Source organism: Cohnella yongneupensis, from assembly GCF_042655785.1.
GTDB classification, from domain to species: domain Bacteria; phylum Bacillota; class Bacilli; order Paenibacillales; family Paenibacillaceae; genus Cohnella; species Cohnella yongneupensis.
In genome coordinates this window covers 115343-159622 of the sequence record NZ_JBHSNC010000021.1, presented here as the reverse complement: position 1 = coordinate 159622, position 44280 = coordinate 115343, and the positions used below count along the sequence as shown (strand labels likewise).

At 52.9% G+C, this 44280-nt stretch carries 31 protein-coding genes and 1 pseudogene (1 of these 32 running past the window's edge); 10 read left to right on the top strand and 22 right to left on the bottom strand.

Annotated features, from left to right (window positions below):
- Positions 1 to 127: 127 nt before the first annotated feature.
- From ACFPQ4_RS07235 to uxaC, 5 genes are all read right to left on the bottom strand, one after another.
- On the bottom strand, positions 128 to 412 hold the full coding sequence (locus ACFPQ4_RS07235; RefSeq protein ID WP_378111105.1) for a late competence development ComFB family protein: 285 nt from the start codon (positions 410 to 412) through the stop codon (positions 128 to 130).
- A gap of 70 nt (positions 413 to 482) precedes the next feature.
- Positions 483 to 794: a hypothetical protein gene (locus tag ACFPQ4_RS07230; RefSeq protein WP_378111104.1), complete on the bottom strand. Its 312-nt coding sequence runs from the start codon at positions 792 to 794 to the stop codon at positions 483 to 485.
- Positions 795 to 869: 75 nt separating this feature from the next.
- Positions 870 to 2366 (bottom strand): UxaA family hydrolase, encoded by a 1497-nt coding sequence (locus ACFPQ4_RS07225; protein ID WP_378111103.1) that lies wholly within the window; start codon positions 2364 to 2366, stop codon positions 870 to 872.
- Positions 2363 to 3883, bottom strand: a complete 1521-nt coding sequence (locus ACFPQ4_RS07220; RefSeq protein WP_378111102.1) for a tagaturonate reductase — start codon at positions 3881 to 3883, stop codon at positions 2363 to 2365. The genes ACFPQ4_RS07225 and ACFPQ4_RS07220 overlap by 4 nt, the downstream gene beginning before the upstream one ends.
- On the bottom strand, positions 3870 to 5321 hold the full coding sequence (gene uxaC, locus ACFPQ4_RS07215; RefSeq protein WP_378111101.1) for a glucuronate isomerase: 1452 nt from the start codon (positions 5319 to 5321) through the stop codon (positions 3870 to 3872). The genes ACFPQ4_RS07220 and uxaC overlap by 14 nt, the downstream gene beginning before the upstream one ends.
- Positions 5322 to 5443: 122 nt before the next feature.
- On the opposite strand from uxaC, the gene ACFPQ4_RS07210 reads away from it, so the two are divergent.
- Entirely contained in the window at positions 5444 to 6298 is an 855-nt protein-coding gene (locus ACFPQ4_RS07210) for a helix-turn-helix domain-containing protein (RefSeq protein ID WP_378111100.1), read from the top strand.
- A gap of 12 nt (positions 6299 to 6310) precedes the next feature.
- Here ACFPQ4_RS07210 and ACFPQ4_RS07205 read toward each other — a convergent pair whose 3' ends face one another.
- On the bottom strand, positions 6311 to 7159 hold the full coding sequence (locus ACFPQ4_RS07205) for an SDR family oxidoreductase (RefSeq protein ID WP_378111099.1): 849 nt from the start codon (positions 7157 to 7159) through the stop codon (positions 6311 to 6313).
- Positions 7159 to 8244 carry a mannonate dehydratase gene (uxuA, locus tag ACFPQ4_RS07200; protein ID WP_378111098.1) on the bottom strand — a complete coding sequence of 362 codons (1086 nt, stop codon included), beginning with the start codon at positions 8242 to 8244 and terminating at the stop codon, positions 7159 to 7161. The genes ACFPQ4_RS07205 and uxuA overlap by 1 nt, the downstream gene beginning before the upstream one ends.
- Positions 8245 to 8336: 92 nt before the next feature.
- Between uxuA and ACFPQ4_RS07195 the strand changes: the two genes are divergently transcribed.
- Both ACFPQ4_RS07195 and ACFPQ4_RS07190 read left to right on the top strand, forming a co-directional pair.
- Positions 8337 to 9245, top strand: coding sequence for a helix-turn-helix transcriptional regulator (locus ACFPQ4_RS07195; protein WP_378111097.1), 909 nt, complete (start codon positions 8337 to 8339; stop codon positions 9243 to 9245).
- A gap of 156 nt (positions 9246 to 9401) precedes the next feature.
- Positions 9402 to 9848, top strand: a complete 447-nt coding sequence (locus tag ACFPQ4_RS07190; RefSeq protein ID WP_378111096.1) for a VRR-NUC domain-containing protein — start codon at positions 9402 to 9404, stop codon at positions 9846 to 9848.
- A gap of 101 nt (positions 9849 to 9949) precedes the next feature.
- Here the strand turns inward: ACFPQ4_RS07190 and ACFPQ4_RS07185 are convergent, their stop codons facing one another.
- From ACFPQ4_RS07185 to ACFPQ4_RS07160, 6 genes are all read right to left on the bottom strand, one after another.
- The gene (locus ACFPQ4_RS07185) at positions 9950 to 11182 is read right to left on the bottom strand and encodes an MFS transporter (RefSeq protein WP_378111095.1); all 1233 of its coding nucleotides are present in this window, start codon (positions 11180 to 11182) and stop codon (positions 9950 to 9952) included.
- Between the two features lie 129 nt (positions 11183 to 11311).
- Positions 11312 to 12832 carry a malate:quinone oxidoreductase gene (locus ACFPQ4_RS07180; protein WP_378111094.1) on the bottom strand — a complete coding sequence of 507 codons (1521 nt, stop codon included), beginning with the start codon at positions 12830 to 12832 and terminating at the stop codon, positions 11312 to 11314.
- Positions 12833 to 13181: 349 nt separating this feature from the next.
- Positions 13182 to 14357, bottom strand: a complete 1176-nt coding sequence (locus ACFPQ4_RS07175) for a serine hydrolase domain-containing protein (protein ID WP_378111093.1) — start codon at positions 14355 to 14357, stop codon at positions 13182 to 13184.
- Positions 14358 to 14402: 45 nt separating this feature from the next.
- Positions 14403 to 15422 (bottom strand): zinc-binding alcohol dehydrogenase family protein, encoded by a 1020-nt coding sequence (locus ACFPQ4_RS07170; RefSeq protein ID WP_378111092.1) that lies wholly within the window; start codon positions 15420 to 15422, stop codon positions 14403 to 14405.
- A 16-nt stretch (positions 15423 to 15438) separates the two neighbouring features.
- Entirely contained in the window at positions 15439 to 16383 is a 945-nt protein-coding gene (locus ACFPQ4_RS07165) for an aldo/keto reductase (RefSeq protein WP_378111091.1), read from the bottom strand.
- 22 nt (positions 16384 to 16405) lie between these two features.
- Positions 16406 to 17245 (bottom strand): amidohydrolase family protein, encoded by an 840-nt coding sequence (locus ACFPQ4_RS07160; protein ID WP_378111090.1) that lies wholly within the window; start codon positions 17243 to 17245, stop codon positions 16406 to 16408.
- Between the two features lie 136 nt (positions 17246 to 17381).
- On the opposite strand from ACFPQ4_RS07160, the gene ACFPQ4_RS07155 reads away from it, so the two are divergent.
- Positions 17382 to 18251 carry a helix-turn-helix domain-containing protein gene (locus ACFPQ4_RS07155; protein ID WP_378111089.1) on the top strand — a complete coding sequence of 290 codons (870 nt, stop codon included), beginning with the start codon at positions 17382 to 17384 and terminating at the stop codon, positions 18249 to 18251.
- Between the two features lie 14 nt (positions 18252 to 18265).
- Here the strand turns inward: ACFPQ4_RS07155 and ACFPQ4_RS07150 are convergent, their stop codons facing one another.
- From ACFPQ4_RS07150 to ACFPQ4_RS07140, 3 genes and pseudogenes are all read right to left on the bottom strand, one after another.
- Complete coding sequence (locus tag ACFPQ4_RS07150) at positions 18266 to 20032, bottom strand: methyl-accepting chemotaxis protein (protein WP_378111088.1); 1767 nt, start codon at positions 20030 to 20032, stop codon at positions 18266 to 18268.
- Between the two features lie 229 nt (positions 20033 to 20261).
- Positions 20262 to 26147 (bottom strand): immunoglobulin-like domain-containing protein, encoded by a 5886-nt coding sequence (locus tag ACFPQ4_RS07145; RefSeq protein WP_378111115.1) that lies wholly within the window; start codon positions 26145 to 26147, stop codon positions 20262 to 20264.
- Positions 26148 to 26648: 501 nt separating this feature from the next.
- A pseudogene (locus ACFPQ4_RS07140) lies at positions 26649 to 27227 on the bottom strand (immunoglobulin-like domain-containing protein); the annotation flags it as partial.
- A 1055-nt stretch (positions 27228 to 28282) separates the two neighbouring features.
- Between ACFPQ4_RS07140 and ACFPQ4_RS07135 the strand changes: the two are divergent.
- Positions 28283 to 28723: a hypothetical protein gene (locus ACFPQ4_RS07135; RefSeq protein ID WP_378111087.1), complete on the top strand. Its 441-nt coding sequence runs from the start codon at positions 28283 to 28285 to the stop codon at positions 28721 to 28723.
- 505 nt (positions 28724 to 29228) lie between these two features.
- On the opposite strand, the gene ACFPQ4_RS07130 is transcribed toward ACFPQ4_RS07135, so the two are convergent.
- The 3 genes from ACFPQ4_RS07130 to ACFPQ4_RS07120 all read right to left on the bottom strand — a co-directional run bounded on the left by ACFPQ4_RS07130 (position 29229) and on the right by ACFPQ4_RS07120 (position 33592).
- The gene (locus tag ACFPQ4_RS07130; RefSeq protein ID WP_378111086.1) at positions 29229 to 30176 is read right to left on the bottom strand and encodes an LLM class flavin-dependent oxidoreductase; all 948 of its coding nucleotides are present in this window, start codon (positions 30174 to 30176) and stop codon (positions 29229 to 29231) included.
- Complete coding sequence (locus tag ACFPQ4_RS07125) at positions 30173 to 30517, bottom strand: hypothetical protein (protein ID WP_378111085.1); 345 nt, start codon at positions 30515 to 30517, stop codon at positions 30173 to 30175. Before ACFPQ4_RS07125 ends, ACFPQ4_RS07130 begins: the two co-directional genes overlap by 4 nt.
- 489 nt (positions 30518 to 31006) lie before the next feature.
- Positions 31007 to 33592, bottom strand: a complete 2586-nt coding sequence (locus ACFPQ4_RS07120) for an adenosylcobalamin-dependent ribonucleoside-diphosphate reductase (protein WP_378111114.1) — start codon at positions 33590 to 33592, stop codon at positions 31007 to 31009.
- A 326-nt stretch (positions 33593 to 33918) separates the two neighbouring features.
- Here ACFPQ4_RS07120 and ACFPQ4_RS07115 point away from each other — a divergent pair, with 326 nt between their 5' ends.
- The 3 genes from ACFPQ4_RS07115 to ACFPQ4_RS07105 all read left to right on the top strand — a co-directional run bounded on the left by ACFPQ4_RS07115 (position 33919) and on the right by ACFPQ4_RS07105 (position 37622).
- Positions 33919 to 35742, top strand: coding sequence for a DEAD/DEAH box helicase (locus tag ACFPQ4_RS07115; protein ID WP_378111113.1), 1824 nt, complete (start codon positions 33919 to 33921; stop codon positions 35740 to 35742).
- Positions 35739 to 36611 (top strand): YqhG family protein, encoded by an 873-nt coding sequence (locus ACFPQ4_RS07110; protein ID WP_378111084.1) that lies wholly within the window; start codon positions 35739 to 35741, stop codon positions 36609 to 36611. The genes ACFPQ4_RS07115 and ACFPQ4_RS07110 overlap by 4 nt, the downstream gene beginning before the upstream one ends.
- 126 nt (positions 36612 to 36737) lie before the next feature.
- Entirely contained in the window at positions 36738 to 37622 is an 885-nt protein-coding gene (locus tag ACFPQ4_RS07105) for a hypothetical protein (RefSeq protein WP_378111083.1), read from the top strand.
- 9 nt (positions 37623 to 37631) lie between these two features.
- On the opposite strand, the gene ACFPQ4_RS07100 is transcribed toward ACFPQ4_RS07105, so the two are convergent.
- Positions 37632 to 37862 carry a YqzE family protein gene (locus ACFPQ4_RS07100; RefSeq protein WP_378111082.1) on the bottom strand — a complete coding sequence of 77 codons (231 nt, stop codon included), beginning with the start codon at positions 37860 to 37862 and terminating at the stop codon, positions 37632 to 37634.
- A gap of 166 nt (positions 37863 to 38028) precedes the next feature.
- Between ACFPQ4_RS07100 and ACFPQ4_RS07095 the strand changes: the two genes are divergently transcribed.
- Complete coding sequence (locus tag ACFPQ4_RS07095; protein ID WP_378111081.1) at positions 38029 to 38757, top strand: N-acetylmuramoyl-L-alanine amidase family protein; 729 nt, start codon at positions 38029 to 38031, stop codon at positions 38755 to 38757.
- On the opposite strand, the gene ACFPQ4_RS07090 is transcribed toward ACFPQ4_RS07095, so the two are convergent.
- Positions 38736 to 39557 (bottom strand): divergent polysaccharide deacetylase family protein, encoded by an 822-nt coding sequence (locus tag ACFPQ4_RS07090; protein ID WP_378111080.1) that lies wholly within the window; start codon positions 39555 to 39557, stop codon positions 38736 to 38738. The genes ACFPQ4_RS07095 and ACFPQ4_RS07090 overlap by 22 nt on opposite strands.
- Positions 39558 to 39971: 414 nt before the next feature.
- On the opposite strand from ACFPQ4_RS07090, the gene ACFPQ4_RS07085 reads away from it, so the two are divergent.
- Positions 39972 to 43421 (top strand): carbohydrate-binding domain-containing protein, encoded by a 3450-nt coding sequence (locus ACFPQ4_RS07085; protein WP_378111079.1) that lies wholly within the window; start codon positions 39972 to 39974, stop codon positions 43419 to 43421.
- An 81-nt stretch (positions 43422 to 43502) separates the two neighbouring features.
- Here ACFPQ4_RS07085 and ACFPQ4_RS07080 read toward each other — a convergent pair whose 3' ends face one another.
- A protein-coding gene (locus ACFPQ4_RS07080; RefSeq protein WP_378111078.1) for an ABC transporter substrate-binding protein crosses the window boundary here: on the bottom strand, positions 43503 to 44280 show its 3' portion. 557 nt of this gene lie beyond the right edge of the window; the window shows 778 of its 1335 coding nt (coding positions 558-1335); its start codon lies beyond the right edge, outside the window; it ends in the stop codon at positions 43503 to 43505.

Below are 44280 nucleotides of genomic sequence, written 5' to 3'. Positions count from 1 at the left end.
AGGCGCTTGCCAGCCCCCATTCCGGACTTTCACCGTAGAGATGACGCCCATGCTGGGCGTACATACCGAAAAGGCTTGCCCCTGTATAGGAGCAAGCCTTTGTTCTTTGTTGCAGATAGCCGATTTGTTAATGATTCGGACGTTCTTCTATGACTTTGACCGCTTTCGCGAGCTCCCGAAGCACGTCGGACTGCAATTGCGGCTCTTGATAGGTTGCTTTGATATAAGCTTCGCCAGCCTGGCTGGACGTATAGCGCGGTGGCAGATGGTTAAGCGCCAACAGCACGATGTCGATCTGGCACTTCTCGCAGGCGCATGTTAGAATGCCCGCTTTCACGAAGTGGTCTTCGAAAATGTTGCTGACGATCGGTTCCATGACGTTCAAGATCGATAGCTCGCGAGAAAAGATCATATGTCAACCTCCTAGAAGTATTCTCGTATGATAGCTTCGATCTATTATAGCATATAAACCCTACTAACCTTTACTCGTAAGTCGGCATGACGACGCCCGGGGCCGATCGGGTCACTAGCTTTCCTTCTACGAGCTGCAATACTTCGTTCCCAGCTACGCGCACCTCGATGAGCGAGCCACTGTACATCAGCCCTCCCTCTATCTGCCTTACGGACATGCCTACGACGCTGCGCAAGTTCCCTCCCCTGTCGGTCACGATCCGGACGCCGGCAGGGAATCGGCATAGAAATCGGCCATCCCGGTAAATCTCGCATTCCTCGCGCGTATTGTGCAACTCGTATGCGAACCCGTCTATCGTCCGGCTAAACCGGCAAAGGAGCATCTACCCGAGCGTCGGCGCGAACCGGACTCTCGGATAGATACTCCTGCCTATGGAAATGCACTTCTATGAATTCCGTTATAGGATGACGCCGTCTTTGAAAATCGCGATTTCCCTGAAGCCGTTATTCTCGCCGTTCGTCTTGATGTCACCGGAAGCTAATCCGATGACGTAGGCAAGCAAATCATCGGTCAATTGCGCCATGCTTGTGCCGCCGAGCAAGCGTCCCGCGTCGAAATCGATCCAGTGCTTCTTCTTCTGCGCCAGCTCGCTGTTCGTCGAAAGCTTAACCGTAGGCACGGGACCGCCGAACGGCGTTCCCCGTCCCGTCGTGAACAACACGATGTGCGCGCCCGCCGCCGCGAGAGCCGTTACCGACACGAGATCGTTGCCCGGCCCTTGGATCAAGTTAAGACCGGGCTTGCTCGCCCTTACGCCGTACGGCAGCACGTCCGTCACCTGAGCATGGCCGCCCTTCTGCGTACAGCCGAGCGACTTTTCCTCCAGCGTCGTTATGCCGCCGGCTTTGTTGCCGGGCGACGGGTTCTCATAAATCTCTTGATTATGCCGGATAAAATATTGCTTGAAATCGTTGATCAGGTTTACGACTTTGCCGAACACTTCCTCATCCTCCGCGCGATTCATGAGAATCGTCTCGGCGCCGAACATTTCGGGCACTTCCGTCAGCAGCGCGGTGCCGCCTTCCGCGGTGACGATGTCGGCCATGCGTCCGACGAGCGGATTCGCGGTAATGCCGGAGAAGCCGTCCGAGCCGCCGCACTTGAGGCCGAGCTTCAGCTTCGACAACGGGATCGGCTTGCGAACGAACCGCTCCGCGTAAGCCACGAGCTCCTCTAGCAACAGCATTCCGGCTTCGAGTTCATCCTCTTCTTCCTGCGATTTCAAGAATCGGATGCGACCGCCGCCGTCGCCTAGCAGCTCTCGCATTCCCGCGATCTGATTGTTCTCGCAGCCTAAGCCGACAATCAGTACGCCTGCTGCGTTACCGTGCTCGGCGAGCGAGGCCAGCAGCTGTTTCGTGAAGCTTAGGTCGTCCCCAAGCTGAGAGCAACCGAACGGGTGGGCGAAGTGGAAGATGCCGTCGATGCCGCGCCCCGCGAAGCGGTTCGTAGCCATTTTGGCCAGCAACTCGCACGTTTTGTTAATGCAGCCTACCGTATTCAAAATCCAAATTTCGTTGCGGATGCCTACTTCACCGTTATCGCGTTCGTATCCGAGGAACGAGCGTCCCTGCGGCTGCGCCGCAGCCTGCTCCTTCGGTTCGTACCGATAGTCGAGCAATCCGCCGAGACCCGTGCGCACGTTATGCGTATGCACCCAGCTCCCCGCGGGAATATCCGATTGCGCCACGCCGATCGAGTAACCGAACTTGCGAACGTGACTCCCGATCCCGATCGGACGAATGGCGAGCTTATGCCCTCTGGGCACGTCGGCTATGGCCTGAACGATCAGCTCGCCGTCAACAGCGGGTACCGTAACGGCTTCTCCCTCCGCTATATCTCTCAGCGCAACGGCGACGTCGTCGTCCGGATGCAAAATGACCGTGTCACTCATCGTCCCGTTTCCTCCCATTTCGCCATATGGCGAACGACTTCGTCCGCCAAGCCCGGATATTGCGTCAAATCTTCTTCCCAAATCTCTTGCAGCGAGAGAATTTTCCTTACTGCTCTATCGGTGCTATCTGCACTTTCGATAATGCCGCCATCCGCGGCCGTCTTCCACGCTTCCCGAATGAGCGCCAGCAACGCCGGATCGTCGCGAACCGCGAATAGCGTGCCGTCCGGCAAACGCGTCGTCGGTTCACCCGTCAAATCCGCCGGACGATACAGGCGAAGCAGCGACGCGAGCGATTCGGACAGCACCGCCGGCACTCCCCCCGTCCGCTGCATATGCCTCTTCAAGGATGGCAACAGCCTTACTTTCCACTTCGACAAGCTGTTCATCGCTATGTCCGCGAGCTTGTGCTTTATGAACGGGTTGCGGAACCGTTCAAGCGTCTCGTTCGCGTAGGTCGCCAATTCGCTTCGGTCAAGCGGAAGTCCGGGCACGATTTCTTCGAACAGCGCTTGCATGAATTTAGGCCCCCATGCCGGATGCTCGAGCGCCTCGCGCACTTCGCGGATTCCGTTAACGAGTCCGATCATAGCCATTAAAGTATGGGATCCGTTCAAGATGCGAACTTTGCGAAGCTGATACGGTTTAAGGTCGTCGACCCATTGCACGTTCAGTCCGGACGCGGCGAGCGGAAGCCGCCCTTCCAAGTCGCGTTCTCCTTGAATCACCCAAAAGTAATAAGGTTCCGCGGTCGTGAGCAGCGGATCTCTGTACCCCCATCTCTCGAACAGCTCGTCGGCTTCTTCCGCCGGATAACCGGTTACGATCCGATCCACGAGCGTGTTCAAGAACCGATTCGCTTCGCGCACCCAGCGCTTAAATTCATCCGGCAATCCCCAGTCGTCCGCATGCTTCAGCACCGTCTCTTGCAGTCGTTCGCCGTTGCGTTCGAGTAGCTCGCATGGAAGATGGATGAGCCCTTTATCCGAACCGCCTCCGAACTTAACGAATCTTCGGTATAAGAACGCCGTGAGCTTGCCGGGGAAAGACAGCACGGGCTCGTTCGGCCGCCATTCGGACGGTTGATACGCGAGTCCCGCTTCCGTCGTGTTCGAGACGACGAATAGGAGATCCGCGCTGTCCGCGAGCGACAGGAACGCCTCCCACTCGGCGTAAGGATCGATCATGCGGGTCAATACGGAAATTTGCTCGCGCTCTTCTACCCGCTTGCCTTCTTTTAACCCGCGCACGAGAAGCGTATATACGCCTTGCTGCGCCTTCAGCTTATCCATGTGCGGCTTGCCGGAAGGACGCGGCTGGGTGACGGCGACTCCGCCTTGGAACAGCCCCGCGCGGTTGCAAGCTTGCAACATCCAATCCGCGAAGCCGCGCAGGAAGTTGCCCTCGCCGATCTGCAACACTTTGATCGGAAGCTCACGATCTCTGCGCGCTTCGGGTTGCAACGATTCAAGCCCGATCAACGGCATCGGTTCAGCCATGCGCTCAAGCTCCGACATGTCGCTTAGCGCTCCCTTCGTTCACGGCGTTGCCGAACCGGAAGTAGCTCTCGGCATTGCGATAGCTAATGTCTTGCACGAGGCCGCCCAGCCAGTTCAGGTCGTTCGGCGCCTCTCCGCGCTCTACCCAATCTCCGATCAAGTTGCATAAAATTCTGCGGAAATACTCGTGACGCGTGAACGAGAGGAAGCTGCGCGAATCGGTCAGCATGCCGACGAACCGACCGAGCAATCCCATATTCGACAGAGACGACAGCTGCGCGAGCATTCCGTCCTTCGTATCGTTGAACCACCAAGCGGAACCGAGCTGGATTTTGCCTGGAATGCCGTCACCTTGGAATGAGCCGATGATAGAAGCGAGCACGTCGTTGTCTTTCGGGTTGAGCGAGTACACGATCGTGCGCGGAAGCGCGCCTTCCTTGTCCCACGCATCCATTAGGCCGACGAGCGCGTTCGCCAAGCGTCCGTCTCCGATCGAATCGTAACCGGTGTCCGGCCCGAGCCTTGCAAGCATGCGCTGGTTATTGTTGCGATGAGCGTGTATGTGCAGCTGCATTGCCCAATCCAGCTCGCTGTACCACCTGCCTAGCTGAAGCAGCGTATGCGTCTTATATTGATTCTCTTCCTCTTTGCTGACCGATTGTCCTTTCACCGCTTTCGCGAAAATAGCGGCCGCTTCCGCATGCGTGCAGGCGGCAAAAGGCACTTCGTCCAGCGCATGGTCCGATACGCGGCAGCCCATCGCGTTGAAATAATCCACTCTGGCTTTAAGCGCGGAGAGCAGCGCGTCGTAGTCGGCGACCGTCGAGCCGATAGCTGCTTCGAGCTTGCTAATCCAAGGCAGGAACGTCGCCGCGCGAATGTTAAGCGCTTTGTCCGGACGGAACGAAGGCAGGACTTGCGTATCGATGCAATCGTCGTCGCGGATCGCCGCATGGTACTCGAGCGAGTCCACCGGATCGTCCGTCGTGCAGATGACCGTGACGTTGCTCGTCCGGATCAAATCGCGTACCGACAGCCCTTGGCCGTCGAATACGGATTTCGTCTTGTCCCAGATCGCTCGCGCGTTGCCTTCGTGAATGATCTCCTCCACGCCGAACATGCGGCGCAGTTCTAGATGCGACCAGTGATAGAGCGGATTACCGATCGTTGCCGGCACCGTGCGCGCGTAAGCCAAGAATCGATCGTAGTCGGTCACGCCTTCGCCGCCGGTCACGTAACGCTCTTCGATGCCATTAGCGCGCATCGCCCGCCATTTATAGTGGTCCCCGTACAACCATGCTTCCGTAAGGTTCGCGAACCGTTTATTTTCGGCGATTTCCCGGGGATCCAGGTGACAATGATAGTCGATGATCGGCATGTTCGCCGCATAGTCGTGATAGAGGCGAGCCGCCGTTTCGTTGCCGAGCAAAAACATTTCATCCATAAAAGGCTTCATATTGTGCCACTCTCCTGTAATCCTCGTGTATAACTCTATGATAGGACAATATACGTGCCGTGAATTGCGCTTTTTTGCTATAATGGCGATAGATATGATCTTTTTTGCTCTGAGGTGATCGCATGCAGCCGAAAGAAACGACTACGATAGATTACGGCAACGAAGAGAGCGATTTTTACCTGCATCACGTCGCGCGCGCTTCGCCTTTCGAACGGAACAACCACTATCACGGGACCTATGAAGTGTATTACCAGCTGTCGGGCAGGCGTCATTACTTCATTAAAGACAGCGCTTATGCCGTCGCTCCCGGCGATCTCGTCTTCATTAACAAGCACGACGTCCATAAGACGTCGATGCTCGGCCCCCCGCAGCACGAACGGGTCGTCATGAATTTCAGCGATGCGTTCCTCGGCACCGACCATCCGTTGTTCCGGCCCGAGCTGCTCCGCATTTTTACCCGGGACAACCACCTGTACCGCTTGAAGCCCCAAGAGCAAATGTTCGTCGAGCAGTTGTTCCGCAAGCTGACGGACGAAGTCAAATTGCAAGAAGACGGATTCGAATTATCGATCCGTCTGCTCGTTACGCAACTATTGCTATTCGTTCTTCGCCTGAAACATGCGGACGCCCCAGTAACCGACGATCCGCTCAGCCCGACGCATCGGCGAATCGCCGAAATCGTGAAGTACATTAACGCGAACTACGACGACAAGCTTCCGCTTCCGGAGCTGTCCGAGCGCTTCGATATGAGCCCGTTCTACTTAAGCCGAACGTTCAAGAAAGTGACCGGCTTTACCGTCGTCGGTTATCAGAACTTGACTCGCGTAAGGGAAGCTCAGGCGCTATTAGCCCGCACGGACGCCAAAGTAACGGACATCTCCGCGCAAGTCGGCTTCGAGCAGTTCGCCCATTTTAACCGGACGTTCAAGAAAATCACGGGCACGAATCCGACGCGTTACCGGAAGTGGAACGGGTGAGCATAATAGAGCTTACACGCCGGAATAAGCCATGAATCCGCCGTCAACCGGCACCGTGACTCCCGTTACGAAGCCCGAAGCTTCGTTGTCCACGAGCCACATCAACGTGCCCAGCAAATCCTTCGGATCCCCGAAGCGCCGCATCGGCGTATGCGTGATGATTTTGTGCGAACGTTCCGTCAAAGAACCGTCTTCGTTCGTGAGCAGCCTGCGGTTCTGTTCCGTCAGGAAGAAGCCGGGTGCGATCGCATTGACGCGAATGCCCGCTTCCGCCATATGGACGGCGAGCCATTGCGTGAAGTTATCGATGGCCGCCTTGGCCGCGCTGTAAGCGGGAACCTTCGTCATCGGACTCGGAGCGCTCATCGAAGAGATGTTGATAACGACGGCGCCCGGGCGGTTGATCATGCTTTTCCCGAACGCTTGGGTCGGGATCAAAGTCCCTAGGAAGTTCAAATTCAGGACGGACGAGAATCCGTCTACGGTAAGGTCGAAGAACGTCTTCACATCCGGACGCTGAAGATCTTCGAGCTGGAAAATTTCTTTGCTCGTAATCCCGTCGGGGTGGTTGCCGCCCGCGCCGTTTATCAAAATATCGCAGCCTCCGAACGCGCGGGTCACCGTCTCTTCCGCGAGCTTCACGCTCTCGGCGTCCAAGACGTTGCACGCAACGGCGAGCGCCTCTCCGCCTGCCAGCCTAATCTCTTCGGCAACGGACTCGCCCTTCTCCGCCGTACGATTCAAAATCGCCACTTTAACGCCGTGCTTGCCTAGCTCTCGCGCCATCGCGGAACATAACACTCCGCTTCCGCCCGTAATGACGGCGACTTTCCCCTTCAAATGTTCCCGTTGAATCGCCATTAGCTAATAGCCTCCTTCGTCGTTTGACGGGATCTCTCGCAAGCATCCCATACTCCCCATAGGTACATAATACCGAGCGCCCGATCGTACAAGCCGTAACCCGGTCTGCATTTTTCATCCCAAATATGTCTGCCGTGATCCGGCCGAGCGTACCCGTTGAATCCCGTGTCGTGATACGCCATGACGATTCCGCTAATGTCGACCGTTCCGTCTTGCGTCCGATGGGAAGTCTCGATAAAGTCTCCGTTGTCGTACACTTTCACGTTGCGAATGTGGGCGAACGGAATACGACCCGCGAATTCCCTGACCATCGCCGGAATATCGTTGTCCGGGTTAGCTCCGAGCGACCCGCTGCACAACGTTACGCCGTTGGACGGACTGTCCACGAGATCCAGAATGGCGCGGATGTCGTCTCGGTTTTTAACGATGCGCGGCAAGCCGAAAATCGGGTACGGAGGATCGTCCGGATGAATCGCCATTTTAATATCGTAATGCTCGGCGACCGGAACGATTTGCTCTAGGAAGTACGCCAGATGGCTGCGCAGGTCGGCTTCCGTCACGTCGCGGTAAGCGGCGAACAGCTCGGTAAGCTTGCCAAGCCGTTCCGGTTCCCATCCGGGCATCGTAAAGGCCGGGTTTCCGGCGATTTTGCGAACCAATTCCATCGGATCCATGTCGGCGATCTTTGCCTTCTCCATGAACAACGCGGTCGAGCCGTCTTCCATCTCCTTGTACAGATCGGTTCTTACCCAATCGAAGACGGGCATGAAGTTATAGCAGATCGTCTTCACGCCTACCGTGGCCAGCTTCGCGATCGTCCGCTTATAGTTCTCGATATAAAGGTCTCTAGAGGGTAGCCCGAGCTTAATATCGTCGTGGATATTTACGCTTTCTACGACATCCAGATGAAAGCCGTGCGCATCCGCCAACCGCTTATAGGCCATGATTTTGTCCATCGGCCACTCTTCGCCGGCCGGCACGTCGTGCAGCGCCCAGACGATGCCTTCCACGCCCGGAATTTGCTTGATTTGCGCCAGCGTCACCGTATCGTTGCCTTCGCCGTACCATCGGAACACCATTTTCATAACGTTACGCTCCCCTTTTTCTTGCTTTTTTGACACGTACGCTTACACTATCTTTAGATGTACATTCCGTTCGAACCAAGGAGCGATTCGAAGTGGCCCGCATAATGAATATCGATTTCCGACAACTGCCGCTTTATTTCGCCTACGAACGGAGAAGCGACTCCCCGGAGCAGTTCGAAGGAATATTCCATGCCCACCAAGGCGTCGAGATATTGATGGTGCACGAAGGCGCGGGCACGCTGATCGTCGATCAGAGAAGCTATGATATCCGGCCCGGAATGATATGCGTATTCCAACCTTTTCAACTGCATCACGTTCAAGTGAACCTGAGCGAAGGCGTGCCTTTCGTTCGCTCGATCGTTCATTACGAGCCGCCGACATACGAGGCTTATTTCGATAGATGGCCCGCTCTCAGAGCTTTTTTCAAGCATATGCACAAAGGAAGACTAGTTTCGCCTTGTTTGTACGACTTACAAGGACTTGAGCGGCTTTCTACGATTTTGCTAAGCTTGCACGAAAGTCTCCCCGAGCTGTCCCGCGACGATTACGAAGCGTATTCCCTCTTCTTGATCTCCTTCTTCCGCGCTTTCAAAACGCTGTGGGAGAAGCAAAGCACTCATCCGTCCGGCGAGCAGGAATCGCGCAGGCTTCATCAGGCCGAACGCATTATGGAGTGGCTGGAGGTGCGGTACAAGGAGCCTTTGCGGCTGGAGCAGATGGGCAAAGATTTGCATCTATCCCCGCATCACTTGTCCCATTTGTTCAAGGAGTATTCCGGCAACAGCATCTCCGATTATGTTTCGGCCAAGCGCATGCAAGCCGCCGTCATCCTGTTAATGTCCGGAGATTATTCCGTCGCGCGTATCGCGGAGGAAGTCGGCATGCCGAATTGCTCGCACTTCTGCAAACAGTTCAAGACGCATTTCGGGTCGACGCCCCATCAATATCGCAAGCAATGGCACGAGAACTCTCATTCGAAGCAGCCACAGTATTTAAAGTGACTAAGACCGCTTTATAAAAATACTATCAATCCTTTCGCGACAATTGTGAGATTAAGATGCTAAAAAATAACGCTACTTTGCGGTTTGCGTCGATCTGTTATTATGGAAAAGGGAACTGTAGTTATCGGTAGTAAACCATTCATCGGGAGTCGAGGAGTGTTTCATCTGGAAGTTCTAATTCCTACGCGTACGCTAACCTTCACGAAAGAACAGTTCGATCGTTGGAAAAACGGCGAAAGAGACGATTGTACCGATCCTTATTGCAAGACGCTAAGAGGTACAAGAGGCTTCGGAGAATATATTGCGGGGAAGCATTACGAATCGCTCGGATATGAATGGATTCATCATGATTTCAATCTGTTCGGCGGCAACAAGCTCGGGAAGTATCCGAAAGCCGAGGCCGTCTTTCGCACCTATTTCGGAGATGAGCGATTTGAACGTGGACGAGGTTATTCCCCCTCCTTCTACCCGTTTGTTCGGATAGAGGAGCCCGACTTGATGATTTATAAGCCGGATTACTCGGAGCTCCGATTCGTCGAATGCAAAAGAAAAGATACGAGCGATAAATTAAGAGACTCGCAGGTCAAAGGACTTGCCCTCTAAAAGCTATTATTCGAATGCCCCGTGGAAATCGTCGAGATCGTAGAAGAAGGCAAAGGAAAAGCGGGGGAAGGAACACCGTTTTCTTGGCAGTTTTAGTGCGCTTAAGAGGGCTTAGGATTTAACTTGTTTCGGATCAGCCACCAACCGATGATTGGCGAGCTGCCGATCGCAAGCAGCATGCAGTTAATGACAAGCGGCGCCGTACTGATGCTTAGCGTGATCATGAACGCGATCATCCCGACGATTCGGCCGACGTTAAGCCCTAGCTCCCGAATGACGACATACTCGACGCGACGGTTCGCGCCTTCTTCGTCCTGGCCGATCAAGTCGAATACCGCCGTGGTCATAGGAATCGTATAGAGCGGAATGAACAGCGCGGCGCCGATACCGAATATAAGTAGCGTGGCGTAAGTAACGCCGAAAAAAAACGCAACGATGACGGCAGTCATGACGATCGTGCCGATCAGCATGCCAAACTTGCGCCATCTCGGCTTCAACCATTTGCCGACCGCATAGAAGCTTACGGCGGCGACCGCCGAAGTGATTAGCACGAAGTTGCCGAGCTGAAGCTCGCTACCGGATTGCAAGTAGACGAGCAGGCCGATCATGACGCCGAAGACGCCCTCGCGAAGCCCTTGCGCGGCTAGCGCGCCGAATACCGGACGCCAAGGCGTTCCCGAACGCCTCAGCGCTCGAATCGGCAATGCCCACTCGTAATCGCCGTCCGTTCGGCGATGGCGCAGCAAGAAGCTGAACAATACCCCCGCCACGAAAATTCCGAGCGAAATCATGAAGATCATCCGATAACCGCTCTCTCCCGCCATACGCGATAAAATAACGCCGGAGCTCCACGGGACGGCGATGCCGACGACCGAACCGATTACGCCCGCAAGCCCGTTGAAGCGGTCCCGGCTCGAAGCATCGGTCGCCTCGAAGTAGACGACATTGTACGCAAGCCAAAAAAAGCCGACCGACAGCCCATTCAGCAACCCCAGCAACCAAATCGCCTGAATCGCGCTTTTACCAAGCAGCAGCACGGTGCCGTAAAAGACGGCGGAGCCTCCGATCCCTAGCCGCAAAACGATCATTTTATTGCCTTCCTTGACCCAATTACCCGCCAGCCAGAACGTCGCCGCCATGACAATATGTGTCAACAGCGTAAACGCGCCGAGCAGGATGTAGCTTTGGCTTGCTTTCCACAAGTATACCCCGAGGAACGTTCCAGACAGCGCGCTTCCGGTAATGAACAAGCCATTGACGACAAGCAACAGCCAAGTTTGCCGATCGAACCGTCCGGTATTCGATTGACCGCTGTTTGCTTCGCTTATGTGCATGAGCATCTCCTTTTAAGTCCGTTTAAATGGACACCGTCTTACATTGCCCCAAATGAGAGCCCATGAATCGTTTGAGCTTCGTAAATGCAAAAAAGCCCGAACCATCCAGGCTCGGGCTGCCTTCGTTATTTAAGATACGGTCCGGCGCGCTGCCTTTTGCGGCGACTGTTCGCCTAGGCCAAGCGTCTGCGTCGTCGAAGCATTGATTTCCTGGAAAAGCTCCGGGTTTTTGAGCAACGATACGCCGTAAGACGGAATCATTTCTTTGATTTTCGGTTCCCATGCTTTCATATGCTGCGGGAAGCACTTCTGGATAACTTCGACCATGACGGATACGGCTGTAGAAGCTCCCGGCGAAGCGCCAAGCAAAGCGGCGATCGAGCCGTCGGCGGCGCTGATGACTTCCGTACCGAACTGCAACGTTCCTTTGCCGCCCGCGGCCGTGTCTTTAATAATTTGAACGCGTTGGCCGGCTACGAGCAAATCCCAGTCTTCGGACTTGGCGTTCGGGATAAATTCGCGCAAAGCATCCATCCGTTTTTCTTTCGATTGCATGACTTCCTTGATCAGGTACGTCGTAAGCGGAATGTTCTTCGCGCCTGACGCCAACATCGTAAGGAGATTATGCGGCTTGATGGAAGTGATCAAATCGAACATCGAACCGAATTTCAGGAACTTCGGCGTAAAGCCGGCGAACGGTCCGAACAGCAACGATTCTTGCTTGTCGATGACGCGGGTGTCCAAATGCGGCACGGACATCGGAGGCGCGCCGACCGCGGCTTTGCCGTATACTTTGGCACGATGCTGCGCAACGATTTCTGGATTTTTGCACACCATGAACAGTCCGCTTACCGGGAATCCGCCGATTCCTTTGCCTTCCGGAATGCCGGATTTTTGCAGCAGATGCAAGCTACCGCCCCCGCCGCCGATAAAGACGAACTTGGCGGTATGGCGTTCGACCGCGCCGCTGTCGACGTCCTTCACTTTCAGTTGCCACGAGCCGTCGCCCGTACGTTTAATATCATTGACTTGTTGGTTGTATTTTATATCGACGTTTTGACGCTTTAGGTTAGCGAACAAACCGCGCGTCAATGCGCCGAAGTTGACGTCCGTGCCGGATTCGATCCGCGTGGCCGCGATCGGTTGATTCACCGTCCGGTCTTTCATCATGAGCGGAATCCATTCCGCCAGCTTCGCCGGGTCGTCGGAATATTCCATCCCTTGGAACAACGGATTGTTAGCTAGCGCTTCATGGCGTTTTTTCAAAAAGGCGACGTCCTTGTCCCCTTGCACGAAGCTCATATGCGGTACCGGCACGATAAAGTCGCGCGGATTGCGGATCAAATTGCTGTCTACGAGGTACGACCAGAACTGCTTCGAAACTTGAAACTCTTCGTTAACTTTTACGGCTTTGCTAATATCTATCGATCCGTCCGATTTCTCGGTCGTATAGTTCAGTTCGCATAGCGAAGAATGTCCCGTTCCCGCGTTGTTCCATTCGTTGGAGCTTTCCTCGCCGGCGGTCGTGCGTCTTTCGAACACCGTAATTTTCCAGTCCGGCGCCAATTCTTTTAACATCGACCCCAAAGTCGCGCTCATAATTCCCGCACCGATTAAGATTACGTCTGATTTCGTTTGATTGTTGCTCATTTCATCCGTCCTTATAACTTAATTATGATTTGCTGATTAATTAAATAGGCGCTCCTGCATAGGCGCTACGGCAAGCAAGCTGGCGACCTGAATCACACTCTTTATCTGGTTCAACAACAACTCTATATAGTGTATCACTATTACCTATCGATTTTAATATGTATTTGCTATACGGATGATAGATATAAGTTATTAAAAAGTTGGTAACCAACCCTATGAGCCGCTTAGTTCTCCAGAGTATAGTAGATGTATGCGCATTCAACTGCTTTTCGAAAATAAAGAGGTTCGGCATCCTGGAGATGTCGAACCTCTTTTTGTTTCGTTCATAATGTCATTGAATGAGAAGAGCTTATATCGAGCTCAGCACGATATTGCGAAGCTTTCGAGTAAGCGGCATCGTTCCCGCATCCTTCTTGTTGACCATGAACAGGAACGAGAGTCCTTCCTTCGGAAAATTGCCGAAATAGGCGCCGAGCCAGCCGTCCCAGCCGTATTCGCCCGGACTGCTAAGGATGCCCGCTTTCGTACCGTCCGTCATGATGCGCATAAAGTTGCCGTAGCTATGCCCGCGCAACGTATGCCACCCGTCGAAGTTTTTTTGTTGCGCCGCGGTCAACGTGGCAGTCGTTAAATAATCGACGGTTCGCGGACGCAAAATTTGAACGCCGCCCAAACTTCCGCCGCCTAGCAGCATTCTAGTGAACTTCGAAGCGTCGTCGATCGTCGAAGCCAATCCCGCGCCTCCCGATTCGAAAGCCGGATCGCGGTCCATCCGGTGAACGATGCCGAGATTATTGCCCGTATACAACGTCAATCCGCCCTGGCCGTCGTCCGCGTACGTCGAGACAAGCCGATCTCTCTGCGCATCGGCGACCCAGAACGCGGTATCCTGCATGCCCAGCGGCTCGAACAGTTCGCGTTGCATGAATTCGCCTAATCGCATGCCGCTAACGACTTCGACGACCGCTCCGAGCACGTCCGCGGACGTACCGTACTGCCAAGCCGAACCCGGCTGGAAGGAAAGCGGAATTTCGCCCAAACGGTTCATCGCTTCGAGCGTGCTCATCGGCGATTCGCCCAGCAATCTACGATCGATTTCCCGGAACAAGGCATCCGTTTCTTGCCCGGCCTTGTCGGTTCCTCCATAGGTCAAGCCCGAAGTCATGGAAAGCAAGTCATGCAGGTTGACTTCGCGTGCTACCGGCACCAATCGGCCGTCTTGCTCGACTTTCTGATTTTTGAAGCCGGGCAAAAACTTGCTTACGGGATCGAATAAGTCGATCTTCCCGCGTTCCACCAACAGCATCGCGGCGGTTGCCGTTATCGGCTTCGTAAACGAATATAAACGGAAAATAGAGTTTCTCGTAACCGGATTCCCTGCTTCCCGATCCGCCAAACCGTCCTCATGATAAAAAATTTCGCTGCCATCCTTGATCACCAGCAAATTGCCTCCGGCGACTTCATGGTTATCGATGCCGGCTCTAAGCGTTTCTTGGAGCTGACGGATTGCGATTTGATCCAACATGTTCGATGATCTCCTTCCGACTATGCGCAGGCTCGCGAGCAGAGCTTATAACTCTACTATTGCTTTTATAACACGAGCTTCGGGTTTTAACCACCCGTCAAAAGAATCTATCATCCCTTCGAAAGAGGAACGGTGCGTAATATAGCGGTCAATAGCGATGGATCCGGTCCCGATAACGTCCAGAACGTGCCTAAAATCGGCTTTCGTGGCGTTGCGGCTTCCCATTAACGTCAATTCGCGCTTATGAAATTCCGGATCCGAGAACGTAATCTCGCCCTTCACTAGCCCAACGTAGACGAGCTTGCCGCCGTGCGCGACCAAATCGAACGCGTTCGTCATCGAAGCCGCATTCCCCGTAGCATCGAACACGGCCGCCGGATAATCTCCGTTCGTTAACTCGGCAAGTCGCTGCTTGGCGTCCGTACCTTGTGCGTTAATCGTATAGTCGACCTTCGCCCAAGATCGGCAGAACGCAAGCCGTTCCTCGTTAATGTCCATCGCGATAACCGTCGCGCCGGCATGCTTGGCTAGCGCCATGACGCCTAACCCGATCGGTCCCGACCCGATGACGAGAACGGTATCCGTTGCCGAAAGTTCCGCGCGGCGCACGGCGTGGGCGCCGATCGCGAGCGGTTCCACGATTGCGGCCTCGTCCAGCGATAAACCGTCTGCCCGAAGCAAGTGCGTCGTCGGAACGGAAATTAGCTCCCGCATCCCGCCGTCGATATGTACGCCTAACACTCGCATTTCCTTGCAGCAATTCGTCTTTCCCCGCCGGCAAGCTAGACACGTACCGCAATGCATATATGGAATAATCGAAACTTGATCGCCTGGCACGAGTCCTTCGGCGTTATCCCCTACTTGCTCGATGATGCCGGACAGTTCGTGCCCCAGAATGCGCGGATACGTAAAAAAGGGCTGGTTGCCTTTAAAAGCATGATAATCCGTCCCGCATATGCCGACCCGCTTGATGCGGACGATGGCATTGCCGGGCGTAAGTATCGGCTCTGGCAGATCGTCCGAAATGCGGAACGAATCTATCTTGTCGCATACGATTCCTTTCATTCCTTCGCCTGCTCTCTTAAAGTGAAATATTGGCGTTATATTGCGGTATACCGCTGACCCAGGTACGATCGCGAATCGGCGTCAATATTTCAAGGACGTCCGCTAATAATTCGCGGTCTATCGGCTCGTCGGCCCAACCGGCGTTTTTCACGATATTGTCAGGGTTCGCCGTGCTTACAAGCGTCGTCGGAATGCGTTCTTCGCTAGTCGAATATTGCACCGCCAGCTTCGCGATGTCCTCTCCCCGCTCCGCGCACAGCCGTGCCGCTTTCAAACACGCTTCTTTGATTTCGTTGCTGGCAGGGTGCCATTCCGGCGTACCGCGCGTGCTAAGCAGCCCCATCGAAAGTGGCGAAGCGTTCACTAAACCGACACCCCGGGCATCCAACAGCGGAAGCAATTTAAGGAGCGACGTGTCGTTCAGCGAATAGTGGCAGTACGAAATAATCGCGTCGACTTCGACCTGCGGAAGCAGTTGCTCGAACAGGGCGAGCGGCAAGCCGCAAATGCCGGTGCTGCGTATTTTGCCTTGCTCCTTCAACCGTTTCAGCGCAGGGACCGCTTCCTCTGCGATGATCCCGGGCTCCACGAACTCGATATCGTGCAGGAATAATAGATCGACGTAGTCCGTATGCAATCTGTTCAGGCTCTCTTCCAAGCTGGCTTCGATTCTCTTAGCGGTGAAGTCGAACCTGTCGGCGCCATAACGGCCCGCTTTCGTAGAGAGAAAAAATCGGTCTCGCGATATTTGTTGAATGGCTTTGCCTAATACGGTCTCGGCCTTCGTCGCTCCATAGTAAGGAGAGACATCGATCAGATTGATGCCCGCATCGACCGCCGCGTGCACGGTCCGGATCGCTTCGTTGTCATCGGTTTGGCGGAAAACGGAGCCTAGCGACGAGGCGCCGAAGCTAAGCGTCGAAACGTTCATGCCCGTCTTTCCTAATGCGCGGTATTTCATCGTAAGCTCACTCCATCCTTGATTACTCGCTTAATTTATAGAAAGATCTGGCGTTATTTCCGAATAAGGCCGCGCGCTCTTGCACGCCCCAAGCCTGCGGGATCGCTTGCTCCAGTACGTTCACGACTTCGTCGTACTCGGCGGCGAGCAAACAAACCGGCCAGTCGGAGCCGAATAGGACGCGATCGGGACCGAACAAATCGAGCACATGCCGGATGTATCGGACGAACTGCTCCGGCTTCCACGACTTATGGTCGGCCTCCGTCACCATGCCCGAAAGCTTGCAGCGGATGTTCGGGTGCGATGCCGCGCGTTTCATTTGCTCTGCCCATGCCTCGAACTGGAGGCCGGACGCGATCGGCGGCTTGGCGATATGATCGATGACACCTCGCAAGCCCGGCACCTCGTTCAGCAACCGATTAAGCGTGTCCAGTTGATCCGACTTCAAGAGAAGATCGACCGGAACGTCGTCCCGCGCATAGCCGCGAAGCGCTTCCACGAATGCGGGTTCGAGGATCCTCGAGGCATCCGGCAATTCCTGTATCATCATCCGAAAGCCGACGAATTTAGGATGTTGCTTAAACCGCTCATACTGACGTCGATGCGACGGATCGAACAAATCCAACCAGCCGACGACGCCTAGTATAGACTCCGACCTGTCCGCCAGCTCCAGCAAATAGTCCGTTTCTTCAATCGTAGGTGCGGCCTGCACCGCTATCGTCCCTTCGATGCCGTGCTTTGTCAGATACTCGGCGAGATCCGCCGGCATAAAGTCGCGATATAGCTTCGGGAGCGCCGGCGTAATCCACCCGTAATCTCCGCGATCGATTTTCCAATAATGCTGGTGAGCATCCACGCGCATCGTAAAGCTCCTCTCGAATCCATTCTCTTTCTCTCATTTTACCGACAAATTTACATTATAAAATAGCAGATTATTGATCTTTTATACGGTATATTGATATCGATAGATCCAAGAAGGTTGAACTGGAGGACTGCTGATGAAGCCTATGCGAAAACCGTTCCGTCTCGATCCGATTTTTCCGTTCGAAATCGTGTTCGAACAGCTGCGAACGACGCGCAACGAGCTTCCCGACCACCTTCACGATCTCTATGAGTTGGTCTACATCCACCGGGGCAATGGCACGATTTTCATCGATAACGCCCTGTACGAGCAAAAGCCAGGAGACTTGTTTCTCATTCCCGGCAATACGATTCACCGCGCCTTTTCAAACGCCGCCGAGCCGGTCGTATCGACCGCGGTTTTCTTCGCTCCTGCATTCATCCGCTCCGAATGGGTGGACGATGGCTATGCCCCCTTGAAAGGCTTCGATATCGCCCGCCATAAAGGTCGCTATAAGCTAAGCTTGCCGGACGAGCTTCAGCAACGCTTTCAATCGGTACTGAGCGACATCGATCGCGAAACGAAAAGCAAGGAAGTCGGCTATCGCCATGCCGTGCGCATGCAGCTGCAGCGATTGCTGCTCTGGGTGAACCGGATTCCCGCAGCGCGCGATCCCGATTCGAACGCAAATACCCGCATCGGTCCTCATTGGATGCTGGACGCGATGCGGGAGATCGATCGCGATCCCGTGCAGGCGGGCGGACTCGCCGAGCTTTCGGCAAAAGCCGGCGTAACCGCCCCGCACTTCTCGCGCGTATTCAAGCAATTTACAGGAATGAATCTGATCGATTACGTTACCGTGAAGCGAATCGTTCGCGTCAAGTCGTTGTTGCTCGCTTCGGACGACAACGTCGAAGCCATAGCATTAGAATGCGGTTTTCAATCGCTGCCCCATTTTTACTTGACGTTCAAGAAGCTGACGGGGATGACGCCTAGGGCTTATCGGAATAGTTACTTAGAACCTTAAGGCTCGCTATACAATCAAACCTTGAATGCCGTCGTTTTCTCGCTTAGTTGTCTGGAAACTTCTTTCAGCACCTCCGCCATTTCCATGAGGCTGTCTGCAGCGCCGTACTGCTCGTTCGAGAGCCGATGGATTTCATCCATGCGCTCCCCCGCTTCCGAAGAGGTCAGGCTCAATTGGTCGACGGAAGTCACGATGTCGGACATTCCTGTCGCGATCTCTCCGATAGCCGTCGTTATTTCTTCGATTTGCCCGGACAACGTCCGGCTTCTGCTCTCCAGTTCGTTAAACGTGCTCATCGACGTTTCGGAAATCGTTCTGGTGTCGTTAAGCAGCTTCGCGAACGATGCCAAGCTCTGTTCGCTTTGGCGGAGATCTTCGTTGATGTGCTTTAAATCTCCCGCGATGGCATGCGACAATCCCCCGGCTTGGCTGGACAGGTTCCGAATCTCGTTGGCCACCACCGAAAAGCCTCTTCCCTGCTCGCCGGCTCTGGCCGCTTCGATCGATGCATTCAACGACAACAGATTGGTTTGGTTCGTAATCTCGTTAATTCCGTCAAGCCGCTTGACGATATCGGAATAACGCCCGGACATCCGCCCTAGCACGGACGATAATTCATTGAATTTAACCGAAGTATCGCCCACGATATCATGGATTTCCTTCATCTTGGCGGTTCCTTCGAGCGAGGAACGACGCATCGACCGCATATCGTCATTCATCGATTCGCTTGATGAAGCAATCTGCTGTGAACTGGCCGACACTTCCTCCGTAACAGCGCTTATCGACATGTTGAACTCGTTCTGGGAGGAAACGAACTGCTTGCTTACTCCCACCTCGTTCCTGATCGTCCCGCTGGCCGCTTGATTTTCCTTCATCAGAACGATCATTTTATCCGAGGCATCGAGCACTTGGCCGCTGACAGCCTTCGTCGCGGACAGCATGCCGCGAAGTCCTGCCCCCATCTCGCTTAGCATTCGTCCGATCATACCGAACTCGTCCCGCGAGTTAGTCGTCTTCTCGTAAGTAAAATCATTTCTTTTATACGCGTCGATATGCGCGGTAATCCCGGCCAAGCTTCTGCCGATCGTGCGAATGAGCCGAAGCATGACCAGCGAAGGCAATACCGCTATCAGGATGATGTTAATGATGACCGTAATATTCGAATTGGAAACGTTCCGATCGAGTCGGGAGAGCCGGGATTGTTCTGCTTCGTTGAATTTAGCCTCCGCAAGGTCATCCGTTTTCCTGAGCACGGTCCAATACGCTTCCACTACTTTCGTTCTCATCGTGGTTTTGACGTCGTCCGGCATGATCAACTCGTGGGCGTCGGTTTCCTTTTTGATCGCTTTAAAGCCCAAATTCATCGTGACGGCGAGCGAAGCGAAAGAATTCCTGAAATCGGCAACCGGATACGCCTCGTCTAATTGTTTAAGGCTCGTCTCCAACGCGGGCAGGTCGTTTGCCACCCTCGTCAGATTGGCATCGACGGTCTCCTTCTTATCCTTGGTATAAGAATCAAGGAGAGAGATGTACATGAGCGTAGTGCCTTTCAACGTATCCGAGACCGAATTGTATTGCGCTTTGATCGTATCTATCTCTTGGCTTTTCTTGATTTGGCCGTTGACCGCGTGATTTTCGTACAAAACAACGCTGCCTGCCCCTACATTCACCAATGTGATAAAAAGCAGAAATAGAATCATCCGATGCGTGATTTTCAGGTCGGCTAGACGCCCAAAAGGCCCTTTACCAAAGTTAATAATGCGGTTCATCGCGTTTGACATGACGATCCACCTTCCTCTTCTTCGTTGTCTATTGTTATCGTCTTTACACAACAAAAACCCCGACTTCTCATCGTTCGAGAAATCGGGGTTGATCCTAAACCCGGAAAATCCGAGTCTATTATACATTGCCCTTAAATTTTAGAAAGCGCATTCATCTGGTACATGTAGATAGTATTCCGATTTCTTCCTGATGTCAACTGCATTCGAGCTCTTCATCCCGCTATTTAACTCAGGTCCGGGCTGGAGACACAATATAGATTTCACGGATTTGCGTGTTTCCTTTTGTGTCGACATAGACTTTATATTCGCCTACATCATACGTACCTTTCGAGTTATTTGCGATAGAGAATGTTTTTCTGATGTCAACAATCGAGCCGTCGGAATATGTTTCCCGAACCGTGATAATCAAGTTGTTTTTATTACCTTTGAGTTTTTCTACATAAGCCGTTGGCGTCGCTTCGACCACCGTGGCAGGAGGATCAATTAACTTCAGTAACTGTGTCTTAACTTCGCCGTCTGCCAAAATCGCGATAAAGTTGCGAGCCGCGGCGATATCGGAAGCTGCTCCCGACGCGACAGCGATAGCTACGGCAGCGCTAGCCGATGCTTCAATCCTCTCCTTGTATTCGCCTTCATTTAGCAGATATAGATCTGTAAATAAAGTTGAATTCTTCAAGTGTCCGCTTACAACCTCGAATGTTGCTCTGGTGCCGTCGGATTCGTTCGCGGCGTCAGATTCATTGAGCATGACGGATACTCCGATTCTTCCGTTCGCCAGCACCGATGCAGGATTATTAAGAACGGTATTAAACGGAATTTTAAGACTGTAAATCGTCTGTTTCGTACCTTCATCTCTCGTAATCTGAGCCACGATATCCGTGATCGGAGCAGTCGGTGCATTGGCGCCCGTAGGACGAGTCCAAGCCCATTTGATCACTTGGCCATCATTGCCCAGCGTAAATCCTAATTCATTCCGCGTCGTACTGTCGGTTGCAGGATTACGTAAATCAATGCCTAACTGCAAACCATCCTCTTTCCATATATCGCCACCAGACTGGCTGCTGAAGTTCACGTCGTCCGTAACAACGATGTATGCATATAAATTGCTGTCATCCCAAGCGAAATGCGATTGCGCGCTGAGGTCTTGCGGACCACTCCAATTTCCCAAAGTCACATAATCTTTGGTGTCCATGACATAGGCCGGGGTTACGGCAGTCTTCGCCGGATTTTCCGTGCCGGCGGAGCTTACCTTCTCGGCGTAAGCCGCATCGAATTTGGCCGTATATTTGTATGATTTGCCGTCTTCGAGTCGAAGCTCGAATGTGATCAGACCGGCAACATAATACGGTAAATTTACGGTTACGGATTCGCCTGCCGCAAGCGAGTTGAAATGGATTGGAGTGAAATCATCCGCATAAGCCGCTGGGGAAACAATGCTCACTGTCCCAGGCGCAGAGGATCTTCCTCCGACATTATACTTGAAGTTTAATTGTTGATTCGCTCCGTTTTTAGTGAGGGTAAATACGAACGGTTCCGCCAATAGATCCGAACCGTAAATGCCATACGGGTTGCTCGCCGGCGCGCTGTTCTTCAAACCGGATGCGTAGAAATTGTTGCTAAGTTCGATCGATGTGCCGCCATCGCGCAACTTGGCATACACATTGTTGTTCTGACCGTTCTTAGACGGCTGGAAGTAAGAAGAGTATACATGCGCCGTTCCGCCGTAGACGTCAATACCCGGATTGTTGCCAGGCAATTGCGTGAAGTTGCCTTGCTGGATCCGAACGATACCGTTATTTACGATCGCTCCCGCTACACTTGGGCTTCCCCAGAACGCGCTGTTGTACAGGACAAGCTCAGCGTCGGGGTGAATTTTGGCGGTATTCGCCGTATCGCCCATTCTGACATACGCTCTGTCCGGCTCCGTCGCGATGTTCGTATTAACCAACTCCGAGTTGATCGCGATGATTTTGGTATGTTCGTCCGCGTCTTCTACAAACAAGGAGTACGCGCATCCGTCCGAGCCGTGACCGATCATCGTCAATTTACCAGGATATGCGAATTGGCCGTTGCCCAAGTCTCTCTTCAGGAAGTGTACGCCGTATACCGAACCGTATACGAAATTGTTGAAGATCGTCTCGTCTTCCACGTCGGAGAATTTAAGCGCGCTGAGGTATCTTTGTACGAATCCGTACACGTCGCCTGAAGGCGCCGAATAGCCTTGGCCTCCCGGAAGTCTCAAAGCGTAATGCGGATTGAGTTGCATATTTCTAATAAATCCGCCTTCCGCGCCTCCTCCTACCCAGATGCCTGCTCTCAAGAGCGTGCCGCCTAAGTAATCGACATAGTGACCGTCGGTTTTATAGGAAGCAAGGTCGATGCCTTTATCCCCGATCGGGATCGTTAAGTTGATCGCATATACGCCTGCGCCTTGTCCCTGTACCAAAAACGGAGTTTTAATCGTTAGATCGGGATTGGTGAGGTTGACGCTGGTTATATTCGCTTGCGTAACGTTAAGTCCTCTGAGACCCGCGTTAGCCTTAAGCTGAATGAGAGAAGCTCCATTTTCGCCCTGGGCGCCGCCGGTGTAAGTTGTAAAGATCGCCGTGCCGCCGCCTTGCGTATGGTGCTGTACGTCCCATGTTCCTCTGAGTTCAACGCCTTCAGGAACGATTACTGGATTATCCAGCCTATATCTTCCCCCCGGCAAGTATACAGTGCCGCCGCCGTGATGAGCTTTAATATAGTTCAGAGCATCCTGCAATTCAGCAGAAATGTCCACGGTCGGCGCGTTGCCTGTTAACGAGCGCGGGAAGTCAAGTCTGAGCACTGCGTCCGATGCCGGTCTAGGGTGTACGTCAATATCTGTTTTTACGTCCTTCGGAATAGGTTCGAACAAATATTCCACGTCATTAACGATCTGTACTTTGGTGTTAGTACCTCCGCCATCAACGTCAAGATTAAGATTATCGATGTGCGAGGCAAGGTTAGCGCTCTCGATGTTAAGGTTATACCCGGAATTTACCGATTTGAACGAACCGAAGTTTGTTCCGAGATTTACGTGTTTGTTTGCCTGTTTGAAGTTGCTCTGGCTGACTAATGCATTGCCTCGATTGAGGAAGTTTAGCGCGTAATCATCATAATCGTCGAACGTACTATCCTCGAACGATATGACTCCGCCTCTGGCGTTGCTTACGATCGGGCCTTTGAAATCAACGCCGTTGAATTGAACGGAAGTTTCGAAACGTTCGTTGAAGTAGGCAGCAGTGTCGCCTCCGAATTCCGAATTCGAGATCAGCAGACCGAAACCGTTAGCATTATCAATATAGAGGCCCGTTTGACTGTCTTCGATCTTTAATCCGTAGAACTGCGCGTTCGGAGATTCGTCTCCGCCAGGTTCTCTTCCGATCCACATGCCCGTCATATACCCGGAAATGTTCAATCCTGATACGTATTCCCAGTCTGAGCGGTGCATCATGAATCCGGTAGCATTCGCCCTTGTGTATGCTCTCACATCTGCAAGAGCCGGAGCGCCGTCAAGTCCTGAATTCGCCCAGTATTTCGGGTCGATGTTCACATTCTCAATCCGTCCGATGTCTGTACAGGTGTGGACCACGATACCCTTGTAGAGCGCCGTCAACTTGCTGTTCAGCACATAATGCATCTCGCTCGGCAGGGAGATGAATCCTCCCCAAGCGTTGACAAGAGTCACGTTGTCCAGCGTTACGCTGTTGCCGGTTCTCTGATAGAACGTCCACGGATACGGAATGCCATGAATGGTCTCGAATTCCCCTGTCTTCTGACCGTCTTCGCCCCTTACTTCAACAACGGTTTGGGCATTAAGATCCTGCTCGGGATACCAGACCGAAAGGTTCGTTACGCCTGTGCCTTGCTCCATGTCGATAAATCTATCGGACACGTTAGCTACTTTTTTGCCGCCAGTCTGATTTTCACGCTCGTCGGAGTCCACATAGGTGTCATAATTGGCGGTACCTTTACCCGCATAGACCGCGAGAATCGTGCCGTCGATTTGACCGTCATACCCGACCGCATCCGGATTATCCCATTCGCCGCGGAGCTGCACGCCGGCATGCAAGCTTAAAACTTGTTTATATTCGTAGGTTTGATTACCTGTTGTGCTTTTAACGCTGATTGTGCCTGTTGTTTCCGTACGGAATGCATAGGTTCCCGCAGGAATATAGACTACGCCGCCGCCGTCATTATAAGCTGCGTCAATCGCCGCTTGGAAAGCCTCTCTGTTATCGAAATCGACTAAGCCTTGCGCAGCTGCCATCGCTTCTGTTTTCGCGCCGAAGGCGAGTACGTTAAAGTCGGAGATCGCCCAATCTTTCGCGTCGTTGACCTGAGCGATTGCCGTTCTCATGTAGCTTTCGAAGTCGTATCTGTTCGGAACCGTCAACGCAAATTGTTTAGTCTGGGTTACAGGAGCGGCTACCGGACCTCTCTTAACCGTCGCCGTGAGCGTTACAGCACCGCCGCCGTCCGGACGGTTTGTCGGGATTACGCCTGCAGCGGTTATGAAGGCCGCGTTGGATGTCGTCCATGTAATATCCGTCATATTGTCACCCATCGACGGAAGAACGAGGTTCGTCGTCACATTAGCCTGAGAAGCATTCACGCCTTTGATTGAATCCCATGTTAGTTTGTTTATCATAAAATTCACTGCATCCGCGTCGGTTCCAGTACCCGTTCCGCGAACGACGATATTAAAGGTTTTAACAACCGGTGTAGCCGTACCTTTGCTTATTGTCGCCGTGAGGGTTATTGCTGCATTGACTTCTTGACGAGCTACTGCGCCGGTGTCGCTGTTGATTACCGTGTTATTGGTCGATGTCCACACAATGTTCGTTCTCGCCGAACCTGCGTGAGGGAGCGTCAACCCTGTTTCAACCAGATCTTGTCTCGTATTCGTGCCCTTGATCGCGTCCCAAGTCAGCGCGTCCGAAGCAAGCTGTACCGATTCTGCATCCGTTGGCGGAATTTCGGTTATTCGTAAGCTCTGAATAATTGCTCCTCCTGTAGCGATACGGAAGTGTGCGCCTTGATTTTGTGCACCGATCGCAAAATTAGCGCCGTTAAGCACAACGGATGAAGTTACCCAAGTGGCGCCGCTTCCCGTTGCCGGAATGCTCGCTGATCTATAAGCATCATACCCATTGAAATTGCCGGGATAGATGGTGTTATAGTGCAACGAGATGCCGCCGGTTGCGCTAGGTCTCCAGTATTTTACTGCTAATGAGACTTTATTGACTTGCGCAAGCCTAGGGTCATTAACAATGACGTACATGAAGTCGCCAACCGTGACTGCGCCTACACCGCTTTGCGTTACGCGCGTCACTGGGCTGCCGTCTCCGTTTAGACTAACAGTTATGCCGTTGCCTATAAGTTTTTGATTGTCGCCGGATGGAGTAAACGTGGCTGCATTGTTGAAGTCAATGAACACTTCAGCAAGTTCGTTAGCCGTACTGGCAACAGTCAAACTGAAAGGCACGTTAACAGGCGTTCCACTGCCTTTGGTTATTGTCGCCGTAAGGGTTACGGCTTTGTCTACATTAGGGTCGCGAGTTACGCCGCCCGTTGCGGTATTAATAATACCTGCCGGTACAGCCGACCATGCGATAGCCGTATCGTTCGCACCCGTTGTCGGAAGAGTCAACGCCGTTCTGACTTCGGATTGAATCGCATTCGCATTCTTGATCGTGTCCCATGTCAAATGAGCCGCTGCATCCGCAATGGATTGACTGTCGTCAAGATGTTCCACCTTAACTCTTGTATGCGTACCTGCGAAAGGATACTGCGTATTTTGAGCCGTGCGTGCGAATGTATAATAGGTATTGCCTGCTGGTTTTGCAATTGTCGCAGAATATACGCCTGTATTGAGCGTACCCGTCGTCCAATCGCCCTCAGCAGGAGCGTTACCGGTCGTGTTGATCGCGAACTGCACCGCCTGACCGTTCGCCGGCGCTGCCGACGATAACGTTACAGTGTTGGTTGTCTCAACAGCTGCGGGAATCGGCTTCGGCGAAACCCCAGTGCTCTGGAAGCGCGGGTTCTTAATATAGATGTCGCCTTGGGGCAAGGCAGACCATTGCATTTGCAATCTCCCTGCCTCTACCTTGTCGAGATTAACGGGATTGAAGCCATTAGGAGAATTGGCTGCTGATAATTGCGCATAGACCGTAATCCATCCATTAGCAGGTCCATTTCTCATTTCGCTAACATTAAGGTTAAGACGCGAATTGGTGTCAACATTGTTACCGCCAGCAGCAATGGCAATCCAGTTATTACCATTAAAATTCAAGAGGTCCGTATGCGTAACATACATATCAAAAACAAAATATTGATTCGCGTAACCTAATAAATCCTGGTTGCCGCTGCTATTAATAAAGCGTGCATCCCAAATCCGTTCAGCGCCTGCTCCTATTCTTCCGGAGCCCAACTTGAACGCATTATTGCCATCCGGCGCTGTCGTGTTTGTCCCCTCATTTGTATTAGGGAAATTCGTCGCAACCTTAGCATTGACCGCCGCCGGCGCGGCTTTCACCGTCACGGTAAAAGTTTTCGTAGCACTTGCAGTACCTTTAGTTATTATCGCCGTGAGGACTACGGTTTTGTCTACTTCTCTATTCAACAAGCGATTTACAATTCCGGTGTTGCTAATTGTCGCATTGTCCGAGGACCATGCTACGTTCGTTGTTCCTATTGTTGTCGGGAGACTGAGGGGTGATTTTAAATCGCTATCCAGCGTGTTATTGCCTTTAATCGTATTAAATGTCAGGGACGCCGCCGCTGCATCTACCAATGTTTGCTCGTCAATTGTCGTTACAGTCGTTCTTGTAGATGCGCCGATGAAGTTGTAGGCGCTATTTGCTTTCGTGCGCGCGAAAACATAGTAGGTGTTTACTGAAGGTAATGTGGCGAATTGATAGGAATACACTCCGCCATTGTTAGTTCCATCCACCCAACCGGATGCGGGAGCGTTCCCATCTTCGCTTATGGCGAATTCCACGGCTTGCCCGCTAGCCGGTGCGTTCGCGGTTACTGTTCTTGAGGCTACGTCAAGTGCGGGAGTCGTTGACGGTGAGAGCGGAGTACCTAACGTGCTTTTTTGGAAACGCGGATTTTTTATGAAGACTGGGGTGCTCGGGACACTCGGATCCCATTGCAGATGCATGGCCAGTCTCGTTACTTTGTCTAACCAGGCGTCATTGAAATTCCCGGCTACGGTACTTGTCGACGATAATTTCGTATAAACCGTCGCCCATGTGCCCACCGCTGCATTTGCGACCCCGCTTATATTAAGTTGAAGACGGGAATCGTTGTTAAACTTGTCGCCGGAGGGATTACTGTCGCTTACGATAACGAGCCAGTTATTCCCTACCATATTTTTAAAGCTCGCATTGGGAACGTACACCTCGAAAGCGAAGTAGCCGTCTTTGTAAGCCGATAAATCTCTTAGAGGCGAGACGCTCGGCGTGAAGAGGTTATCCCAAGGACCTCCGCCCTTAGACGTTCCGGTATTTAAACTCCACGCAGTCTGTCCATCCGGCGCATTGGTTGATGTCGCAGTATTACCATCTGAACCTGCATTTACGGTCAAAAGATTTACGTCATCTCCCCATGCCGCACTGACTGTCGTCGGTAGAGAAAACCAATTAAGTAGCATCGCTGTCACAAGTACATATGCTAATAACCTTTTTTTAATCATTCTTAAATTCCCTCCCGTGTGTAGGTTTAGTTTCGAGACTTGCTTATGAAGGCATCTATTTAGCTTCCTAATCTACTAACGCTTTCACAGAAAGTTTTATGCTCGCTGCCGCATCACCTCTACTTTTCCATATGTCCAATCTAGTAAAAGCGCCTCCGTTCACAATCAACCCGAATGTTAGCGCTTTCACGGGATATAAAAAAACAGGATTCAAAAAGCTATAAGCGTACGTGCAAATAACGTAATCTTACTTCTTTTTTAACCCTGTAATAAATTCCCGGAATGATGCTCTGTATGTTGTGGACTAGTTTTATCATACGAGTGTTGAAAAAGAGTTCCTATAAGGCAATCTTCTCCTTTTCGAGGGCAATATTGTCCTACTGGAAACAGACTACGAATTTGAAAAATTATTATTCTCGTTAAATAGTAGTGGTTTCTGGTTAGCCTCATGTATTGTTGCCGTCATTCACGGAGTCATGTTTAAATGGAAATATGGGATAGAGGGGCGGGGGGAGAATCGCGTGAGGATATTGCTTTTGGGATTATTTATCGTTGTATTGATAGGCTGTGCAAAATCCGAATTCCCAGTTGACATGAATGTTCAGTCAATTAAAGTGTATGTCCTTGATGATAAGGTTCCGAATAAAGACCAGGTGGGCACATTGCTTACAGCGATCCAGAATGCGAAGCAAATCGAGAAAATCTTGACAGCAATGAACGCTTCAATTCCATCGACTTTCGACGAGGCGATCCCGCCTAGTAACCATTATAGAATCGAAGTAATCGGCACCAAGAGAACGATCGTCTATTATTATCAAGATCCTGTCGCCCTCAAAGGGACGATGTACACGGAAAAGTCAGGCGCCCAAGAGAAGGGCTGGATTACATCGAAGGCATTCGCGACGGCGTTATTAGGAGATGCGCGTTTACCGCAAAAAGATGATCTAGTTCTCGCAAAATAACGCAAAAAAAGGTACGGTCCCTCTCAAGAGGGGCCGTACCTTTTTTGAATAAGCCTGTGGCCTCACTTTATGGACATTGGACGCAACGCTTTTGCCCCCTTGTGGAGGTTTAAATATATCTTTACATACTTGTAAACCACAACCAAAATGTTACATAATATTTAGGGCCGTTCTCATCCAGAATGGCCATCCATAGTCCCATCCCTCGCTCTGGAACTTGCACGATATAATCCGTACCAGCACCGCATTTTAGAAGATGTTCCACCACAGCTTGTCCATTACTGTCAGCGTTGACGGTTGATGCCATAACAACATCGATCCCGATTCAGGCTAGGCTTTCCGTCACGTTACGCCCCCACACCACCGTGTATAAACCGAACGGAGCCCAAATTTCTTCGTGGTAGATAAGGGGTTGACGCAAAACCTTTACAATCGATGAGGATCGTTCCTATTACGATTACTGAATTACTCATGAGAATTCTCCCTGCTTTAATAATAAAACGAATTAAGCCATTGAGCATATATGGGCAAGCAGCTCAAAAGAACGCAACCGTTTCCGATAGTCGGGAATCATCGTAACGACAATGAATTCATCAACGCCATACAAGTGAGATAACTGTTCGAGCTTTTTCTTAAGGCTCTCAGGCGTGCCTATCAGCAGCTTATGCTCCGAAAGCGGAGCCCTTTCCCCTGCGGAAGCTTCTTGTTGAAACAAAGCTGTACCCGAGGATGCCAGCCTCTCTGCCTCCTCCTCTGTTTCCGCGCAAACGACACCAACGGCAACGATCGCTCGCGGTACAGGGGAAAGAGCTGACGGAATAAACGCTTCGCGGTAAGCTCTTAATACTTCCTCCCCGGCTACTTCGCTCATAAACTGGCCAAAAACATAACCTGTTCCAAACTCAGCTGCATAAGCCGCGCTCTTCTTATTTGTCCCTAACAGCCACAGTTCTGGCGATACGGATGGAGTTGGGCGGGCGGTAATCCGACGTCCTTCGTATTCATAGCTCCCCTGCAATAACTCGGAAACTCCTCGGAGCAATTCTGGCATTTTCCAGACATTTTCAAGAAAGTTGTCACTGAGAGCGAGGCTGACTTCAGCAGAACCACCGGGCGCCCTTCCTAAACCAAGATCTACTCGTCCCGGGTACAAGCTAGCGAGTAAATGAAAGGATTCTGCAACTTTAAGAGGCTTATAATGCGGCAACAGCAATGCCCCGGATCCGATACGAATGCTCTGTGTTTTTGCACCGATATGCGATAGAAGCACATCCGTTGAGGTGCATGCCAGCCCTGGCATATCATGATGTTCCGCCACCCAATAACGGAAATATCCCAGTCTTTCGGCTGCTTGAGCCAGCTCTACAGCTTGTCCCAGTGCGAAGGTTGCATCGACCTCATCAAAAACGGGGACCAAATCCAAAACACTAAGTTTAATCGGTTTCGCTGTCATAGGCGTCCTGTCCGAGGATTTCGGTAAAATTCAATCATATCGATATACGTAACCCTGTATTCGCTCATTACCTTACCCAAATCATGCATTCGGCCATGACCGTCCTCTTTGGAAGCGAATACGACATCGTGCCGCACCTTATCCATGATGATTTTGCCAATGAACTGGTGCTCGTACTCTGCATATTTTTGTTTGAATTCCTCATTAAACTCCAATAAATCTTCGTAAGACCGCTCTAGCATCGCATTAACCAAAGTCAGCTCATTACCTTCCTTGTGGACTGCTACGTAATAATTGCCTCGATCATCCTTAATCAAATCCTTAAACAATTCAACATTCAAAGTAATTGACTCCCTTCATAACTCCTATGTAATAACACTATATCTTGCTTGTAATAAAACAAACATTAACCCCAAAACGATTCATAGGGAATATGGCGTCCCATTTTCCGACTCGGAATTGATCCGATGATGGGGTTGAATTCCCGACTTCCTTTGTTACTAACTTTTTTTTGAAGCATAAAGTTCGTCCTCCTTCATCCAAGATTTCTTACTCAGCCAATCCAAAAAATGCACACCCCTTCTCAAAAAAGTGACATTTGACGCTCAAATAATTTAAGTGTCTGAATTCAGTTATTACCGATAAGGTTTAAAGCTAAACTGGCATGGGAATGATGCCCTTGGAACAAAAAAGCCTGAACCATCAATGGTTCAGACCAATGACAACCATGTTCAAATCTGGTGACATATCATTTTCTGTTTGGTGACAAAACTAATTACAGCAGACAAAGAAGAAAGAAAGACCCCGTCGCCGGGGTCTTTCGCATTTGTTTAGTTACACTTGCTATATCCGCAATTGCCGCAAGTCTTACATCCCTCTACGTTCAACAGCGAGGCCGAACCGCAGGAAGGACACAAATCCTTCGACGTGTACGCCGTCTTCGGTTTGTCCGAAAGCACGTTGTACGGAGCGGAAGTAGCTGACGTTTCCGCCGCTGCCGCATGCTCGTGATCGAAGATGCCGGCGTGCTGCTCAAGCGCCTTAGCTACCGCGTCGGCGATCGATTCTACGCGATTCGGACCGAAGCCGACCGCGCCGGAGCCGCCGATGCCTTTCAGATGCTTAACGAGCAACTGGACTTTGTCGCCGTGGTCGCCGTACCGGAGGAACAGCGAGCAGACGCGTCCGAGCGCTTCCGCCATCGCGAAGACGTCGGAGCCGGCTTTGCCTACGTTCAGGAAAATTTCGCCCGGCGTGCCTTCAATATCGTTGACCGTGATGTAAGCCATGCCGAACGGCGTGTTGTATTTGTAAGTCGCGCCGCGAAGTACTTTCGGGCGGCTCTTATATTGCTTATCGAACGATTGCTTCTGCGCAGGCGTGACGGAGACGTTCAGCGACTCGCTAAGCGTCGAGGCCGATGCCGCTTCCGCAGGCGTTGCCGCCGCAGGAACTTCGACCGCCGCTTTCGGAGCTTCTTCCTTCTTCTCGTCCTTCACCGTGCTAAGCACTTGCACGTCGCGGCTGCCGTCGCGATAGATCGTAACGCCTTTGCAGCCGAGCTCGAACGCCATCTCGTACAGCTCTGCCGTCTCTTCGACCGTGAAGTCGGACGGGCAGTTCGCCGTCTTCGAGATCGAGCTGTCTACCCAGCGCTGGATCGCCGCTTGCACGCGGATATGATCCTTGGCGGATAGATCCATCGCGGTTACGAACCACTCCGGAAGCGTCTCGCCCGGGTTCGCATCCTTCCACTCTTGCGCGATAGGCACGAGTTGCTTGTCGTAACCGAGACGGCTTTGACGGAAGAATTCGAACGCGAAGTAAGGCTCGATCCCCGTCGAAGTGCCGACCATCGTACCCGTGGAGCCCGTAGGCGCTTGGGTGATGACGGTAACGTTACGCATGCCGCGATTTTTGACCGCTTCGCCGACTTCCGGATACGTCTCGACCATGTTCTTCATGAAGCCGGATTGCAGGAAAGGCTCAAGATCGAACGCTTCGAAGGAACCCTTCTCCGCCGCGATCTCGGTTGACGCCAAATAAGCTTCCCGAGCCATGAAGCCGTACAGCTTGTCGAGGAACTCCAAGCTTTCCGGACTGCCGTAACGAATTTCCAGACGAATCATCAGCTCCGCCAGACCCATCGTTCCGAGACCTACGCGACGTTCTTTCTTTTGGTTGCGCTCGTTCTCAGGGAAGTGGTAAGGCGTCGTGTCGATGACGTTATCCAAGAACCGCGTGGAATAACGAACGACTTTGGACAACTCATCCCAAGCGACGTCGTTCTTCTCCGTGTCGTAGAACTTGGACAAGTTGATCGCCGACAGGTTGCAGACGCCCCAAGCCGGAAGACCTTGCTCGCCGCACGGGTTCGTACAGATGATCGGGTTGAAGTACCAGCTGTTGGACATTTGGTTGTAATATTCCATGAAGACGACGCCGGGCTCTGCCGATTTCCAAGCGCACTCGATGATCGTCTTCCATACGTCGCGCGCACGGACGGTGCGGTAGTGAACGACGTTCTTGCCGAGCTTCTTCCACTTCTCGAGATCGCCGTCCCATAGCTCGTTGTATTCCGGATCCTTGGCATCCGGGAACACGAGCTCCCAATCCAAGTCTTCCTTAACGGCTTTCATGAAGGCGTTGCTGACGCATACGGATAAGTTCGCGTTCGTGACTTGACCCATCGTCTGCTTGACGGTGATGAAGTCGACGACGTCCGGATGCCAGTCGTTGATCATAAGCATAAGCGCTCCGCGACGGCTACCGCCTTGCTCGATCAAGCCTGTCGTGTAGCTGAACAATCCGCCCCACGACACGGCACCGCTGGACGAACCGTTAACGCCTTTGACGACGGACCGGCGAGGACGCAAGGAGCTAAGGTTGATACCTACGCCGCCCCCGCGAGCCATAATCTCGGTCATCTCGGACAACGTCTCCATAATACCGCCGCGGCTATCGTGCGGAGACGGGATTACGTAGCAGTTGAACAACGTCAGCTCTTCGCTTGCGCCTGCTCCCGCCGCGATCCGTCCGCCCGGTACGAGCTTCCAATCGTCGAGCAGCCAGCGGAATTTATCCGCCCATTCCTTTTGTTTCTCCGGAGTCGACTCCGTCCGCGACATGGCGTTCGCAAGGCGATTCCACATTTCTTCCGGCGTCTTCTCAATCGTTAACGTCAGCTTTTCTACGGTGGATTGAACCAATTTACCGTTGCGCAGCTTAACGGTTACATTCTGCCCGTCGCGACTAACGACTTCCCCGACGTCTTTCGCAGGGAACTTCGGATCGTCCTTCGTAAGCACGAGGACGACGTCGCCAACTTTCGTGTTGCTAGTGTCGGCATTTTTCCAAGCATACCGATCCAAAAAAATCTTCTCGCTTAAACCTTCCAAACGTTTCTTAGCCTGCATCGTTTTCAATCCGGTACCCTCCCGAATGTTGGTAAAATGGCTTGATTACAAGGCTCGCAGCACTTTTCATGTATGTAAATTGTACAATATATTGTGTGCGATTACCATTATACTATACCACATATGGTACAGCTATAGGTCATTTATCATAGATCATCGACTTTTGTGGAACAAGGTCGAAAACTCCCGTATTATAGCGGGTTTTCGCGATTTTAAACCTTTTTTGTTTTGAATGCGGGGCGAAAGACCATACTAAGTCCGAATGCTATCCCCTTCAATTCGCGGCAACCTAGGAGGAATGTTCCTTGCAATCGACCGAGTCTGCCATGGAAGCTAATTTCGCCGAGGAGGCGATCGAACAAGGTCCGCTCCCCCCGCAAGCGCAAGAGACAGCTGAAACGGCTCACGCTGTGCCGCTCGGCGCCGCTTCATCCTATGTCGACCCGAACCCTCGCAAGCTGCATCCGCTAGTCGAGCTGCATATCGACCGGGGTTCCTTCGAGGAATTGGACCGGCGCGTGCAACGGAACGGACCCTGGGACGATTGGACGTTGTATCAGATGGCGCTCGAAGCCGAGGAATCGGCTTTGGTCACCGATTTCCACGCGCTTCAGTGCACGAAGCTGCTTCCTCGCTTCGAGCCGCTGCCCCACCAAGTCGAAACCGCGCGCAAAGTGCTCCACGAGATGCGCGGCCGGGCAATTCTAGCCGACGAAGTCGGTCTAGGCAAGACGATCGAAGCCGGATTGATTCTTAAAGAATACTTGATTCGCGGGCTGGTCAAACGCGCGTTGATCCTCGTTCCCGCTTCTTTGGTGTTGCAATGGGTTCGCGAGCTTAACGGCAAGTTCGATATTCCGGCCGTCGCCCAGAAGAAGGATTACTCCTGGAACAACGACATCGTCGTCGCCTCTATGGACACCGCTAAGCGCGAGCCGAACCGGGCGATGCTCGTGGACGCGGAATTCGACCTGCTCATCGTGGACGAAGCGCATAAGCTCAAGAACAAGAAGACGACCAACTATCAGTTCGTTAACGAGCTACGCAAAAAATATTGCCTTCTATTAACCGCCACTCCCGTGCAAAACGACTTAACCGAGCTCTACAACCTCATTACGCTGCTCAAGCCGGGACAGCTCGGCGGAGAAGGCGACTTCGCCTCCAACTTTGTTCATGACCGGCGCGTCCCTAAGAATGAAGAGCAGCTGCAAGCCGCCTTAAGCCAAGTCATGATCCGCAACCGCCGCAGCGACGGGGGCGTGCATTTTACCGAACGCCACGTTACGAACGTCCCGCTTCGCCTGTCCCCCGAGGAGATGGCGTTGTACGAGGGCGTGACGGACTACGTCCGCAAGCACGCGCGCGGGGAAACCGGAATGGATCTGACGAGCATGCTGTCCCTCGTCACACTTCAACGCGAAGTATGCTCTAGCCGCGACGCCGTCTTCCTGACGCTTATAAATCTATTCAAGAAGACGAGCGAGGACTCTCCGCTCCGCGCGCGAATTTGGGAGATCGTCGCGCTTATTAAGAGCATCAAATCGAATACGAAAGCTGAAAAGACGATGGAGCTCATACAGGGCATCGACGACAAAGTGATCGTCTTCACGGAATACCGCGCCACGCAAGAGTATTTACTGAAGTTTTTCAAAGAGCACGGCTTGTCCGCCGTTCCTTACCGGGGCGGCATGAACCGCGGGAAAAAAGACTGGATGATGGACTTGTTCCGCAGGCGCGCGCAAGTGCTGGTCGCGACCGAAGCCGGAGGCGAGGGCATCAACCTGCAGTTCTGCCACCACATCATTAACTTCGACTTGCCATGGAACCCGATGAGGGTCGAGCAACGGATCGGCCGTGTCCATCGGCTTGGCCAATCCGAGGATGTCCACATCTTTAATCTGTGTACGCTGGGCACGATCGAAGAACATATCGTACACCTGCTCCACGAAAAAATCAATATGTTCGAATTGGTAATCGGGGAGCTCGACGAGATCATTCAACAATTGGAAAAAGAAGAGCCATTGGAGCGCCGGATCGCCCAAATCGTGCTCGAATCCGCGGACGGCGAAGAACTGCGCAAACGGATCGACGGGTTCGGCGACGCGTTGCTTGCAGCCAAGCCGAAAGCAAAGCAGGAGAAGCCGCGATGAATACGAAGCAAGTTCAAAAATTCGTGCTTTCCTATCTCGATTCCACCGGCTGCCATCTCGTGGAGAAGAGCCCCGCCCGCGTTACCGTCAAGCTGTCTCCGGACGCGGATCGGGCGCTGACGAACCGACCCTACTATTGGAGCTTCGTCGACCGGACCGGAACGCCGCCGGAGACGCTGACCTACGCTTGGTCGTTCGATCCTCCTTCCGCGCAGGACGGTCAGTCTTCTCCGCTGTCGTATTTGATGACGCCGGCCGGAAGAGTCGTTCAGGAAGGCGTCTATTACGGCTCCCGGCGCCTGCAGCAGCTATTCGACGTCGTTCACCAGGGCGGTCGCTGCGTTACGCTGTTCGAAGAACCGCAGCGCGGCACCGGAGATCCGTTCAGCTCCCAGCCCTATACCGCTTGGCTAGGCGCCAACTTCAAAGTAAGCTTCGCCTGCGATATGAGACGCGAAGAACTGCATAGCTATGGCATCTCGCTGGCAACTGGGGTCATCGACGATAAATTCATGGACCGTCTGAAGGGCCGCAGACTGACGCCCCGCTTGCCGGCTAACGTTCATTTGCTCCGCAACGGCTTATCGCTTCGCAAAGGCATGTCCCAGCTGGAGTCTACGATCGAGCGCAAGCTCAAAAACGCCGATTTCGGCTGGGCTGTGGAAGCCGAGCAGCGGCGTCAAGACGAGCTTGCGCGAATCGGGCACTATTACGAGCCGCTGCTCAAGCAAGCCGAAGACGACGCGCAACGGCAGCTGTTCTCCGAACGCTTCGAACAACGCAAAGCCGAAATCGACTGGCAATATCGCCCGCGCGTGACGCTAACGACGATCAACTGCGGCATTTTCCACTTGCCGGGCATTGACTGAAAGCCCTATCGTCCGCGCATAAAAATAGAACCTTCGGCATAACGCCGCGCTGACACGTTTCAACACCTTCGGCGCGGCTTGTCCGCTACAATAAAGCCACTATCCGTAAAGCAGGTGCGTTCTCTCATGCGAATACGAACCTTATTGCTCGTCGTCACGCTTCTAATAATGATGATTCCGTCCACTGTCTATTCCGCGGCTCCGACCGACACCGGCCACTCGCCGAATGCCGTAAAATCGCCGACGAAGCTGGAGCGTCAAGTCGCGACATGGGTTGACGCGCTCTCGAAACAAAAGCCGTTCTCGGCGTTGCAAGGAGCCGATCCCCAGATCGAAGCGCTTGGTCCGGGAACCCATAGCTGGCTCGTGTTATTTTCCAAGGAAGGCAAAAACATCGGGTACATGGTCGTGAACGCGGTAACGGACGGCTCGTTCAAGCTTGGCGAATACGGGCTCGGCCCTTACCCGCTCTTCTCTTACGAGTTGCTTAAACAGTCGCTCGTTAACGGCGGTCTCCTCTCTTCCGAAGATCCGATGCCGGCGGCGGTAACGAAGCTTTACGTTCATCCGTTCGCGGCGGCCTGGGAAGTGAAAATCGGTGCGGATACGTATTGGCTCGATGCCAAAACCGCCGAGCTGCTTCCGCTCGACGAACAGACTTTTCCGAAGCTGTTTCCTACCGAATATAAGTCGCTCGTATCGATCGCCCGCGCGGACAAAGCAAGCCGCCTTAAGCTCAATCCCACCTTCGACGTATACGAACGAATTCCATGGCTCATGAAAGAGACCCCTTTCCCGACGAAAGAGGTCTCCAAGCTTCAGTCCCGCCTCGATAAGAAGCAGCACTTGCGATATGTAACGGAACCGCTGGGCAACACGATGCTATACGCGCTATCCGTAATCGGCTATCAGCGCTGGGCCAGCGGACGGGTCGATGTAGTGCTCGACATGGACGGCCAGCGGTTTATCCCGCTTAGCACGTTGCAAAAAAACGGACTTTTCTATCGTTAAAACGGCAAGTTATTGCGGCGGTTGAACGGACTGCGCTTCGGCGCGGTCTTTGTTTTTGCGTAACTCGAGCTTGCCCCACCACATGCTTACTCCGAGCGGTACGACGCCGAACCATCTCGTCACCCAAGGCTCGCGCAGCTGCTTGCGTTCTTGCCTAGTCTGTGCCGCTTCCGGCGACTTGTCCAAATAGCTAACGACTTTCTCCGTCATGAACTTCAAATAATCAGCGTTATCGCCCATATGGAATCAACTCCTCTTGCCATAGCATGCCCGCTTCTCGCCGACGCCAAACATTTTCGGCGCGTCCCGCATTTTACCGGTGACATCGCCGCTTAACGTGCATGAGCACCGCTAATCTAAGCCACGATAGGAGGGTGAACTTTCATTCGATCGGAGTCGATATTCGATGAACCCATTAATTCGAGCCCTTATTGCAGGGTGCGCCTTATGCATTCTCGTCGGCTGGCGTACGCCCGAAGGCTTTAGCGACGGCGGTACCGTTCCCGGACAATCGACGCAAGCCGATCCTCCGAACATTTTGCGGGCGTTGCCTACGGCCGACGTTCTGATCGACGCCGGTCACGGCGGCATCGACAGCGGAACCCATTGGGGCGACATTTTGGAGAAGGACATTAATCTCGCCATTACGCGCAAGCTGTATTTGCTTCTGCGCAGCAAAGGGTTAGTCGTCATATTGAACCGAACCGGCGACTACGCGCTAAGCGACGACAACAGGTGGCATCTATCTCGCTCGAGACATCGCCGCGATTTGTCTCAGCGGCGAGGGCTGTCCGACGAAATTATGGCGGATTTGTTCGTCAGCGTGCACGTAAATTGGGCGCCCAAACGCAACAAGCGCGGGCCGCTCGTCATTCATCAATCCGAAGGCCGCAGCGCGTTGCTGGCCGGCTTCATACAGAACAGTCTGAATTTGCAACAAAGCAGGCATCGGTTGCCGGAAGTCGCTAATAAATTTTACCTGCTAAACCGCGTGAAAGCGCCGAGCGTTATCGTCGAGACCGCCTTCCTAAGCGATCCGGGAGACCGCGCCATGCTGACGTCGTCCCTCGGACAAACCCGGGTCGCCGCCGCGATCGCTAACGGCATTCTCGCTTATTTGTCCTTATCCCCGTGAACCGGCGTCGGAGGCGTGGCGATCATTTTGGAAATCGGAATGAACGTCGCTTCGCTTTTGAGACCGGGAATCGCATCCCGTAACGCACCCGACGTAATCATGCCAGGAGCGCCGACATGACCGATGACGATGCAGCGTTCGTGGTCCTTTAAGTACTTCCTGACTTCTACGATTTGCCGGAGCACGTGATGCTGCGTGTACACGTCGTCCAAAAACACGTTATTGTGTACCGTCGGCACGCCGACTTCGGCGGCGACCTTCGGAACGACCGTCCGGTAGGACGTCCGGCTGTCAAGGAAGAACAGTCCTCTGTCCTTGCACACTTGGAGCACGACTCTCATTACCCGCTCGTCCTTGGTCGCCTTCGAGCCCATATGGTTGTTCATGCCGATCGCATGAGGAACGTCGTCGATCGCGGCTTCTACCCGCTTGCGAATTTCGGCGTCCGACAAATCGGTCGTTATCGCGCCGGGTCCGAGCCAGCTGCGCTTCCCGTGCATCGGCTCCATCGGAAGATGAACGATTACGTCATGCCCTTTGTTATATGCCGCTTCAGCGTCTTGCTTAGTCGTCGGCAGGAACGGCATGACCGCTACCGTGATCTTGATCGGCAGTTGGAGCATTTGCTCCGTGCCCTTCATCCCGTTGCCGAAATCGTCGATGACGATCGCGATCTGTTTCGCGGCTTGCGAAGAGTGATTCTGCTCGGGTTGCGCGCTGACGACGCTACTCCATATCAGCAATAAGGCTGAACAAATTACGGTCATTCGAAATAGAAAATTCGGGCGGTTAAACTTCATAAGGGTATTCAACATCCTTCCTCGTCTTAGGAATCAGTCTTCGCTATCCTCATAAGGATTCCTGATGTTGGAAGAAATTATGAATGCGGATAAAAATAAACCCGCAACTTCAAAAAAATAATTTTTTACTTATTTGTTGATTTTTTGAAATTATGGTGCTATGATCTGTCTTGCATCAACTGGTTAGGCTAACGCACCAATTCGTGTAAGCGCTTAATGCTATTGGCGACAACAGGTGTAGACGGGCGATCATAAGTGGGAGGAGGTCGAATACCATTTTGTAAAATGATATCGCATGGATGTCGTTTTTTTTTGCTCGGTGTAGAAAACGTTTTCTGTATTTCTTATTATACGTAAACGAACGCGAGATTGACAAGTTATTTCCTAGCTTGTACCGAAAAGGGAGGCACCCCTATGAAGAAACGAATTGTAGCAATAGTACTCCTCTTAGGAATGATCGCATCTTACTTGGCTCTGACCGTTAACGCAGCCGATGAACCTCTATCTCCCCCAACGCATCTCGTCGGCACCACTGATGCCGTCAAGAAACCGTCCGTAGGCGGAGCGCTGCAGCTTTTAATGAAAAACGGCGTCATGACGCTTTGCGACCAGAACGGCGAACCGATTCAATTACGCGGCATGAGCACGCACGGGCTGCAATGGTTCCCGGGTATCGTCAACGACAACGCTTTCGCCGCGCTGTCGGGCGACTGGGGCGCTAACGTCATTCGTCTGGCCATGTATGTCGGGGAGACCGGCTATGCGACGAATCCGGCCCTGAAGGATAAGGTCATCGAAGGCATTAACTACGCGATCGCCAACGACATGTACGTCATCGTCGACTGGCACGTGCATGCGCCGGGCGACCCGAATGACGCTACTTACTCAGGCGCTCAAGCCTTTTTCCAAGACATCTCTACTCGCTATCCCAACGATCCGCATATTCTTTACGAATTAGCGAACGAGCCGAATAGCAATGCGCCCGGGGTCACTAACGATGCCGCGGGTTGGTTAAAAGTCAAAAACTACGCGGAGCCGATCATCAAGATGCTGCGCGACGGCGGCAACGACAATATCGTTATCGTCGGCAGTCCGAACTGGAGCCAACGCGCCGACTTGGCAGCCGATAATCCGGTCGTCGACTCCAAAGGCAATACGATGTATACGGTGCACTTCTACACCGGGACGCATAGGCCTGCTCCCGATAGCACGGACAGAGAGAACGTAATGAGCAACGCGCGCTACGCGCTCGAACACGGCGTCGCCGTCTTCGCTACCGAATGGGGAACAAGCGAAGCGAGCGGCAATAACGGTCCGTTCCTCGAAGAAGCGGATCAATGGCTGGAATTCCTCAATTCGAACAACATTAGCTGGGCGAACTGGTCGTTGACGAATAAAAACGAGACTTCGGCTGCCTTTACGCCGTTCGAGCTCGGCAAGTCGGACGCTACGAACCTAGATCCGGGTAGCGACCAAACATGGAGCATTCCGGAGCTCAGCGTGTCCGGCGAATATGTACGCGCCCGAATCAAAGGGATCGCGTACGAGCCGATCGATCGTACCCCTCGCGAAGATTTCTCGACGACCGTCTGGAACTTCGACGACGGAACGACGCAAGGATTCGGCGTGAACGGGGACAGCCCCGTCAAGGAAGGGATCGCGTTAACGAACGAGAACAACGAATTGCAAATTTCTGGTCTTAGCCACAGCACGGATATTTCCGCAGGCAACTATTGGGCTAATGTTCGCCTGTCCGCTGACGGTACGAGCGCTCATCCGGACATTTTGGGCGCGAACGCGCTGACGATGGATGTCATCTCGGAGACGCCGACTACCGTCTCGATCGCGGCTATCCCGCAAAACGGAGCTTATAGTTGGACTAATCCGACGCGCGCGATTCAAGTCGTGCTCGACGCAGCCGATCTGCATGACGGTAAGTATACGGAGACGCTTACGATCTCCAAAGCCGACGCTCCGAATCTCAAATCGATCGCGGAAGATCCGGATCATAGCGTCCTAAGTAACATCATTCTATTCGTCGGCTCATCAGCTTCCGACGTCGTATCGCTCGACAACATCACGTTCTCCGGTACCCGCGAAGTCGTCGAACAACCGATCGTCCACGCCCCGATCGGAACGCCTACACTTCCGTCCGACTTTGAGGACGACACGCGGCAAGGCTGGAGCTGGGATGGCGGCTCCGGCGTGAAGAACGCCATTACGATCGAAGAAGCGAACAGCTCCAAAGCCGTTTCTTGGGAAGTCGCGTACCCTGACGTGAAACCTTCCGACGGTTGGGCGTCCGCGCCTAGAATCGTACTTGGCGGCATTAACGCAACGCGCGGTGAACATGATTACTTGCTGTTCGACTTGTATCTCGATCCCGTGCGCGCGACGCAGGGCGCCTTGTCGATCAACTTGGCCCTCGCGCCACCGAGCTTAGGCTATTGGGCGCAAGCAACGAACAACTTCGATATTCCGTTGGCGACGTTGGCTTCGAAATCGAAGACGATGGACGGTCTTTACCATTATGAAGTCGGCTTTGACCTGACAAAGATCAACGACAACAAAGTCATCGACGCGGATACGGTGCTTCGAGACATTACCGTCGTAGTTGCCGATGTGAAAAGCGATTTTGCGGGACGCATGTACATGGACAATGTGAGGTTCGGAGACGCGCCGCCGGTCGTCCCGCCTTCCGGTCCTTCCGGTTCTACCTACGTACCGCCAGTCGTTCAAGATAATGCGTCTTCGACGACTAACGCGACGGTCGATGCGAACGGGAAAGCGAAGGCTTCCGTATCAACGGAGCAAATCATTCGCTCCATCGACAAAGCTGCGGCAGTACCTGGCACGGCCGTCGGCATCGCGGTCGAAGCTCCGAAAGAATCGCATTCGGTCGAGCTTAGCCTATCTGACACGGCCATAGATGCGATCGCCAAATCCAATGTCGAAGCGCTGACCATATCGTCGCCGATCGCAACGCTGACGTTCGATCAACATGCGATAGCTTCGATCGCGAGCGGTTCCGGCGACGTACAAGTCACCGTTGCTAAAGCCGATCCTTTGAACGGTCGCCCGGTATACGAATTCTCGGTGACAAGCGGCGGAACCGCGATTGCTTCCTTCGGCGGTCAAGTCACGGTCGCTATACCGTATGCGCCCGCGGCGAATGAAGATCCGAATGCGATCATCGTCTACTATGTTAAGGCGGACGGTACTTTCCAAGTTATTACGAACGGTATCTATCAACCGGCTACCGGTACGGTAACGTTCACGACGACGCACTTCTCCCGTTATTCCATCGGCTACAACAAAATCGCCTTCGCGGATGTCACGGATTGGTCAACCGACTTTGTTCAATTCCTAGCCGCGCGCAACCTCGTTCACGGCATCGGAGACCGCCTATTTGCTCCGAATAATCCCATCACGAGAGCGGAATTCGTTCAGCTGCTTGCTAATCTGTCCGGCGCCGATCTTGGGGCATCGCAAGGTTCCGCATTCAAAGACGTGGCTGCAACCGCTTGGTACGGCGACTCGGTGCAATGGGCTTACGAGAATGGCATCGCTCAAGGAGACAATGGCATGTTCAATCCGAGTGCGAACATCACGCGCCAAGATCTTGCGGTCATGCTCGTCAGATTCGCCGATAAATTCGCATCTGGCGCGCTAAGCCGAGCAGCTTCTGCAGCGCCTTTCGCGGACGAAAGCGATATTGCCGCCTACGCTCAAGCAGCAGTGACAGCGTTACACCATGCAGGTATCGTCACCGGCAAACACGGCAATCGCTTCGATTCGACCGCCTTCACGACAAGAGGCGAAGCGGCTAAGATGCTGGCTCAATGGCTTCAGGCAAATAAATAAGACGGAAAAACCACTTCGCAACTCAACACACAAAACCCTCGCGGCAGCAGCCGCGAGGGTTTTGTGTTTACGGTCGATATTTTAGTAACCGAGCGCTTCTCTTGCTTTTTTCCATTTCGCGTTCAGTTCGTCATAGAACTTTTGAAGATCTTTCGCAACGATAGCATCTTGCGTGTATTTGCCTACGAACAAGTCGATTTCGGCTTTGTTAGCGATTTCGTTGAACTTAGGATCCGCAGCTACGTCTTCTAGGAAGGTCGGATTGTACGATTGGAATTCAGCCAATTGAGGTACTTTAGCTTGTTGCGTTTTGTCGACCGGCATGAAGCCTTGAGCGTCAACGTAACCGGATTCTTTAACGAAGAAGTCTACCCATTTGAATGCAAGCTCTTTGTTTTTGCTGTTTTTGCTTACGCCGATGAAATAGTCCGGTCCGAGCGGAGCGTTCAGCTTGCCGCTGTTGTCGTAAGGGAGCGGGAAGAAGCCGATATCTTCGGATTTAGCGCCTGCGCCGATAACTTGCGGGATTACCCAGTTACCGAGGAAGTACATTGCCGCTTTACCGGAAGCGATTTCGCCTTTGGACATTTCCCAGTTGTTCGTAGCAAGGTCTTTTTCTACCCAACCTTCTTGAACGAACTTGCGAGCGATGTTCATCAACGTGCCCCACGCGTTGTCCGTTGCCCATACCGTATCGGATGTAACGAATTGATCCGTGTATTTCATGTCGCCGGCTACGTATTTAACGGAGCCTTCAGCCCAGTTGCCGATCGGCCATTGCGCGCCGTAGTTCATGTACAAAGGAATGATGCCAGCTTCTTCGAGCTTTTGCGCCGCAGCGTAGAACTCGTCAAGCGTC

Bases quoted from the DNA above. Each gene is read 5' to 3' on its own strand.
- ACFPQ4_RS07165 (WP_378111091.1), bottom strand. From the start codon at position 16,383: ATGAAATACCGCGCATTAGGAAAGACGGGCATGAACGTTTCGACGCTT.
- ACFPQ4_RS07235 (WP_378111105.1), bottom strand. From the start codon at position 412: ATGATCTTTTCTCGCGAGCTATCGATCTTGAACGTCATGGAACCGATC.
- ACFPQ4_RS07210 (WP_378111100.1), top strand. From the start codon at position 5,444: ATGCAGCCGAAAGAAACGACTACGATAGATTACGGCAACGAAGAGAGC.
- ACFPQ4_RS07110 (WP_378111084.1), top strand. From the start codon at position 35,739: ATGAATACGAAGCAAGTTCAAAAATTCGTGCTTTCCTATCTCGATTCC.
- ACFPQ4_RS07160 (WP_378111090.1), bottom strand. From the start codon at position 17,245: ATGCGCGTGGATGCTCACCAGCATTATTGGAAAATCGATCGCGGAGAT.
- ACFPQ4_RS07115 (WP_378111113.1), top strand. From the start codon at position 33,919: ATGGAAGCTAATTTCGCCGAGGAGGCGATCGAACAAGGTCCGCTCCCC.
- ACFPQ4_RS07120 (WP_378111114.1), bottom strand. From the start codon at position 33,592: ATGCAGGCTAAGAAACGTTTGGAAGGTTTAAGCGAGAAGATTTTTTTG.
- ACFPQ4_RS07230 (WP_378111104.1), bottom strand. From the start codon at position 794: ATGCTCCTTTGCCGGTTTAGCCGGACGATAGACGGGTTCGCATACGAG.
- ACFPQ4_RS07085 (WP_378111079.1), top strand. From the start codon at position 39,972: ATGAAGAAACGAATTGTAGCAATAGTACTCCTCTTAGGAATGATCGCA.
- ACFPQ4_RS07205 (WP_378111099.1), bottom strand. From the start codon at position 7,159: ATGGCGATTCAACGGGAACATTTGAAGGGGAAAGTCGCCGTCATTACG.
- ACFPQ4_RS07150 (WP_378111088.1), bottom strand. From the start codon at position 20,032: ATGTCAAACGCGATGAACCGCATTATTAACTTTGGTAAAGGGCCTTTT.
- ACFPQ4_RS07095 (WP_378111081.1), top strand. From the start codon at position 38,029: ATGAACCCATTAATTCGAGCCCTTATTGCAGGGTGCGCCTTATGCATT.
- ACFPQ4_RS07175 (WP_378111093.1), bottom strand. From the start codon at position 14,357: ATGTTGGATCAAATCGCAATCCGTCAGCTCCAAGAAACGCTTAGAGCC.
- ACFPQ4_RS07145 (WP_378111115.1), bottom strand. From the start codon at position 26,147: ATGCAATGGTCTGCCTTGCCCCAAGGCGACATCTATATTAAGAACCCG.
- ACFPQ4_RS07180 (WP_378111094.1), bottom strand. From the start codon at position 12,832: ATGAGCAACAATCAAACGAAATCAGACGTAATCTTAATCGGTGCGGGA.
- ACFPQ4_RS07155 (WP_378111089.1), top strand. From the start codon at position 17,382: ATGAAGCCTATGCGAAAACCGTTCCGTCTCGATCCGATTTTTCCGTTC.
- ACFPQ4_RS07100 (WP_378111082.1), bottom strand. From the start codon at position 37,862: ATGGGCGATAACGCTGATTATTTGAAGTTCATGACGGAGAAAGTCGTT.
- ACFPQ4_RS07185 (WP_378111095.1), bottom strand. From the start codon at position 11,182: ATGCACATAAGCGAAGCAAACAGCGGTCAATCGAATACCGGACGGTTC.
- ACFPQ4_RS07090 (WP_378111080.1), bottom strand. From the start codon at position 39,557: ATGAAGTTTAACCGCCCGAATTTTCTATTTCGAATGACCGTAATTTGT.
- ACFPQ4_RS07130 (WP_378111086.1), bottom strand. From the start codon at position 30,176: ATGACAGCGAAACCGATTAAACTTAGTGTTTTGGATTTGGTCCCCGTT.
- ACFPQ4_RS07225 (WP_378111103.1), bottom strand. From the start codon at position 2,366: ATGAGTGACACGGTCATTTTGCATCCGGACGACGACGTCGCCGTTGCG.
- uxuA (WP_378111098.1), bottom strand. From the start codon at position 8,244: ATGAAAATGGTGTTCCGATGGTACGGCGAAGGCAACGATACGGTGACG.
- ACFPQ4_RS07105 (WP_378111083.1), top strand. From the start codon at position 36,738: ATGCGAATACGAACCTTATTGCTCGTCGTCACGCTTCTAATAATGATG.
- uxaC (WP_378111101.1), bottom strand. From the start codon at position 5,321: ATGAAGCCTTTTATGGATGAAATGTTTTTGCTCGGCAACGAAACGGCG.
- ACFPQ4_RS07170 (WP_378111092.1), bottom strand. From the start codon at position 15,422: ATGAAAGGAATCGTATGCGACAAGATAGATTCGTTCCGCATTTCGGAC.
- ACFPQ4_RS07220 (WP_378111102.1), bottom strand. From the start codon at position 3,883: ATGTCGGAGCTTGAGCGCATGGCTGAACCGATGCCGTTGATCGGGCTT.